Source organism: Gottfriedia luciferensis (assembly GCF_001712755.1).
GTDB lineage: Bacteria > Bacillota > Bacilli > Bacillales > Bacillaceae_G > Gottfriedia > Gottfriedia luciferensis_B.
The window spans coordinates 1-57,671 of the sequence record NZ_MDKC01000012.1; the positions used below are offsets into that span (position 1 = coordinate 1).

A 57,671-nucleotide genomic window follows, 5' to 3' on the forward strand; every position below is an offset into this window, starting at 1 on the left:
TGAGGGTACGAAGTACAACTCAATACAAATCAGGTGATTATTGCGAAGAGGTCACACCCGTTCCCATACCGAACACGGCAGTTAAGCTCTTCAGCGTCGATGGTAGTTGGGGGTTTCCCCCTGTGAGAGTAGAACGTCGCCTGGTAACCAAAAACATCAGCAATTAGGCTGATGTTTTTTTTGTTATCTAAAAATGCTCAAATGATCAAACGAGATTGATCAAAATAATAATTTTTTTAATAAAAGTAAAAAGGAAAAAAAGCTTCTTAAAAGAATTGTATAACATATATATATATATACTGATAAAGAAAAATCGCCAATTGGCGAGCCTTTAGGTAATGACAGAGAGGATATAGCACTTATATTTAATATCCAATATTGAAAAATACGTCAATTTTTCTTCTAGGCTACCAATTTATACAATTCTTAATGTATAAAAAAGATTAAGAGCTGTATCGTTTGGAAAAAATGGTAAAGAGATAATAGTTGAAATTTTTCATGAAAGGAATATAATAATAGTCAAAGATAGTCAAAGTCAGTAAAGGTGGTAAATAGATGAAGAATATATCAGATATTATTGAACAATATCTAATGCACTACTTTGACATATCCGATAAAGATTATGTCGAGATAAAAAGAAGTGAAATAGCGAATAAATTTGATTGTGTACCTTCTCAAATAAATTATGTAATAAATACTAGATTCACATTAGAAAGAGGATATGTAGTAGAAAGTAAACGCGGCGGCGGCGGGTATATTCGAATTATTAAAGTACAATTTCATGATAAAGCGAGCGTGATAGATCAAATATTAAGTAGCTTTACTAATAATATTGCACAGTCTAGCTCAGAGGACTATATTCGTCTACTACTTGAAAAAAATGTAATTACTGGGCGAGAAGCAAAAATGATGTTAAGTGTATTAGATCGTTCAGTAATAATGGTTAATTTACCTTATAGAGACGAGTTAAGAGCAAGAATGTTCAAGGCAATGCTAAGAAGCTTAAAGTATAAATAGAATATGGAGGTTGCCCATAATGATTTGTCAAGAATGTCAAGAACGTCCGGCAACATTACACTATTCTAAAATTATTAATGGTGAGAAAACAGATATTCACTTATGTGAGAAATGCGCAAATGAATCGAACAATAAACATATTTTTTCTGAAATAGGTGGTTATTCTGTAAATGATTTGTTAGCTGGATTGTTTAAAGGTAATACTGGTATTTATGAAATGAAGAAAAATAAATTTCATCAAGATTCCCAAATTGAATGTCCTAGATGTAAGATGACTTTTCAAAAGTTTACTAAAATTGGACGGTTAGGTTGTTCTACTTGTTATGAAACATTTATGGATCAGATGAAACCAATTGTTAAAAGAATTCATAGCGGTAATGTATCGCATACAGGGAAAATCCCTCAAAAGATTAATGGGGCAATCTCCTTGAAAAGGAAGTTACAAGACTTGAAATCTCAAATGAAAAATTTTATTGATAACGAAGATTTTGAGCAAGCAATTAAGATTCGGGATGAAATTCGTGAAATTGAAAAAGATTTACAAGCCCTTCAAAAGGAGGTGGAGTAAGTTACATGTCTATTAATCGAATTATTAATGAGGCCATCAGTCCATGGATGAAACAAGAAGGCCCAGATGATGATATCGTTTTAAGTAGTCGTATTAGGTTAGCTAGAAATTTCAGTGCATATTTGTATCCAACTTTACTTAGTCAAGACAAGGCTAAAGAAATTTGTCATTTAGTTAAACATTATTTTGAAGGTAGTACAGCTTTACCAAACGGACCTTTTGAATATATTGAAATTAATAAGTTAGAACCAGTAGAAAAAAGAGTATTAATTGAAAAACACTTAATAAGTCCTAATTTAGTTCAAGAGTCGGTACATGGAGCATGTATACTATCTCAGGATGAACAAATTAGCATTATGATCAATGAAGAAGATCATTTAAGAATTCAAGCTCTATTTCCAGGTTTACAACTTAGAGAGGCACTTACTCAAGCGAATCATATTGATAATTATATAGAGAGTCAGCTTGAATATGCTTTTGATGAAACAATTGGTTATTTAACTAGTTGTCCTACTAACGTTGGTACCGGATTAAGGGCCTCAGTGATGATGCATCTACCAGCACTAGTCATCACGAAACAATTTAACCGTTTAATCCCTACTATTAATCAACTTGGTTTAGTAGTAAGAGGAATTTATGGTGAAGGTAGCGAAGCATTAGGTAATATCTTTCAGATTTCGAATCAAATAACATTAGGGAAATCGGAAGAAGAAATAATAGAAGATTTAACGACAATTGTTCAACAACTGATTAAACACGAGAAATCAGCAAGAGATGCACTTGCAAGAACTTCTTTAATTCTTTTAGAAGATCGAGTCTTTCGTTCTTTAGGTACATTGAAATACGGAAGAATAATAGAAACAAAGGAAAGTGCTAAGTGTTTATCGGATGTACAATTAGGGATTGATCTAGGTTTAATTGATGGGTTATCTAAAAACTTTTTACATGAATTAATGATATTAACCCAACCAGGTATCTTACAACAGTATGTCGGTGATCAGCTTACTCCCGAAGAAAGGGATATTAAAAGAGCTTCACTAATACGCGAAAGACTATCTAACAAAAATAACTAATTATATGGGAGGAACCAATTATGATGTTTGGTCGATTTACAGAACGTGCTCAAAAAGTATTAGCTCTTTCTCAAGAAGAGGCAATCCGAATTGGACACTCAAATATAGGTACAGAACATATTTTACTAGGACTTGTTCGAGAGGGAGAAGGGATTGCTGCTAAGGCATTACTTGCACTTGGATTAAGCCCAGAGAAAGTACAACAAGAAGTGGAAACATTAATAGGACGTGGCCAAGGAGTTGCTCAAACTGTACACTACACTCCTAGAGCTAAAAAAGTGATTGAATTATCAATGGATGAGGCTCGTAAATTAGGTCATTCATATGTAGGAACAGAGCATATCCTTTTAGGATTAATTCGAGAAGGAGAAGGCGTAGCAGCAAGAGTATTAAATAATCTTGGTGTTAGCTTAAATAAAGCTCGTCAACAAGTTCTTCAATTATTAGGCAGTAATGAAAGCTCGTCTAATCATCAAAATGGATCTGCTAATCAAGCAAACACACCGACATTAGACAGCTTAGCTCGTGATTTAACAGTATCAGCTAGAGAGGGTCGCTTAGATCCTGTAATCGGGCGTGGTAAAGAAATTCAGCGAGTAATTGAAGTGTTAAGCCGACGCACTAAGAATAATCCAGTATTAATTGGTGAGCCTGGTGTTGGTAAAACAGCTATTGCAGAAGGTTTAGCTCAACAAATTGTAAATAATGAAGTACCAGAAATTTTAAGAGATAAACGAGTTATGACACTTGATATGGGTACTGTCGTAGCTGGAACTAAGTACCGTGGTGAATTTGAAGATCGTCTGAAAAAAGTAATGGACGAAATTCGTCAAGCTGGTAATATTATTCTTTTCATTGATGAACTTCATACATTAATTGGTGCAGGAGGAGCGGAAGGTGCAATTGATGCATCTAACATCTTAAAGCCATCATTAGCACGTGGTGAACTACAATGCATCGGTGCAACAACAATTGATGAATACCGTAAATATATCGAAAAAGATGCTGCGTTAGAGCGTCGTTTCCAACCAATTCAAGTTGATCAGCCGAGTGTAGAGGAGTCAATTCAAATTCTTCAAGGCTTACGTGACCGTTATGAGGCACATCATAGAGTATCAATTTCTGATCAGTCAATTATTGAAGCTGTAAAACTATCTGATCGATACATTACAGACCGTTTCTTACCGGATAAAGCAATTGATGTTATTGATGAGGCTGGTTCTAAAGTACGACTACGTAGCTTTACAACACCGCCAAATTTAAAAGAATTAGAATTAAAATTAGAGGAAGTTCGTAAAGAGAAAGATGCAGCTGTTCAAAGTCAAGAATTTGAAAAAGCAGCATCATTAAGAGATTCAGAACAAAGATTACGTGAACAATTAGAAGATACGAAACGTCAATGGAAAGAGAAACAAGGTAAAGAAAATTCCGAAGTAACTGTAGAGGATATAGCGAATGTTGTATCATCTTGGACGAATATTCCAGTTACAAAACTTGCTCAAACAGAGGCAGATAAACTGTTAAATATGGAAAGCGTTCTTCATAAACGAGTAATTGGTCAAGAAGAAGCAGTAGTAGCAGTTTCTAAAGCTGTAAGACGTGCAAGAGCTGGATTAAAAGATCCAAAACGCCCAATTGGTTCATTTATTTTCTTAGGTCCTACAGGGGTAGGTAAAACAGAGTTGGCTAGAGCATTAGCTGAAACAATTTTCGGCGATGAAGATGCGATGATTCGTATTGATATGTCAGAGTATATGGAAAAACACGCAACATCTCGTTTAGTAGGAGCACCTCCAGGATATGTAGGTTATGATGAAGGTGGTCAATTAACTGAGAAAGTTAGACGTAAACCTTACTCAGTAATTCTATTAGATGAAATTGAGAAAGCTCACCCAGACGTATTTAATATCCTACTTCAAGTATTAGAAGACGGTCGATTAACCGATTCAAAAGGTCGCACAGTTGACTTTAGAAATACACTTGTTATTATGACATCAAACGTCGGAGCAAGTGCTTTAAAAACAAATAAATATGTTGGATTCAATATTAACGATGGAGAAAAAGATTACAAAGATATGAAAGGAAAAGTATTAGAGGAACTGAAAAAAGCATTCCGTCCTGAATTCCTAAACCGTATCGATGAAACAATCGTCTTCCATTCATTAGAGAAGAAACATATTAAAGAAATTGTTCACTTAATGGTTAATAGCTTAACGAAGCGTTTAAAAGAACAAGAAATTGAACTAGAATTATCAGATGCAGCAATTGATAAAATTTCAGATGAAGGATTCGATGCTGAATACGGAGCTCGTCCATTAAGAAGAGCAATTCAAAAACAAGTAGAGGATCGTTTATCCGAAGAATTATTAAAAGGTAATGTTGAAAAAGGCCGAAAAGTTATTCTTGATGTAAAGGATAATGAATATTTGATTAGATCAGCGGCTGAAACTGTAAATCAATAAGCAATTACAAAGTTCATACCTTTTATGAAGGATAATTGAACAAATTAATTGTAAAGTTATCTAATTTGTGAAAAAGGGCGTGAAGCCCTTTTTCTTATATCAAAAAAGCGTTAGGATAGACTTAGAATACATACTCTATTAATATAGAAAATCAGAGTAACAAAAGAGGTACTATACATATGGCTAAAAAAAGTAAAACTAAATTCGTTTGTCAATCTTGTGGATATGAATCGGTTAAGTGGATTGGAAAGTGTCCTGCATGTAACGAGTGGAATACAATGGTTGAGTTTATAGAACAGCCTGCTAGTTCAAGAAGGCTAACATTTAATACAAATGCTACAGTAGAAGGAACGAAACCAATTTCAATCATGGAAGTTGAAATAGGCACTGAAACTCGTATCGAAACCTCATTTGATGAGTTTAATCGGGTTTTAGGTGGAGGTATCGTTTTAGGTTCATTAGTATTAATTGGTGGTGACCCGGGAATTGGTAAGTCGACAATGCTATTACAGGTTTCCTCACAATTGGCTAAAAAGGACCATAAAGTTTTATATGTTTCAGGTGAAGAATCTCAGAAGCAAATAAAATTAAGAGCAGAACGACTAGGTGTCGCTACACAAAACTTATATGTCTTATCCGAGACAGATTTGTCTCATATTGCTCGATATATGGATGAGATGGCTCCTGATTTTGTTGTAATTGATTCGATTCAAACAATCTATTTACAAGAAGTAACATCTGCTCCTGGTAGTGTATCACAAGTACGAGAGTGTACTTCAGAATTAATGAAATTCGCGAAAACTAAAGGGATCCCGATCTTTATAGTAGGACATGTAACAAAAGAAGGATCAATTGCAGGCCCACGTTTACTGGAACATATGGTAGATGCAGTATTATATTTTGAGGGTGAACGACATCATACATATCGAATATTAAGGGCAGTTAAAAATCGTTTTGGATCTACTAATGAAACTGGTATTTTTGAGATGAAAGAGTTAGGATTAGTGGAAGTACTGAATCCATCGGAAATATTTTTAGAAGAGAGACCTTTTGGAGTAGCAGGTTCAACTGTTGTTGCTTCTATGGAAGGTACTAGACCTGTATTAGTTGAACTACAAGCACTTGTCTCTCCAACGAGCTTTGGAAATGCAAGACGAATGGCAACTGGTATAGATCATAATAGAGTATCGTTAATTATGGCTGTATTAGAAAAGAGAATGGGCCTTTTATTACAAAATCAAGATGCTTATTTAAAGGTTGCCGGAGGACTGAAGTTAGATGAGCCAGCTGTAGACTTAGCTGTTGCGGTAAGTATAGCATCAAGCTTTCAAGATAAACCTACTAATCCAACAGATGTAGTAATTGGTGAGATCGGTTTAACAGGAGAAGTTCGCAGGGTATCTAGAATAGAGCAAAGAGTACAAGAAGCAGCTAAACTTGGATTTAAAAGAGCAATAATTCCATCAAAAAATATTGGAGGATGGAGTTTTCCCGAAGGAATGGAAATAATAGGTATTAATACAGTACATGAAGCATTAAAATACGTGTTAGGAGGGTAGAGATGGAGGATCAAAAACAAAAAGCTAAATCAATGTTGCCAGTTTTAGAAATGATCGCTCCAGGTACACCATTGCGTGATGGCATTGATAATGTACTTAGAGCACAGACTGGTGGACTAATTGTACTTGGCTTTAATGATGAAACAAAAGAAATGGTCGACGGTGGTTTTCATATTAATGACCCTTTCTCTCCAGCTAGCTTATATGAATTAGCAAAAATGGATGGAGCGCTCATTTTAAATGAAACAGGGTCAAAAATCCTGTTAGCAAATGCACAATTGATACCAGATCAATCAATCTTTACAAAAGAAACTGGTATGCGTCATCGAACTGCAGAACGAGTATCAAGACAGACTGGAAACTTAGTAATTGCTATTTCGCAAAGACGTAATGTTATTACCTTATATAAAGGTAATTTGCGCTATACACTGCGAGATATTGGTGTAATTTTAACAAAAGCTAATCAGGCGATTCAGACTCTTGAAAAATATAAAATTGTATGGAATCAAGGGATTACCTCACTTAGTATTTTAGAATTTGAAGAGCTAGTGACATTATTTGAAGTTGTAAATGTTTTACATAGTGTTGAAATGGTTCTTCGAATTAAAAATGAAATTAATAATTATGTAATTGAGCTTGGTGATGAAGGAAGACTGATTGAATTACAGTTAATTGAGATCATTTCGGACCTTGAGGAGGAGGCATTACTTTTAATAAAGGATTATCATTATAGTAAGGAACAAGATCCTAAAAGTATTTTGCAAAAGCTCCAAGAACTGGCAAACGAAGAATTGTTAGAGGATCATGCCATTATTAAATTACTAGGTTATCCGAATAACACAAATCTTGAGGAAATGGTAGAGCCTAGAGGGTATCGTATGTTGATGAAAATTTCTAGACTGCCGCCGCTAGTGATTGAAAATTTAACACAGCGATTTAAGCACCTTAAAGGGATCTACAAAGCTACTCTTGCTGAGTTGGATGATGTTGATGGAATTGGTGAAATTCGTGCAAAAAAAATCAAAGAAGGATTAAAACGAATTCAGGAGCAACTGTATATCAATAGACATAACTAAGTTATTTCGTCTAAGATAGAGTTATTATTTATTTAAAGGAGGTGGCGAATTGATAAAGAGGATCGTTCAAGTTATTTATATTTTTGTCGGAAGTACTTTAGGTTTAGTACTTTTTCCACTATTAGATAAACTCTTAAAAACTGAGTTACCTAATATTTTGCATAATTCTTATGTGCAAGCTTTAAGTGGAGCAGTGATCTTTTTTATTTTATCGCTTTGGTTAGTTGATCCAACAGTAACGTTTATTAAGTATATTGAGGAGAAATTATTAAAGGCTCCTATTTCAATGATTTTGTTTGGTAGTTTAGGACTTGTTTTTGGACTTATTCTGGCATTTCTTATTTCATTGCCAATTGACTCAATTAGATTACAGTATGTTTCATCAATTATTCAAATAGTTGTTACGATTTTATTAGGATATTTAGGTTTTCAAGTTGGGATTAAAAAAAGAGAAGAATTATTGAGTTTATTTACTTTATCTTCTAAGGCCAAGAAAAAGGTTGCTGAAGAGCAAGATGCAGCATTCGATATTCCAGTTAAAATTTTAGACACTAGTGTAATCATTGATGGTCGTATTGCTGATATATGCCAAACTGGTTTCATAGAAGGAACAATTGTGATTCCACAATTTGTATTAGCAGAGTTACAATATATAGCTGATTCCTCAGATACGTTAAAACGAAATAGAGGGCGAAGAGGATTAGATATTCTAAATAGAATCCAAAAAGAGCTAGCTATGAAAGTTGAAATCTACGAAGGTGATTTTGAAGATGTTCCTGAAGTAGATGCCAAATTAGTAAAGCTTACTAAATTAAAAAATGGTATTTTAGTGACAAATGACTTTAATTTAAATAAAGTAAGTGAACTTCAGCAAATTAAAGTTTGGAATATTAACGATCTAGCAAATGCAATTAAACCAGTAGTATTACCAGGGGAAGTATTAACTGCTTTTGTAGTAAAAGAAGGTAAAGAAAAATTACAAGGTGTTGCATATTTAGACGATGGTACAATGATCGTTGTAGAAGACGGTAAAGAATCAATTGGTAAACGAGTAGAGACAGTCGTTACGAGCGTACTACAAACTTCTGCTGGTCGCATGATTTTTGCAAAAGTAAAGTAAGTTAGAGGGGTATACGTAAAATGCAATATAAGGTCATCATTCCAGCAGCGGGTTCTGGCTCTCGAATGGGTGCAGGCTATAATAAATTATTTCTAAAAATAATTAGCTCGCCAATTATTGAATTAACCTTAAAAGTATTTGGCGAAGATCATCGCTGTAATGAGATTATCTTACCAATTAAAGAATCTGAAAAAGAGTTCTTTGAAACTTTAAATTTGCCAAGCTTTATTCAAAATAAAATAACCTATGTAAAAGGTGGAGCAGAGAGGCAAGAAAGTGTTTATAATGGTTTAGTTTCAATTAAGGATACTGAAAGTTTTATTTTAGTACATGACGGGGCGAGACCTTTTGTAACAAATGCAGTGATTGAGCGGATTCTTGAAAAGATGAATGAACATGAGGCAGTCATCTGTGCAGTTCCGATGAAAGATACAATAAAGAAAGTTATTGATCAAGAAGTCGTTGAAACAATCGATCGTTCTACACTTTGGGGAGTACAGACTCCCCAAGCTTTTACATACAAATGCTTAATAGAAGCGCATCAAAAAGCAATTGAAAATGGTTATTTAGGAACTGATGATGCTAGCTTAGTTGAATGGAACGGAAGTAAAGTTTTTGTAGTAAATGGAGATTATAACAATATTAAAGTAACAACTAAAGAAGATTTGTTTTTTGCAGAAACAATCTATGAACAATATAGAGGTTAGAAGGTGTTTACATGTTTAGAATTGGACAAGGGTTTGATGTTCACGCTTTTGCAGAAAATCGCCCATTAATTATTGGTGGAATTGAGATCCCGTACGAGTTAGGTTTATTAGGTCATTCTGATGCCGATGTTCTTCTTCATACAATATCGGATGCATTGCTAGGGGCTATTGGTGAAGGAGATATAGGTAGACATTTCCCGGATACAGATCCAGCTTTTAAAGATGCTGATTCAGCAAAACTACTTCAACACGTATTTCATATTGTTAAGGATAAAGGCTATGAGGTAGTTAACGCAGATTGTACGATTATTGCTCAAGCGCCTAAAATGGCACCATATATCCAATTAATGAGAGAGCGAATTGCCGAACTGCTTGAAACGACATCTGATTGTATTAATGTTAAAGCAACAACAACTGAAAAATTAGGTTTTACAGGAAGAAAAGAAGGAATTGCATCCCAAGCGGTTGTATTGTTACAAAAGAAGGCTTAAACTAATAAAGTATATTAATTAATTAGTGGAGAGTGTCTATAAATGTCAAATAGAGTAAGAGTTCGTTATGCACCTAGTCCGACAGGTCATTTACATATTGGAAATGCACGTACAGCATTATACGTATATTTATTTGCTAAGCATTTTAACGGTGATATGGTATTACGTATTGAAGATACTGATATTGAACGTAATGTTGAAGGTGGCGAAGAAAGCCAAGCGAAATATTTACACTGGTTAGGTATTGATTGGGATGAAGGTCCAGATAAAGGTGGCGAGTACGGTCCTTATCGCCAGCTAGAAAGACTAGACTTATACAAACAATATGCTAATGAATTAATTGAGAATGGTCATGCATACAAGTGCTATTGTACAGAGGAAGAGCTTGCAGCGGAACGTGAAGCACAATTAGCTGCTGGTCATCCAACTACACGTTATAGCGGAAAATGCCGTCATTTAACAGCTGAAGAAAGAGCTGTAAAAGAAGCAGCAGGTGCAGAGCACACTATTCGTTTTGCAGTACCAGCAAACGATACGTATGAGTGGGAAGATATCGTTCGTGGAAATATTAAATTTGAATCAAAAGATATCGGCGACTGGGTTCTTGTTAAAAAGAACGGAATCGCTACTTATAACTACGCTGTAGTAGTTGACGATGCATTAATGAAGATTAGTCACGTACTTCGCGGTGAAGAGCATATTTCTAATACACCTAAACAAATAATGGTATATCGTGCATTAAATTGGGATGCTCCAGGTTTTGGTCATATGGCAGTAATTGTGAACGAAAACCGTAAAAAGCTTTCAAAACGTGACGAATCTGTATTACAATTTATTGAACAATATCAAAATCTTGGTTACTTACCAGAAGCGTTATTTAACTTTATTGCTCTTCTTGGTTGGTCACCAGTTGGTGAAGAAGAGATTTTCAGCAAGGATGAATTTATTAAGATTTTTGATCCTAGCCGTTTAAGTTCTGCTCCTGCTATGTTTGATAAGCAAAAATTAACTTGGATTAACAACCGATATATTAAAGAGCAACCATTAGAAAAAGTGGTAGAAATTTCATTACCACATCTAATTAAAGCTGGTTTTGTAAATGAAGAACGCACTGCAGATGAAAATCTGTGGGTTACAAATCTAGTAGCTTTATATCAAGACCAAATGAGCTTTGGTGCTGAAATTGTAGAATTATCAAGCTTATTCTTCAAAGATGTATTAACATTCGGTGAAGAAGAGCAAGCTGTTATTTCTGAAGAGCAAGTGAAAGAAGTACTTTCAGCATTAGTTGAAGAACTTAATGCTTCTGAAGAATTTACAGTTGATTCAATTAAAGCTGCAATGAAATCAGTTCAAAAGTCAACTGGACAAAAAGGCAAAAAGTTATTTATGCCAATTCGTGTGGCAACAACTGGTCAATGTCATGGTCCTGAATTACCAGCAGCGATGACTTTATTAGGAAAAGAAAAAGTTATTGCTCGTTTACAACAAATAATTGGTTAACATTTTGATTAATTTGTAATATATATAAGTAATATTCATATAGGTAAAATGTTGATAGGGAAAAGTAAATGCTTACTCGTTACCCAGAGAGAATCACACTGGTGAAAGTGATTTTAACGGTAGTCATTGAAGTGCCCCCTTGAGTCCTTAGCCGAAAAATACGTTTTAGTAGGCTAAGGCGGTGGAAACCGTTACATTACATGAGTTGAGATAAATTTATTTTATCTAAACAGAGTGGAACCGCGCATTAAGCGTCTCTGTGTATTTTATGTACACTGGGACGCTTTTTATTTTTTATAGAGAAAAAAATCAAATTCTTAATAAATTCTTTAAGGGGAAATGAAGATGCTAAAGTACATGAAGGAAGATGTAGCGACGATATTTGAACGCGATCCAGCCGCTACTAGCTATTTAGAAGTTATTCTTACGTATGCTGGTTTACATGCATTATGGCTTTATCGATTTGCTCATTATTTCTATCGGAAAAAATGGCACTTTATTGCAAGGAGTATTTCACAGTTTGCTCGTTTTTTAACAGGAATCGAGATTCACCCAGGGGCGAAAATTGGTAGACGATTTTTTATCGATCATGGTGCAGGAGTTGTAATTGGAGAAACATGTGAAATAGGTGATGATGTTACGATTTATCAAGGAGTAACATTAGGTGGAACCGGTAAGGAAAAAGGTAAGCGACACCCGACCTTATTGAGTGGAGTATTAGTAGCTACGGGAGCAAAAGTTCTGGGATCAATCACAATCGGAGAAAATGCAAAAATCGGTGCAAATTCAGTTGTGCTAAAGGATGTTCCAAAGAATACTACGGTTGTTGGTATACCTGGGAAGATAGTTGTTCAAGATGGAATTAGAGTAAATAATCAATTTGATCACTGTGATCTACCTGACCCAGTAGCAGATCGATTACTACAACTAGAAGCGGAATTAGAAGAGCTAAGAAGTTTAATGAGAATATCTGAAAGGAAGTAACACTATGGCAATTCAAATTTATAATACCTTAACAAGAAATAAAGAAGATTTTAAGCCTATAGAAGAAGGCAAGGTCAAAATGTATGTATGTGGACCTACTGTATATAACTATATTCATATTGGTAATGCAAGACCTGCTATTGTTTTTGATACAGTAAGACGCTATTTTGAATATCGTGGATACGAAGTAAACTATGTTTCAAATTTCACTGATGTTGATGATAAGTTAATTAAAGCAGCAAATGAATTAGGTTCAGATGTCCCAACTATAGCAGATCGTTTTATTAATGCATATTTTGAAGATGTTCAAGAGCTAGGTTGCAAAACAGCAACGAATCATCCTCGTGTAATGGATAATATGGATATTATTATTGAGTTTATCGATGAGCTAGTAAAAAAAGGTTATGCATATGAATCTGAAGGTGATGTTTACTTCAAAACAAAGGAATTTGAAGGTTACGGTAAACTTTCACACCAATCAATTGAAGACCTTCGAATTGGTGAAAGAATTGAAGTTGGCGAAAAGAAAGAAGACCCACTAGATTTTGCTCTATGGAAAGCAGCAAAACCAGGCGAAATATTCTGGGAAAGTCCATGGGGGAAAGGTAGACCAGGATGGCATATTGAGTGCTCAGCAATGGCAAAGAAATACCTTGGTGACACAATTGATATTCATGCAGGCGGTCAAGACTTATCATTCCCACACCATGAGAATGAAATTGCTCAGTCAGAAGCTTTAAGCGGGAAAACTTTTTCAAATTATTGGATGCATAATGGATACATCAATATTGACAACGAAAAAATGTCTAAATCATTGGGTAACTTTGTATTAGTCCATGACATTATTAAAATTGTTGATCCTATGTTATTACGTTTCTTCATGTTATCAGTGCATTATCGTCATCCAATTAACTATAGCGATGAACTTTTACAAGAAGCTAGAAATGGTTTTGAACGTATAAAAACGGCTTACCAAAATAGTAAGCACCGTCTAGAAAGTAGTACTAACTTAACTGAAGATGACAATAAGTGGTTAAAAGAAATAGCAGATGAAAAAGCTGTCTTCACAAAAGTAATGGATGATGATTTTAATACAGCTAATGCGATTTCTGTTTTATATCAATTAGCTAAATTGGCAAATCAATATTTACTAGAGACACATACTTCTACGAATGTATTAAACCAATTAGTAGCAACTTTTGATGAATTATCAAATGTACTAGGCATTACACTAGTTAAAGAAGAAGCAATGTTAGATGATGAAATCGAAGCATTAATTCAAAAACGTACCGACGCACGTAAAAATCGTGATTTTGCATTAGCGGACCAAATTCGTGATCAATTAAAAGAAATGAATATAATCATTGAAGATACTCCGCAAGGTATTCGCTGGAAAAGAGGATAACTTCATGATTGAAAGTAACCAAAATGTTGATGCTAAACAACTAAACAGTTTAGCACTTGCTTATATAGGTGATGCTGTATATGAAATTTATGTACGTCATCACCTCCTTGAAAAAGGAAAAGTGAGACCTAATCAACTTCACCGAGCAGCAACAAGATTTGTTTCTGCGAAAGGACAAGCTAAAGTAATTAGAGAAATGCTTTTTACTGAGATATTGTCAGATGAAGAAGTTGCGGTCGTTAAAAGGGGCCGTAATGCAAAGTCAGGAACTGTGCCAAAAAATACTGATGTACAAACATATCGGTACGCAACCGCAATGGAAGCGTTAATTGGATACCATTATTTATTAAAAAATGAAGATAGACTCAATACAATTGTACATTTTGCGATTCAATTTATTGAGAATGATAAAGGAGAATAATATGTCTGAGGAATTTATTATTGGACGTAATCCAGTTATGGAAGCAATACGTTCAGGTCGTGATATAAATAAAATTTGGGTTAGCGAAGGAGCAAATAAAGGTCAAATCCATAAACTTTTAGAATTAGCTAACCAAAACAAAGTGATAGTTCAAACTGCACCAAACAAGAAATTAGATGGAATGGTTAAAGGAAACCACCAAGGTGTAGTAGCACAAGTGGCTGCATATGAATATGTGGAAATTGATGATTTGTTTGAAGTGGCTAGTAGTCGAAATGAACAACCATTCTTCTTAATTCTTGATGAAATTGAAGACCCTCATAATTTAGGCTCAATTATGAGAACTGCAGATGCAGTTGGTGCTCATGGGATCATTATTCCAAAGAGAAGAGCGGTAGGTTTAACCTCAGCGGTTGCTAAGTCTTCTACTGGAGCAATTGAATACATTCCAGTAGCTCGAGTAACGAACTTAGCGAGAACGGTAGATGAATTAAAAGAAAGAGGAGTTTGGATTTTTGGTACAGATGCAAAAGGTGCTGATGACTATCGAAACATGGATGGCCAAATTTCTCTGGGTTTAATTATTGGTAGCGAAGGTAAAGGCATGAGCAGGATCTTAAAGGAAAAATGTGATTTCCTAATTAAGTTACCAATGGTCGGTAAAGTTACATCTTTAAATGCGTCTGTTGCGGCTAGTTTATTAATGTATGAAATACATCGTAAGAGACATCCACTTGGATCATAAAAAGAAAGAGATTCTTATTGTAGATGGTTATAACATGATTGGAGCTTGGCCGAATCTTAGAAAACTTCGAGAAATTGACTTTGATAAATCACGAGATTATCTAATTACTCAGCTTGCTGAGTATAAGGCATACACAGGGATGTCTATAATTGTTGTATTTGATGCTCATTTTGTAAATGGAATCGAAAAGGTCGACAAGAATTCAAAGGTCGAAGTGATTTTTACTCGAAAAAACCAGACGGCTGATGAAAAAATTGAAAAACTGGCAATTGAGCTTCGTCATGTTAACCATCATATTTATGTTGCGACATCTGACTTTACTGAGCAATGGCAAATATTTGGACAAGGTGCACTTCGTATACCTGCAATGGAACTATATCGATCGGTTACTCAAAATAAAAAAATGATAAGTAGTCAAATTAGTGAAATACCTGATCAAAGACTGACAATTAGTAAGACTTTGAATTCGAAACAAACAGAAATTTTAGAAAAATGGCGAAGAGGGGAACGATGACTTATTGTTTCCTTCTTCTTTGTGCTGTATAATTTAATTAAATTGTTTGGTCGGAGGTGCTAATTGTGAACGTTGAACAGGAATTGAAGCTAATGATAGAGTATGGCCCTTTAGAAGATGAGGTAATTCTCGAATATGTTCGAGAGGGTGATCAAGAGGCACTAACATTTTTAATTCAAAAATACCGAAATTTCGTTAAAGCAAAGTCTAGGTCTTATTTCCTAATAGGAGCTGACCGTGAAGACATCATTCAAGAAGGTATGATTGGATTATACAAAGCAATTCGTGATTACAAAGAAGACAAACTTTCGTCTTTCAAGGCGTTTGCAGAATTATGCATTACAAGACAAATTATTACAGCAATTAAAACAGCTACTAGGCAAAAGCATATTCCGTTAAATTCTTATGTTTCATTGGACAAGCCTATTTACGATGAGGAATCTGATCGTACTTTACTGGATGTTTTAACAGAAACAAAAAACATGGACCCAGAGGAACTTGTGATCAATCAAGAAGAAAATGTGGACATAGAGCTTAAAATGTCTGAATTATTAAGCGATTTAGAAAGAAAAGTATTATCACTCTATTTAGATGGTCGATCTTACCAAGAAATATCAGAAGAATTAAATAGACATGTGAAATCGATTGATAATGCTTTACAAAGAGTGAAAAGAAAGCTTGAAAGATATATGGAAATAAGAGAACTGTCAGTTTAATCAGATCAAAGAAACTCCCTTGTAATTCGTGATAATGTATAGGAATACAAGGGTATACCATTGAGTTTGACAGTTTATAATTCACATGGTACATTCTAAATGGATAATTATAGATGAATTAGGTTGGTGTCACCATGAGAAAAAAAGTTGTCCTGTCGTGCGCTAATTGCAATAATAGAAATTACTCCACGATGAAGAATTCCTCTTCTGTAGAACGTTTGGAGATGAAAAAGTTTTGTAAAACGTGCAATGAGCATACTACACATAAAGAAACAAAATAAATGAAGTAAGATAAATGATAATTGCGAATGTCCTTATTCATTATATAAACTAGATTCAGCACTATTTTTTGGACAAGGCGGACGTTTCGTAAATCTCTAAACTAGTATATATGGGGGTTGCATCTGTGGGTCGTATCGGTAAGTTTTTTCGCGAAGTAAAAAGTGAAATGAAAAAAGTTTCATGGCCTAAACGTAAAGAATTAGTTAATTCAACAGTTACAGTATTAGCTACAGTTTTATTCTTTGTAGTATTCTTCGCTGTAATTGACACAGGACTTTCTAAACTAATTCGACTTATTCTTGAATAAGTTAAAACTAATTGTGCTATAATGAGTGATAATGTTTAAAAAAAAGCCCGGTGACGGGTTTTTTAATTTGCAAAGAAAGTTGACCGGGGAGGGAAGGACAAGTAGTCCTCTAACATGGAAAAAAGATGGTATGTAGTTCATACTTACTCAGGATATGAGAATAAAGTAAAAGCAAATTTAGAAAAACGTGTAGAAACAATGGGAATGCAGGATAAAATTTTCCGTGTAATAGTTCCAGAAGAATCAGAAGTAGAAATGAAGAACGGTAAAGAGAAAGTAACGAAACGTAAAGTGTTTCCAGGTTATGTATTAGTTGAACTAGTAATGACTGACGATTCTTGGTATGTAGTTCGTAATACACCGGGAGTAACTGGTTTCGTTGGCTCAGCTGGATCTGGTTCAAAACCAACCCCACTTTTAGAAGAAGAAATTACGCATATTCTAAAACATATGGGTCTAGATGAACAAACAATCGATATTGATTTAGATGTAAATGAAGTTGTTCGATTAAAAGAAGGACCATTTGCGAATTATACTGGATCAATTAAGGAAATTGACTTCGAAAAGAAAAAAGTGACTGTGTTAGTAGAATTCTTTAATAAAGAAACGCCAGTAGAACTGGATTTACATCTTGTTGAAAAATTATAATACAAGACCTTGCATTTTTAATTTGAAAATGTTAGACTTTTAAAGGTCAATATGCATCGAAAAGATGGTATTAACTTCTGTATAAGAATATGCATGAAAATGCAACACGATATGAGTGGGAGGGTGTAAAACCCCATTACCACATCACGGACTTAAGGAGGTGTGTCTCGTGGCTAAAAAAGTAATTAAAATGGTAAAATTGCAAATTCCTGCAGGAAAAGCAAACCCAGCACCACCAGTTGGTCCTGCATTAGGACAAGCAGGTGTTAACATCATGGGATTCTGTAAAGAGTTCAACGCTCGTACAGCTGACCAAGCTGGTCTAATTATTCCTGTTGAAATCACTGTATTCGAAGATCGTTCGTTTACATTTATTACGAAAACTCCTCCTGCTGCTGTACTTCTTAAAGTAGCGGCTGGTATCGAGTCTGGTTCTGGTGAACCAAATCGTAAAAAAGTAGCAACAGTTAAACGCGATAAAGTGCGTGAGATTGCTGAACAAAAAATGCCTGACTTAAATGCTGCTTCTGTTGAAGCTGCTATGCGTATGGTAGAAGGTACTGCACGTAGTATGGGTATCGTTATTGAAGACTAATCCCATCTTCAATAAGGTGTGATTGAGGAGGTTGCGAACATCATTTGATGTGTTTTATCGCAACCTTTATTCGTGGGAGGAAAATCCGTTAAAACCACATTAGGAGGAATAAAACATGGCTAACAAAGGTAAAAAATACCAAGAAGCTATTAAATTAGTAGATCGTACAGCTGTTTACGCAGTAAACGAAGCTGTTGAACTTGTTAAAAAGACTACAACTGTTAACTTTGATGCAACAGTTGAAGTAGCATTCCGTTTAGGAGTAGATCCAAAGAAAGCTGACCAACAAATTCGTGGTGCAGTAGTTCTTCCACACGGTACTGGTAAAGTACAACGTGTATTAGTATTCGCTAAAGGTGAAAAAGCTAAAGAAGCTGAAGCTGCTGGTGCTGATTTCGTAGGCGATGCTGACATGATTAACAAAATCCAACAAGGTTGGTTCGACTTTGATGTAGTAGTAGCAACTCCAGACATGATGGCTGAAGTTGGTAAATTAGGACGTGTATTAGGACCTAAAGGTTTAATGCCAAACCCGAAAACAGGTACAGTTACATTTGACGTAACTAAAGCTGTTAACGAAATCAAAGCTGGTAAAGTTGAATACCGTGTTGATAAAGCTGGTAACATTCACGTACCAATCGGTAAAGTATCTTTCGAAAACGAAAAGTTAGTAGAAAACTTTACAACAATCTTTGAAACTATGGTAAAAGTTAAACCTGCTGCTGCTAAAGGAACATACATGAAGAACGTAGCAATCACTTCAACTATGGGCCCTGGTATCAAAGTAGATCCAGCTAGTTTCTAAGATAAAAAACAAAGTTGACAATTCGACAAGAACTCTCTATAATGGAGTTTGTCTTGCTAATTAAATAGACTACCGTAGACAGTAGGTGCTTATGCTTAATATCCTACCGAGGTGTATAACTGATAAATTCGTGCATATACAACCTCCATGTCTTTTTTAAAAAAAAGTTCGTGGAGGTTTTGCTATGGTTACACTTTTGCGGTATACACACTAAAATCCACAGGAGGTGTAATAAATGAGCGCAGTATTAGAAGCTAAAAAACAAGTTGTATCTGAAGTAGCTGCTAAATTACGTGATAGTAAATCAACAATTGTTGTTGACTACCGTGGTTTAAATGTTGCTGAAGTAACTGAATTACGTAAGCAATTACGTGAAGCTGGCGTTGAGTTCAAAGTTTACAAAAACACTTTAACTCGTCGTGCTGCTGAAGAGGCTGGCTTAGCTGGTTTAAACGAATCATTAACTGGTCCAAACGCAATCGCGTTTAGTACGGAGGATGTAATTGCTCCTGCTAAAGTAATCAACGATTTCGCTAAAAAACATGAAGCTTTAGAAATTAAAGCTGGTGTAATCGAAGGAAACGTTGCTACTGTTGAAGAAGTTAAAGCTCTTGCTGAACTTCCATCTCGCGAAGGTTTACTTTCTATGTTGCTTAGCGTGCTACAAGCACCAATCCGCAACTTCGCTCTTGCAACTAAAGCAGTTGCAGAACAAAAAGAAGAACAAGGCGCTTAATGCCAAGATCGCTTAAAATATATAATTTAAAGGTATAAACAAGGAGGAAATTAACAATGACTAAAGAACAAATCATTGAAGCAGTTAAAAACATGACTGTATTAGAATTAAATGACTTAGTAAAAGCAATCGAAGAAGAGTTCGGCGTAACTGCTGCTGCTCCTGTAGCTATGATGGGTGGCGCTGTAGAAGCTGCTGCTGAGCAAACTGAATTTGATTTAGTATTAGCTAGCCCTGGCGACCAAAAAATCAAAGTAATCAAAGTAGTTCGTGAATTAACTGGTTTAGGATTAAAAGAAGCTAAAGAATTAGTTGACAACACTCCTAAAGCAATTAAAGAAGGAATCAGCAAAGAAGAAGCTGAAGAAATGAAAGCTAAACTTGAAGAAGTTGGCGCTAACGTAGAAGTTAAGTAATTTCTAAAAGTTTTTAGAAAAGCTCGCATTTATGCGAGCTTTTTTTGTACATATGGGATTGCTTTTGGGAAGACTGTTGATAAGTATATTTATGGAAGAAGGAGTTTTTTATGGCAGATCATTATTTTACAAATCAACCGAATAGTAAAACTGATAAAAAGGTATTTTCGTTTACTCTGAGAGGTAATGATTTAAAATTCCAATCTGATTCAGGGGTTTTTTCTAGGAATGAAGTTGATTTTGGATCCCGTGTTTTAATTAACATTTTCACGTTTCCAGAAATTGAAGGTAATATTTTAGATGTTGGATGTGGATACGGTCCAATAGGATTATCAATCGCAAAAGATGGTATTAGTCGAACAGTGGAAATGGTCGATGTGAATTTAAGAGCGATAGAATTAGCGAAAGAAAATGCGAATGTAAATAAGATTGATAATGTGAAAATCTATGAAAGTAGCATCTATGAAAATGTAACTGGACAATATGCTGCTATTTTAACAAATCCGCCAATTCGTGCTGGGAAAAGTGTTGTTCATGAAATTTTGAAAGGTGCTCATGATAAATTACTCCCTGGTGGAGAGCTTTGGGTAGTTATACAAAAGAAGCAAGGAGCGCCATCTGCTCTTGAATTATTAAAAGAAACGTTCGACGAGGTTGAGGTAGTGAAAAAAGATAAAGGATATTATATCATAAAAAGTAAAAAAGATTGACTGTAATTTTTGCTTGTGATAGTATTATTAAATGCCAATATATATTTATTTTCAAAAATGATTTTTTGAAAGTGGGTATATTTCTATATTCTTTGGAAATGATAGTAAAATGACTGTCGTTGAGTTTAATAAATGGTTTTCATTTTGAAACCATTTTATTTTTTGTCTAACAAGTAAGTGGCATTTTTCTGCTTATTTGTTACTATTTTTTTGTTATAAATACTCTTAATTTAAGGGGTGAATATGTTGACAGGTCAACTAGTTCAATATGGACGACACCGCCAACGCAGAAGTTATGCTCGTATCAGTGAAGTTTTAGAGTTACCTAACTTAATTGAAATTCAAACAGCATCTTACCAATGGTTTTTAGATGAAGGTTTGAGAGAAATGTTCCAAGACATTTCACCAATTGAGGATTTCACAGGTAATCTATCATTAGAATTCATTGATTACAGTTTAGGTGAGCCGAAGTATGTTGTAGAAGAATCAAAAGAGCGTGACGTAAACTACGCTGCTCCGCTTCGAGTAAAAGTTCGCCTATTAAATAAGGAAACTGGCGAAGTTAAAGAGCAAGACGTTTTCATGGGTGATTTCCCATTGATGACGGACACAGGCACATTCATTATTAATGGTGCTGAACGTGTAATCGTTTCACAATTAGTACGTTCTCCAAGTGTGTACTATAGTGGAAAGATAGACAAAAATGGTAAAAAAGGTTTTACGGCTACAGTTATTCCGAACCGTGGTGCTTGGTTAGAGTACGAAACGGACGCGAAGGATGTAGTTTATGTACGTATTGACCGTACAAGAAAATTACCTGTAACGGTACTACTACGTTCGCTTGGGTTTGGTACAGACCAAGAGATTCTAGACTTATTAGGCGAAAATGAATACCTACGTAATACTCTTGAAAAAGATAACACAGATAGCACTGAAAAAGCGCTTCTTGAAATCTATGAAAGATTACGTCCAGGTGAACCACCTACAGTAGAAAACGCTAAAAACCTATTAATTACTCGCTTCTTTGATCCGAAGCGTTATGACTTAGCTAGCGTTGGACGCTACAAAATAAATAAAAAATTACACATTAAAAATAGACTGTTTAACCAACGTATTGCAGAAACTCTAGTGGACCCAGAAACTGGTGAAATTATTGTAGAAAAAGGGACAACTCTTGATCGCCGTACGTTAGACCGTATTCTTCCATTCTTAGAAAAGAATATCGGTGAAAAAGTTGCTCACCCTGCTGGTGGCGTATTAGAAGATGAGATTACTTTACAATCTATTAAAATTTACGCTCCTGTAGAAGATGGTGAACAAGTTATTCAAGTTATTGGAAATGCGAATGTAAGCAAAAGTGTGAAAAACATTTCACCTGCGGACATTATTTCTTCAATTTCTTACTTCTTTAACCTGCTACATAACGTAGGTGACACTGACGATATTGACCATTTAGGAAATCGTCGTTTACGTTCAGTTGGTGAATTACTTCAAAACCAATTCCGTATCGGTTTATCTCGTATGGAACGTGTAGTACGTGAACGTATGTCAATTCAAGATACAAACGCAGTTACTCCACAGGCGTTAATTAATATTCGCCCTGTAATTGCTTCAATTAAAGAATTCTTTGGTAGTTCACAGTTATCTCAATTCATGGATCAAACAAATCCTCTTGCTGAATTAACTCATAAACGAAGACTATCAGCACTTGGACCAGGTGGTTTAACACGTGAACGTGCAGGATTTGAAGTACGTGACGTTCATTACTCTCACTATGGTCGTATGTGTCCGATTGAAACGCCTGAGGGACCAAACATCGGATTAATTAACTCACTTTCTTCTTATGCAAAAGTAAATCAATTTGGTTTCATTGAAACTCCATATCGTCGTGTAGACCCTGAAACAGGTCGTCTAACTGATAAAATTGACTATTTAACTGCTGATGAAGAGGATCTATACGTTGTAGCCCAAGCGAATGCACGTTTAGGTGAAGACGGAAGCTTCTTAGATGAAGATGTAGTAGCTCGTTTCCGTGGAGACAACACAGTTGTTAAACGTGAACGTATTGACTACATGGATGTATCTCCAAAACAAGTAGTATCAGCTGCGACAGCATGTATTCCTTTCTTAGAGAACGATGACTCAAACCGTGCCCTAATGGGAGCGAACATGCAACGTCAAGCAGTACCATTATTAAACCCTGAATCACCAATCGTAGGTACAGGTATGGAATACGTTTCAGCAAAAGACTCTGGTGCTGCAGTAATTTGTAAACACCCAGGTATCGTTGAACGTGTTGAAGCGAAAGAAGTTTGGGTACGTCGCTACTTAGAAGTAGATGGACAAAAAGTTAAAGGTGACCTTGATAAATATCGTATGTTAAAATTCGTACGATCAAACCAAGGTACTTGTTATAACCAACGCCCAATCGTAAGTGTTGGTGACGAAGTAGTAAGAGGCGAAATTCTTGCAGATGGACCTTCAATGGAAAAAGGTGAATTAGCTCTAGGACGTAACGTATTAGTAGCATTCATGACATGGGATGGTTACAACTACGAGGATGCGATTATTATGAGTCGCCGTCTTGTTAAAGAAGATGTTTACACTTCAGTTCATATTGAAGAATATGAATCAGAAGCTCGTGATACAAAATTAGGACCTGAAGAAATCACTCGTGATATTCCAAACGTTGGTGAAGATGCACTTAAAAATCTTGATGAGCGTGGAATTATCCGAATTGGTGCGGAAGTTAAAGATGGAGATTTATTAGTTGGTAAAGTAACGCCTAAAGGTGTAACTGAATTAACTGCTGAAGAACGTCTTCTACATGCAATCTTCGGTGAAAAAGCTCGTGAAGTTCGTGATACATCTTTACGTGTTCCACACGGTGGAGGCGGAATTATTCTTGATGTGAAAGTATTCACTCGTGAAAACGGTGATGAATTACCACCAGGAGTAAACCAACTTGTTCGTGTTTATATCGTTCAGAAACGTAAAATCTCTGAAGGGGATAAAATGGCTGGACGACATGGTAATAAAGGGGTTATCTCTCGTATTTTACCAGAAGAAGATATGCCATTCTTACCTGATGGAACGCCAGTTGATATCATGTTAAACCCATTAGGGGTACCTTCTCGTATGAACATCGGTCAGGTATTAGAGCTGCACTTAGGTATGGCTGCAAGATATCTTGGCATTCATGTTGCTTCTCCAGTATTTGACGGAGCGCGTGAGGAAGATGTTTGGGGAACAATTGAAGAAGCTGGTATGGCACGTGATGCTAAAACTGTATTATATGATGGACGTAGTGGTGAGCCTTTCGATAACCGTGTTTCTGTAGGTGTCATGTATATGATCAAACTTGCACACATGGTTGACGATAAGTTACATGCTCGTTCAACGGGACCATACTCACTTGTTACGCAACAACCACTTGGTGGTAAAGCACAATTTGGTGGACAGCGTTTTGGTGAGATGGAGGTTTGGGCACTTGAAGCATACGGTGCTGCTTATACATTACAAGAGATCTTAACAGTTAAATCTGATGACGTTGTTGGCCGTGTGAAAACATATGAAGCAATCGTTAAAGGTGAAAATGTACCAGAACCAGGTGTTCCAGAATCATTCAAAGTATTGATTAAGGAATTACAATCTCTAGGTATGGATGTTAAAATGATGTCTGCAACAGATCAAGAAATCGAAATGCGTGATACTGAAGATGATGATGATCAAGCTTCAGAACATTTAGCGATGGATATGGAATACGTAAAAGAATAAGTATTATATTAGGGTAAAACCTTAGGACAGAAAGGGAGGTAGGCCCCTTGATAGATGTAAATAATTTCGAGTATATGAAGATCGGACTTGCATCGCCTGACAAAATTCGCTCGTGGTCATACGGGGAAATTAAAAAACCTGAAACAATTAACTACCGTACATTAAAACCTGAAAAAGATGGTCTTTTCTGTGAACGCATTTTCGGTCCTACGAAAGATTGGGAATGTCATTGCGGAAAATATAAACGTGTACGTTATAAAGGTGTAGTTTGTGATCGATGTGGAGTTGAAGTAACTCGTGCAAAAGTACGTCGTGAGCGTATGGGTCACATTGAATTAGCTGCACCAGTATCACATATTTGGTATTTCAAAGGTATTCCAAGCCGAATGGGACTTGTTTTAGACATGTCCCCTCGTGCTCTGGAAGAAGTAATCTACTTTGCTTCTTACGTAGTAACAGAAGCTGGAGATACTCCTTTAGAAAAGAAACAATTGCTTTCTGAGAAGGAGTTCCGTGCTTATCGTGAGCGTTATGGTCAAACTTTCCAAGCATCTATGGGTGCTGAAGCAATTAAAAAACTATTAAGCGATATTAATCTTGAAAAAGATGTTGATTCATTAAAAGAGGAGTTGAAAACTGCTCAAGGTCAACGTCGTACAAGAGCAATTAAACGTTTAGAAGTTTTAGAAGCATTCCGTAACTCTGGTAATGAGCCTTCTTGGATGATCTTAGATGTGCTACCAGTAATCCCACCTGAATTACGACCTATGGTTCAATTAGATGGTGGACGTTTTGCAACTTCAGATCTAAACGATTTATATCGTCGAGTAATTAACCGTAACAACCGTTTAAAACGTTTATTAGACCTTGGTGCACCAAGCATCATCGTACAAAACGAAAAACGTATGCTTCAAGAAGCAGTTGATGCGTTAATTGACAATGGTCGCCGTGGCCGTCCAGTTACTGGACCAGGTAACCGTCCATTAAAATCTCTTTCTCACATGCTTAAAGGTAAGCAAGGGCGTTTCCGTCAAAACTTACTTGGTAAACGTGTTGACTACTCTGGCCGTTCGGTTATCGTTGTAGGACCAAACTTACAAATGTATCAATGTGGATTACCAAAAGAAATGGCAATTGAATTATTCAAGCCATTCGTGATGAAAGAATTAGTAGAGCGTGGATTAGCACATAACATTAAGTCTGCGAAACGTAAAATTGAGCGTTTACACCCTGAGATTTGGGATGTATTAGAATCAGTTATTCGTGAGCATCCGGTGTTACTAAACCGTGCCCCAACTCTACACAGACTTGGTATCCAAGCGTTCGAACCTACATTAGTAGAAGGCCGTGCAATCCGTCTTCATCCACTTGTATGTACTGCATACAATGCCGATTTTGATGGTGACCAAATGGCTGTTCACGTACCGTTATCAAGTGAAGCACAAGCAGAAGCTCGTATCCTAATGCTTGCAGCACAAAACATCCTTAACCCGAAAGATGGTAAGCCAGTAGTTACACCATCTCAAGATATGGTATTAGGTAACTATTACTTAACTCTTGAGCGTGCAGGCGCTGTCGGTGAAGGTATGGTATTTAAAGATATCAATGAGGCGTTAATTGCATACCAAAATGGTTATGTACATTTACATTCTCGTGTTGCTGTTGCAGCAAATTCATTAAATAACGAAACATTTACTGAAGAACAAAAAAATTCATTATTAATTACAACGGTTGGTAAGTTAATCTTCAATGAAATCTTACCTACTTCGTTCCCATTTATTAATGAACCTACTCAGAGTAATCTTGAGAAGGAAACTCCTCAGATGTATTTTGTATCTAAAGGTTCGAATATTAAAGAAATCATTGAAAGCAGAGAAGAAATTGCTCCTTTCAAAAAGAAAATACTTGGAAATATCATCGCAGAAGTATTTAAACGTTTCAAAATTACTGAAACATCAAAAATGCTAGACCGCATGAAGGATCTTGGATTTAGACACTCTACTAAAGCTGGTATTACAGTTGGTGTATCCGATATCATCGTATTACCGGAGAAGCAGTTAATTATTGCTGAAGCTCAAGAAAAAGTAGATAAAGTACTAAAACAATTCCGTCGTGGTTTAATCACAGAAGATGAGCGTTATGATCGTGTAATCGCTATTTGGAGTGATGCGAAGGATGTAATTCAAGGAAAACTGATGGCTTCCCTAAATAAACGTAACCCTATCTTTATGATGAGTGACTCTGGTGCCCGTGGTAACGCATCAAACTTTACTCAGCTTGCAGGTATGCGTGGTCTGATGGCCAACCCGGCTGGTCGTATTATCGAGTTACCAATCAAATCTTCATTCCGTGAAGGTCTAACGGTACTTGAATACTTCATCTCTACACACGGTGCACGTAAAGGTCTTGCCGATACAGCACTAAAAACAGCCGATTCAGGTTACTTAACTCGTCGTCTAGTTGACGTTGCACAAGATGTAATCGTTCGCCAAGATGATTGTGGTACTGACCGTGGATTACATGTTAAGGCAATTAAAGAAGGTAACGAAATTATTGAAGGATTATACGATCGTTTAGTTGGTCGTCATTTACGTTCAACTATACGCCACCCAGAAACAGGTGTATTACTTGCTCAAGAGAACGATTTAATTACAGAAGACTTAGCTCGTGAAATTATCGATGCTGGTATTGAAGAAGTTAATATTCGTTCTGCGTTCACATGTAATACTAACCATGGAGTATGTAAAAAATGTTATGGCCGTAACTTAGCTACAGGTGCTGAGGTTGAAGTTGGTGAAGCAGTAGGTATTATTGCTGCACAATCAATCGGTGAACCAGGTACACAGTTAACGATGCGTACATTCCATACAGGTGGGGTAGCAGGAGACGATATTACTCAAGGTTTACCTCGTATTCAAGAACTATTTGAAGCACGTAATCCTAAAGGTCAAGCAGTTATTTCTGAAATTGATGGTATTATCTCAATTTCTACTGACGCTAAAGATAAACAAGAAATTATTGTTCAAGGCTCAGTTGAATCTAGAAACTACCCAGTTCCTTATGGCGCTAGACTAAAAGTTCAAGAAGGTGAATCAATTGAACGTGGTCAAGTAATGACAGAAGGTTCAATCGATCCGAAAGAACTGTTAAAAGTAAAAGGTACAAATGCTGTTCAAGAATACTTACTACGTGAAGTGCAAAAAGTATACCGTATGCAAGGGGTAGAAATTGGCGATAAGCACGTAGAGGTAATGGTACGTCAAATGCTGAAGAAAGTTCGTGTAATGGATGCAGGTGAGACAACTTTACTACCTGGTACATTATTAGAACTACACCAGTTTACTGAAGCGAATAAAGAAGCTTTATTTGCAGGTAAACAACCAGCTACTGCGCGCCCATTATTACTAGGTATTACAAAAGCATCATTAGAAACAGACTCATTCCTATCTGCTGCATCATTCCAAGAAACAACGCGTGTATTAACAGACGCTGCGATTAAAGGAAAACGTGATGAGTTGCTAGGATTAAAAGAGAATGTTATTATAGGTAAGTTGGTTCCAGCTGGTACAGGTATGAACAGATACCGTAAAGTAGATCTTGTTAAAGATTTAACTGAATCAGTTGAAATGAACGAAGAAGTATTAGTTGAAAAATAAACTTAAAATATTTTCAAACTTGAGTTGACATCATTTGATGAAAAATGATAAGATATTCAAGGTTGCTCCTAGACAATAGCACTGCTAATCTAAGCAGGTTAGATCCGGGGCTAATTTAGGAATATACAGTAGTTAAAACTGTTTTTGTGAGAAGGAGGGCTTCCTTCTTCTTGCAAAAACTTTGTTTTCAACTTATTATGAACCACCTGGATGTGTGGTCTTATAAATATTTGAAGGGAGGAAAACTCATGCCTACTATTAACCAGTTAGTGCGTAATGGACGTACTTCTAAAGTATGGAAATCAAAATCACCAGCATTAAATAAAGGTTTCAACTCATTAAAGAAAAAATCAACTGATTTATCAGCTCCACAAAAACGTGGTGTTTGTACTCGTGTTGGTACAATGACTCCAAAGAAACCAAACTCAGCTTTACGTAAATATGCTCGTGTGCGTTTAACTAACCAAATCGAGGTAACTGCTTATATCCCAGGTATCGGACACAACTTACAAGAGCACAGTGTTGTTCTTATCCGTGGTGGACGTGTAAAAGATTTACCAGGGGTACGTTACCATATCGTTCGTGGTGCATTAGATACTGCAGGTGTTGACAAACGTATGCAAGGTCGTTCTAAATATGGAACTAAGAGACCAAAAGCAGCTAAGAAGTAATAAATAACAACTAGCCGAAAGGAGGAAATAACATGCCACGTAAAGGTCCTGTTGCAAAAAGAGATGTATTGCCAGATCCACTTTATAATTCAAAATTAGTTTCTCGTTTAATCAACAAAATGATGATTGACGGAAAAAGAGGAAAGTCTCAAGCTATCTTATACGGAGCATTTGAATTAATCCAAGAACGTTCTGGTAAAGAACCGATGGAAGTATTCGAAGCAGCTCTTAAAAATATCATGCCAGTTCTAGAAGTTAGAGCTCGTCGTGTTGGTGGTTCAAACTACCAAGTACCAGTTGAGGTTCGCCCTGAGCGCCGTACAACTTTAGGTCTTCGCTGGTTAGTTAACTATGCTCGTCTTCGTGGAGAAAAAACGATGGAAGAGCGTTTAGCTAATGAAATTCTTGATGCAGCTAACAACTCAGGTTCTGCAGTTAAGAAACGTGAAGATACACACAAAATGGCAGAAGCGAACAAAGCGTTTGCTCACTACCGTTGGTAAGATTAAAAGCAATTTAGTTATTTCTGCACATAATGAATGTTGGTTAAGTCGTTCACCTATTTCTAATTTAGCTTGCTAGATTAAATAGGTGAACGTCGGATTACATAATTTAGGATGACATAATAGTTCCTTGCTTGTAGTGCTTGCTTAACTTAATAACATGAAGTATGTATAGGAATAACTTTTTCTTGTACTAAAAAATCCTAACTAATACTGGAAGGGAGAAAGAACCCTGATGACTAGAGAGTTCTCCTTAAATAACACTCGTAATATCGGGATCATGGCTCACATTGATGCTGGTAAAACAACAACAACAGAGCGTATCCTTTATTACACAGGTCGTATTCACAAAATTGGTGAAACTCATGAAGGAGCTTCACAAATGGACTGGATGGAGCAAGAGCAAGAGCGTGGTATCACAATCACATCTGCTGCTACAACAGCTCAGTGGAATAACCACCGTGTAAATATCATTGATACTCCAGGTCACGTAGACTTCACTGTAGAAGTTGAACGTTCACTACGTGTACTTGATGGCGCAGTAGCAGTACTTGATGCTCAATCAGGTGTTGAGCCTCAAACTGAAACAGTTTGGCGCCAAGCAACTACTTACGGAGTTCCACGTGTAGTATTCGTTAACAAAATGGATAAAATCGGCGCGGATTTCTTATACTCTGTAGGTACGTTACATGACCGTTTACAAGCTAACGCACACCCAATCCAATTAGCGATGGGTGCTGAAGATAACTTCTGGGGTATTGTTGACCTAGTTGAAATGAAAGCTATTAAGTATAATAATGACTTAGGAACTGACATTGAAACAATCGAAATTCCAGAAGAATATCAAGAACTAGCTGAAGAGTACCGTGGTCGTTTAATCGAAGCGGTAGCTGAGTTAGATGAAGAATTAATGATGAAATACCTTGAAGGTGAAGAAATCACAATTCCTGAATTAAAAGCTGCTATTCGTACAGCTACATGTTCAGTACAATTCTACCCAGTAGTTTGTGGTTCTGCTTTCAAAAACAAAGGTGTTCAATTAATGCTTGATGCAGTAATTGACTACCTACCATCTCCATTAGATGTACCAGCTATCAAAGGAACATTACCTGATACTGATGAAGAGAAAATCGTTCCTTCAAGTGATGAAGAGCCTTTCGCTGCATTAGCATTCAAAATCATGACTGATCCTTATGTTGGTAAATTAACGTTCTTCCGAGTTTACTCAGGTACGTTAGAATCTGGTTCATACGTTCAAAACTCTACAAAAGGTAAGCGTGAGCGTGTAGGACGTATCCTACAAATGCATGCTAACTCTCGTCAAGAGATTTCGAAAGTATACGCTGGAGATATCGCTGCTGCTGTAGGTCTTAAAGACACTACAACTGGTGATACTTTATGTGATGAAAAGAATCTAGTAATTCTTGAGTCTATGGAGTTCCCTGATCCAGTTATCTCAATTGCGATCGAACCAAAATCTAAAGCTGACCAAGATAAAATGGGTCAAGCATTAGTTAAATTAACTGAAGAAGATCCAACTTTCCGTGCACATACTGACCAAGAAACTGGTCAAGTAATCATCGCTGGTATGGGTGAGCTTCACCTTGATATCATCGTTGACCGTATGCGTCGTGAATTTAAAGTAGAAGCTAACGTTGGTGCTCCTCAAGTAGCATACCGTGAAACTTTCCGTTCTTCTGCACAAGTAGAAGGTAAATTCGTTCGTCAATCAGGTGGACGTGGACAATTCGGACACGTTTGGATTGAATTCTCACCAAACGAAGAAGGAAAAGGCTTCGAATTTGAAAATGCAATCGTTGGTGGTGTTGTTCCTCGTGAATACATCCCAGCTGTAGCTGCAGGTCTTGAAGATTCACTTAAAAATGGTGTATTAGCTGGTTTCCCACTAATCGACATTAAAGCGAAATTATTCGATGGATCTTACCATGATGTTGACTCAAACGAGATGGCGTTTAAAGTAGCTGCTTCATTAGCTCTTAAAAATGCTGTTAAGAAATGTAACCCAGTTCTACTTGAACCATTAATGAAAGTAGAAGTTGTTATCCCTGAGGAATACTTAGGAGATATCATGGGTGATATTACATCTCGTCGTGGACGCGTTGAAGGTATGGAAGCACGCGGTAACGCTCAAGTTGTTCGTGCTATGGTACCACTTTCAGAAATGTTTGGTTATGCAACTTCATTACGTTCTAACACTCAAGGTCGTGGAACGTTCTCAATGGTATTTGACCATTACGAAGATGTACCAAAATCAATTTCTGAAGAAATTATTAAAAAATATAAAGGTGAGTAATTGATTATTTAGTTCTCATCATGTATAACTATTTATGTTAGATGTTAGCTATAAGGGGTACAAGTTACCCTTTATAGCATAATAATAAAACTAAAAATTAATTTTCTTAATTATAAGGAGGATTTTTACAATGGGTAAAGCTAAATTCGAACGTGTAAAACCACACGTTAACATTGGTACAATCGGACACGTTGACCATGGTAAAACTACATTAACTGCTGCTATTACAACTGTATTAGCTAAAGTAGGTGGAGCTGAAGCTCGCGCTTACGATCAAATCGACGGAGCTCCAGAAGAAAGAGAGCGTGGAATCACAATCTCTACTGCACACGTTGAGTACGAAACAGAAACTCGTCACTATGCACACGTTGACTGCCCAGGTCACGCTGACTATGTTAAAAACATGATCACTGGTGCTGCTCAAATGGACGGTGGTATCTTAGTAGTATCTGCTGCTGATGGTCCAATGCCTCAAACTCGTGAGCACATTCTTTTATCTCGTCAAGTAGGTGTACCTTACATCGTAGTATTCATGAACAAATGTGACATGGTTGACGATGAAGAGTTACTTGAATTAGTTGAAATGGAAATCCGTGATCTATTATCAGAATACGAATTCCCTGGCGATGACATTCCAGTAATCAAAGGTTCTGCACTTAAAGCTCTTGAAGGAGATGCTGCGTGGGAAGCTAAAATTCATGAATTAATGGCTGAAGTTGATTCTTATATCCCAACACCAGCTCGTGAAACTGACAAGCCTTTCTTAATGCCAGTTGAGGATGTATTCTCAATTACTGGTCGTGGAACAGTTGCTACTGGTCGTGTTGAGCGTGGTATCGTTAAAGTTGGTGACGTAGTAGAAATCATCGGTCTTGTTGAAGAGCCAAAATCAACTACTGTAACAGGTGTTGAAATGTTCCGTAAACTTCTTGACCAAGCAGAAGCTGGAGATAACATCGGTGCACTTCTTCGTGGGGTTGCTCGTGACGATATCCAACGTGGTCAAGTTTTAGCTAAACCAGGTTCAGTTAAACAACACACTAAGTTCAAAGCTGAAGTTTATGTTTTATCTAAAGAAGAAGGTGGACGTCACACTCCATTCTTCGCTAACTACCGTCCACAATTCTATTTCCGTACAACTGACGTAACTGGAATCATCCAATTACCAGAAGGCGTTGAAATGGTTATGCCTGGCGACAACATCGAAATGACTGTTGAGTTAATCAACGCAATCGCTGTTGAAGAAGGAACTAAGTTCTCTATCCGTGAGGGTGGACGTACTGTAGGCGCTGGCGTAGTTGCTACAATCGTTGAATAATTAAACTTAAAAGCTTAGAAGATCTTTTCTTCTAAGCTTTTTTTATAAGTTAATTGGAAATATTTAAAATATGCAATATAACCGATTCTTGCTTGATTTTAATAATTGAAGATAATATAATAACTAAGTACTGAAGACGACGAGAACATTATTTATCTAAACTTATAACAAATGCTTGCAATAGCATTATTTTTTATGTATAATAGATGATGTTGGTCTTTGACTGCGTAGAAGTGGAAGGTTGCTGATACACCCGGCCGCTTTGCCATGGCGAGTGTAAGGAAATTTCCATGGAGTATGTCTATTATTTAAATAGGCGAAAAAGGAGGGAAAATTATGGCAAAAGAAAAAATTCGTATTCGTTTAAAAGCTTATGATCACCGTATTTTAGATCAATCTGCAGAGAAAATCGTTGAAACAGCGAAACGTTCTGGTGCTTCTGTATCTGGTCCGATTCCGTTACCAACTGAGAAATCAGTTTACACGATCCTTCGTGCGGTTCATAAATACAAAGATTCTCGTGAGCAATTCGAAATGCGCACTCACAAACGTTTAATCGATATCGTGAATCCAACTCCTCAAACAGTTGATTCATTAATGAGACTAGATTTACCATCTGGCGTTGATATTGAAATCAAACTTTAATAACATTATATATAAATTCAGGAGGTGTGACTTATGACTAAAGGAATCTTAGGGAAAAAGATCGGTATGACACAAGTATTTGCTGAAAACGGCGAGTTAATTCCAGTAACTGTAATCGAAGCTACTCCAAACGTGGTTTTACAAAAGAAAACTACTGAAACTGATGGCTACGAAGCTATCCAAATCGGTTTCGCTGACAAACGTGAAAAATTAGCTAACAAACCAGAAAAAGGGCACTCTGCTAAAGCAAACACTGCACCTAAGCGCTTCGTTCGTGAACTTCGCAACGCTGACGTATCAGCTTATGAAGTTGGTCAAGAAGTCAAAGTAGATATTTTTGCAAATGGTGACATCGTTGATGTAACTGGAACTTCAAAAGGTAAAGGATTCCAAGGTAGCATTAAGCGCCACGGACAATCTCGTGGACCAATGTCTCACGGTTCTCGTTACCACCGTCGTCCAGGTTCAATGGGTCCTGTTGCTCCGAACCGTGTATTCAAAAACAAAGCTTTACCTGGTCAAATGGGTGGAGAAAAAGTAACTGTACAAAACCTACAAATCGTTAAAGTTGACGTTGAACGTAACTTACTTTTAGTAAAAGGTAATGTACCAGGTTCTAAAAAATCTTACGTAACAATCCGTACTGCGGTTAAATCTAAATAATTAATTTAGAAGAAAGGAGGAAATAAAATGCCTAAAGTTACTATGTTTAATCAAACAGGTGCTCAAGTAGGAGAAATCGAATTAGCTGATGCTGTATTCGGAATCGCTCCAAACGAACATGCTTTATTTGATGCTGTAATGATGCAACGTGCATCTTTACGTCAAGGTACACACAAAGTTAAAACACGTTCTGAAGTACGTGGTGGTGGTCGCAAACCATGGAGACAAAAAGGAACTGGCCGTGCTCGTCAGGGTTCAATCCGTTCTCCACAATGGCGTGGTGGTGGTATCGTATTCGGTCCAGCTCCAAGATCATACTCATATAAAATACCTAAAAAGGTACGTCGCTTAGCGATTAAATCAGCTTTATCTACTAAAGTATTAGAACAAAGCATGCTAGTTCTTGAAGATTTAGCGTTAAACGCACCAAAAACAAAAGATATGGTTACTGTATTAACTGGCTTATCAGTTGCTAAGAAAGTTTTAATCGTAACAGCTGACCTAAATGAAAACGTAGCTTTATCTGCTCGCAATATCCCTGGAATCACAGTTCTTGCAGCAAATGAAGTAAACGTAATCGACGTTTTACATCATGATACATTAATCATGACTAAAGCTGCGGTGGAAAAAGTAGAGGAGGTGCTTGCGTAATGAAGGATCCTCGTGATATTATCAAACGCCCAGTTATCACTGAAGCTTCTATGGAAGCAATCGCTGAAAAAAAATACACTTTTGAAGTAGATGTAAGAGCTAACAAAACTGAAGTTAAAGATGCTGTTGAAGCAATCTTCGGTGTTAAAGTAGAAAAAGTTAACGTAATGAACTACAAAGGTAAGTTTAAACGTATGGGTAAACATGCTGGTTACACAAACCGTCGTAGAAAAGCAATCGTTAAATTAACTGCTGATAGCCAAGAAATTACATTATTCGAAGGCGTTTAATACTAACTACTAGAAAAGGAGGGAAATTACGATGGGAATCAAAAAGTATAAACCAACCACTAACGGTCGCCGTGGTATGACTACTAATGATTTTGCTGAGATCACTACTGACAAACCAGAAAAATCATTATTAGCTCCACTTAGTAAAAAAGCTGGCCGTAATAACCAAGGTAAAATTACTGTTCGTCACCAAGGTGGTGGACACAAACGTCAATACCGTATCATCGATTTCAAACGAGATAAAGATGGTATACCAGGACGCGTTGCTACAATCGAGTACGATCCAAACCGTTCTGCAAACATTGCGTTAATTAACTACGCTGATGGAGAAAAACGTTACATCCTAGCTCCTAAAAACTTAGTAGTAGGAATGGAAATCGTTTCAGGTCCTGAAGCAGATATTAAAGTAGGTAACGCTTTACCACTTGTAAACATTCCAGTAGGTACTACAATTCACAACATCGAGTTAAAACCAGGTCGTGGAGGACAATTAGTACGTTCAGCTGGTACTTCTGCTCAAGTATTAGGTAAAGAAGATCGTTATGTACTAGTTCGTTTAAACTCTGGTGAAGTACGTATGATTTTAGCAACTTGCCGCGCGACAGTAGGTCAAGTTGGTAACGAACATCACGAACTTATTAACATCGGTAAAGCAGGTCGTTCTCGTTGGATGGGTAAACGCCCAACTGTACGTGGATCTGTAATGAACCCAGTTGATCACCCACACGGTGGTGGTGAAGGACGCTCTCCAATCGGACGTAAATCACCAATGTCTCCATGGGGTAAACCAACTCTTGGTTACAAAACTCGTAAGAAAAACAAAGCGTCAGACAAGTTTATCGTTCGTCGTCGTAAAAAATAACGCGATTGTGCTACGGTTCACTAGAACCGTAGGTCAATCACGAAGGGAGGTACCACAATGGGACGCAGCCTGAAAAAAGGTCCATTTATTGATGATCACTTATTAGCTAAAGTTGAGAAATTAAACGAGACTGACTCTAAGCAAGTTGTTAAAACTTGGTCACGTCGTTCGACTATTTTCCCACAATTTATCGGACATACTATTGCAGTGTACGATGGTCGTAAACACGTACCTGTATATGTATCGGAAGATATGGTAGGTCACAAACTTGGTGAATTTGCTCCAACTCGTACTTATAAAGGTCACGATGCGGATGACAAGAAAACTAGAAGATAATGAGAGGAGGCACTCCAATGCAAGCTAAAGCTGTACTGAGAACAGTTCGTATCGCTCCTCGTAAAGTTCGTCTAGTAGTCGATTTAATCCGAGGTAAACAAGTTGGCGAAGCGATCGCAATCCTTCGACACACACCAAAAACTGCTTCTCCTGTTGTAGAAAAATTATTAAAATCTGCTATTGCTAACGCAGAGCACAACTATGATATGGATGTTAATAACTTATACATCGAAAAAGTATTCGTTGATGAAGGTGCTACTTTAAAACGTTTCCGCCCTCGTGCACAAGGACGTGCTAGCGCAATCAACAAACGCACAAGCCACATTACAATCGTGGTATCAGAGAAGAAGGAGGGATAATCGATGGGACAAAAGGTAAATCCAGTCGGACTTCGTGTTGGTATTATTAAAGATTGGGAATCTAAATGGTACGCTGAAAAAGATTACGCTGATCTTTTACATGAAGACATCAAAATTCGTGAGTACATCAGCACTCGTTTAAAAGATTCTGCTGTTTCTAAAGTAGAAATCGAAAGAGCTGCTAACCGTGTAAACATTACTGTTCACACTGCAAAACCAGGTATGGTAATCGGTAAAGGTGGTTCGGAAGTTGAAGCTCTTCGTAAAGCTTTAAACAACCTTACTGGCAAACGTGTTCATATCAACATCATCGAAATTAAAAGAGCAGATCTTGATGCTAAATTAGTAGCTGAAAACATCGCTCGTCAATTAGAAAACCGTGTTTCTTTCCGTCGTGCTCAAAAGCAAGTACTTCAACGTGCTATGCGTGCTGGTGCATTAGGTATTAAAACACAAGTTTCTGGTCGTCTTGGCGGAGCAGATATTGCTCGTTCAGAATCATATAGTGAAGGTACAGTGCCACTTCATACATTACGTGCGGATATCGATTATGCAACTGCAGAAGCAGATACAACATACGGTAAACTAGGCGTAAAAGTATGGATCTACAAAGGTGAAGTTCTTCCTACAAAAAAGAAAGCTTCTGAGGAAGGAGGAAATTAATTATGTTAATGCCTAAACGTGTTAAATATAGAAGAGAGCATCGTGGAAAAATGCGCGGACGTGCCAAAGGTGGTACTGAAGTAGCATTTGGTGAATTCGGTTTACAATCTACTGAAGCTTCTTGGATTACTAACCGTCAAATTGAAGCAGCGCGTCGTGCAATGACTCGTTACATGAAACGTGGCGGTAAAGTATGGATTAAAATCTTCCCTTCTAAACCTTACACAGCTAAACCTCTTGAGGTTCGTATGGGTAGCGGTAAAGGTGCTCCTGAAGGTTGGGTAGCAGTCGTTAAACCAGGAAAAATTATGTTCGAAATCGCTGGTGTATCTGAAGAAGTAGCTCGTGAAGCACTACGCTTAGCAGCTCACAAATTACCAGTTAAATGTAAGTTTGTAAAACGTGAAGACAATGGTGGTGATTCTAATGAAAACTAATGAGATTCGCGATCTTACCACTGCTGAAATTGAATTAAAAGTGAAATCTCTTAAAGAAGAGTTATTCAATCTTCGTTTCCAATTAGCTACAGGACAATTAGAGAACACTGCTCGTATCCGCGAGGTTCGTAAAGCAATTGCTCGTATGAAAACTGTAGTTCGTGAAAGAGAAATTAACTCTAATAATTAATGATGAGGGGAGGTTTGCACAGTGAGCGAACGTAACCAACGTAAAGTTTACACAGGACGTGTAGTTTCTGATAAGATGGATAAGACAATTACTGTTGTAGTTGAAACTTATAAAACACATAAACTATACGGAAAACGCGTTAGATATTCTAAGAAATATAAAGCGCACGATGAGCTAAACACTGCAAAAGTTGGCGATATCGTAAAAATCATGGAGACTCGTCCATTATCAGCTACAAAACGTTTCCGTTTAGTTGAAATCGTAGAAGAAGCTGTTATTATCTAATAGATGATCGGATATCATTCTTAATCCGAAAGGAGGTCAATTTGACATGATCCAACAAGAAACTCGTTTAAAAGTTGCTGACAATTCAGGTGCACGTGAATTACTTACTATTAAAGTATTAGGTGGTTCAGGCCGTAAAACTGCTAACATCGGTGATATCATCGTATGTACAGTAAAACAAGCAACACCAGGTGGCGTTGTTAAAAAAGGTGATGTAGTTAAAGCTGTTATCGTTCGTACGAAACGCGGTGTTCGTCGTCCAGACGGTACTTACATCAAATTTGATGAAAACGCAGCTGTTATCATTAAAGATGATAAGAGCCCACGTGGTACTCGTATTTTCGGACCAGTTGCACGTGAATTACGTGATAGCAACTTCATGAAAATCGTATCATTAGCTCCAGAAGTACTTTAATTAATGTACTTTAATAAATACTTCAGAAAGCCTTATTAAGGAGGTGCACGAAGAAGATGCATGTAAAAAAAGGTGATAAAGTTCAAGTTATCTCTGGTAAAGACAAAGGAAAACAAGGTGTTATCCTTGCTGCTTTTCCAAAGAATAACCGCGTACTAGTTGAAGGTGTTAACATCATTAAAAAACACTCAAAACCTACTCAAGCTAACCCACAAGGTGGCATCATCGAGAAAGAAGCACCAATCCATGTTTCTAATGTTATGGCATTAGATCCAAAAACTGGAGTACCTACACGCGTAGGTTACCAATTAGTGGATGGTAAAAAAGTACGTATTGCAAAAAAATCAGGCGAATTACTTGATAAATAATAGAAATTTATGAAAGGAGGTCAACTGAATGAACCGCCTAGTCGAGAAATATCAAAATGAAATCACTCCTGCTCTAGTGAGCAAGTTTAACTATAAATCAGTTATGCAAGTGCCAAAAATTGAAAAGATCGTCATCAACATGGGTGTTGGTGAGGCTGTTTCAAATTCAAAAGCATTAGATACTGCTGTTGAGGAATTAACTTTAATCGCAGGTCAAAAACCTGTTGTTACTAGAGCTAAAAAATCAATCGCTCAATTCCGTCTTCGTGAAGGAATGCCTATCGGTGCTAAAGTTACATTACGCGGTGAGCGTATGTACGAATTCTTTGAGAAATTAGTTTCTGTAACTTTACCTCGTGTACGTGACTTCCGTGGAATCTCTAAAAAAGCATTCGATGGCCGTGGAAACTACACTTTAGGTGTTAAAGAGCAATTAATCTTCCCAGAGATCGATTATGATAAAGTAAACAAAGTACGTGGTATGGACATCGTTATTGTAACTACTGCAAATACTGATGAAGAAGCTCGTGAAATGCTAACATTATTCGGAATGCCTTTTCAAAAATAATGAAAGCCAGCGCTAAAGAAGAGGAGGCGAAAACGTGGCTAAAAAATCAATGATTGCGAAACAAAAACGTGCTCAGAAATTTAAAGTACAAGAGTATACACGTTGCGAACGTTGCGGACGTCCACACTCAGTATTACGTAAATTTAAACTTTGCCGTATTTGTTTCCGTGAACTTGCTTATAAAGGACAAATCCCTGGCGTTAAAAAAGCTAGTTGGTAATTCTATAGATATTAGGAAGGAGGTTATCTGAACATGGTCATGACAGATCCTATTGCAGATATGCTTACTCGCATTCGTAATGCGAACATGGTACGTCACGAGAAATTAGAATTCCCAGGTTCTAACCTAAAGAAAGAGGTTGCTGAAATTCTAAAACGTGAAGGTTTCATCCGTGACGTTGAGTACATTGAAGATGATAAACAAGGTATCATCCGTATTTTCTTAAAATATGGTGTGAACAACGAACGTGTTATCACTGGATTAAAAAGAATTTCTAAGCCTGGCTTACGTGTATACGCGAAAGCTGACGAAGTACCTCGCGTACTTAACGGTTTAGGTGTTGCTATTGTTTCAACATCTAAAGGTGTAATGACAGATAAAGAAGCTCGTCAAGCAAAAACTGGTGGCGAAATCTTAGCATACGTTTGGTAATATAACACAGAGAGAATGGAGGTGTAGTGAATGTCTCGTGTTGGTAAAAAAGAACTTGTAATTCCTGCTGGAGTTACTCTTACTAATAACAACAATACTATTACAGTAAAAGGACCTAAAGGTGAGTTAACTCGTACTTTTAGCCCTGATATGACAATCGAAGTTAACGAGAACGTATTATCAGTTGCACGTCCAACTGATAACAAAGAGCACCGTGCTCTTCATGGTACAACTCGTGCTATCTTAGGTAACATGGTTGAAGGTGTAACTAATGGTTATACTCGTAACCTTGAATTAGTTGGGGTAGGTTACCGTGCGACTAAAACAGGTGACAAACTTGTTCTAGCTGTTGGTTATTCTCACCCAGTTGAGATCACTCCTGAAAATGGTGTTGAAATCGAAGTACCTTCAAATACTAAAATCAGTATTAAAGGTATCGACAAAGAACGTGTAGGTGCTCTTGCTGCTTACATTCGTCAAGTACGTCCACCAGAGCCTTACAAAGGTAAAGGTATCCGTTACGAAGGCGAAATGGTTCGTCGTAAAGAAGGTAAAACTGCGAAGTAATCTATAACTAGATAAGAGAAAGGAGTGACCAAGATGATCTTTAAGGCTGATAAAAATGCAGTACGTAAAAAAAGACATGCTCGTGTTCGTACTAAATTATCTGGTACTCAAGAACGTCCACGTTTAAACGTTTACCGTTCAAACAACCATATCTATGCTCAAATCATTGATGATGTTAATGGTGTAACATTAGCAAGTGCATCAACTTTAGATAAAGAATTAACTTTAAATGGTACTGGTAACATCGAAGCAGCAACATTAGTTGGTAGCTTAGTTGCAAAACGTGCTACTGAAAAAGGTGTTTCTGTAGTTGTATTCGACCGCGGTGGTTACTTATATCATGGTCGCGTAAAAGCTTTAGCTGAAGCTGCTCGTGAAGCTGGTTTACAATTTTAATAAAAGAAGGAGGGACATACATGCGTCGCATTGATCCTAATAAATTAGAGCTTGAAGAACGCTTAGTTACGATCAACCGTGTTGCTAAAGTTGTAAAAGGTGGTCGTCGTTTCCGCTTTGCAGCATTAGTAGTTGTTGGTGACAAAAACGGTCATGTAGGTTTTGGTACTGGTAAAGCTCAAGAAGTACCTGATGCTATTCGTAAAGCTGTTGAAGATGCTAAGAAAAATCTAATTAATGTACCAATCGTTGGAACTACAATTCCTCACGTAATTACTGGTCGTTTTGGAGCTGGTGAAGTATTCTTAAAACCTGCTTCTGAAGGTACTGGAGTTATCGCTGGAGGTCCTGTTCGTGCGGTATTAGAACTTGCTGGGGTACATGATATTTTATCTAAATCTCTTGGTTCTAATACACCAGTAAACATTGTACGTGCTACAATCGAAGGTTTAAGTAACTTAAAACGTGCGGATGAAGTTGCAAAATTACGTGGTAAATCTGTAGAAGAATTACTAGGTTAATAAGGAGGGATAACGATGGCTAAACAGTTAGAAATTACCCTTACTCGCAGTGTAATTGGTCGTAAACAAGATCAAATCGCAACAGTTCGTGCTTTAGGTATTACTAAAACAAACCAAACTGTTGTTAAACAAGATAACGCTGCAATGCGTGGGATGATTAATAAAGTTTCTCACCTTGTATCTGTAAAAGAAATTTAATTGAACATGAATAAGTAAGGAGGTGCCCTAATGAAACTTCATGAATTAAAACCTACAGAAGGTTCTCGTAAAGTATCTAAACGTATCGGTCGTGGTATTGGTTCAGGTACTGGTAAAACTGCTGGTAAAGGTCATAAAGGACAAAACGCTCGTTCAGGTGGCGGTGTTCGTCTTGGATTTGAAGGTGGTCAAACTCCTTTATTCCGTCGTTTACCAAAACGTGGTTTCACTAACATCAACCGTAAAGATTACGCAATCGTTAATGTTGAAACGTTAAATCGCTTCGAAAATGGAACTGAAGTAACTCCTGAGTTACTGATCGAAACTGGTATTGTTCGTAAAGAATTAGCTGGTATTAAGATTTTAGGTAAAGGTAAGTTAGAAGTAAAACTTACTGTTAAAGCTCACAAGTTCTCATCTTCTGCAGTAGAGGCAATCGAAGCAGCTGGTGGAAATGCTGAGGTGATCTAAAATGTTCCGGACAATCTCCAACTTTATGCGCATTGCAGATATTAGAAAAAAAATATTCTTTACGTTATTAATGTTAATTGTATTTCGTATTGGAACGTTTATACCTGTTCCAAACGTCAACGCTGATGTATTAGCATCTCAAGATAGTACGACGAGTATTTTCGGAGTGTTAAATACATTCGGTGGAGGAGCTCTTAAACAGTTCTCGATTTTTGCAATGGGTATAATGCCTTACATTACTGCTTCAATCATTATTCAGTTACTTCAAATGGACGTTGTTCCGAAGTTAACTGAATGGTCGAAGCAAGGTGAGATTGGTCGACGTAAATTGACTCAACTGACTAGATACATCACAATTATTCTAGGTTTTGTAGAAGCAATTGGATTATCAATCAGTATGAACAATGTTACTGGCGGAATGTTAATAGAAAATCCAGGTTGGTCAACCTATATTTATATAGCAATTGTACTAACAGCTGGAACATCTTTCTTATTGTGGTTAGGTGAGCAGATTACTGCTAAAGGTGTAGGGAACGGTATATCAGTTATCATCTTTGGCGGTATAGTTGCTGCTATTCCTAATACACTTCACCAAGTCTATCAGCAACAATTTCAAAATGCTGGAGACGCGCTATTCATGAACATCGTTAAGGTTGGCATAGTGTTTTTAGTTTTACTTTTAGTAATCGTAGCTGTAATTTACATTCAACAAGCTAATCGTAAAATTCCAATTCAATATGCTAAACGTAACAATGGTAATAATAGCTATGTCGGAGGACAATCTACTCACTTGCCATTAAAAGTAAATGGCGCTGGGGTTATTCCGGTAATCTTCGCTGTTTCATTTTTAATTACTCCTTCAACAATTGCATCGTTCTTACCAAGTAACAATGTGACTGAATGGATTAAAACGCATTTTACGTATAACAATCCATGGGGAATGGCATTTTATTTAATCTTGATCATTGCTTTCACATATTTTTATACTTTTGTTCAGGCAAATCCAGAGCAAATGGCTGAAAATCTTCAGAAGCAAGGTGGCTACATCCCGGGTATTCGCCCAGGTAAGAGCACTCAAGAATATATCATTAAAGTCTTATATCGTTTAACTTTCGTAGGAGCAATTTTCTTAGCTGTCATCGCTTTATTACCAATCGTATTTGGTAAAATTGCGAACTTACCACCTTCAGCTCAAATTGGAGGAACAAGTTTACTAATCGTAGTCGGCGTTGCGCTTGAAACAATGAAACAATTAGAAAGTCAGCTTGTTAAGAGAAACTACAAAGGCTTTATTAAAGAACGAGCATAGGGAAATGCATAATTCCCTATTGCTCACCTAATTTTGAGGAGGATTAACCATGAATTTAATTCTTATGGGGCTTCCTGGTGCAGGCAAAGGCACACAAGCTGAGAAAATTGTCGAAAAATACGGCATTCCTCATATATCTACTGGTGATATGTTCCGTGCAGCGATTAAAGACGGCACAGAACTAGGTCTTCAAGCAAAATCGTTTATGGATCAAGGTCATCTTGTTCCTGATGAGGTAACAATTGGTATTGTACGTGAACGATTAGCTAAAGATGATTGCCAAAACGGTTTTTTACTGGATGGTTTTCCTAGAACAGTTGCGCAGGCTGAAGCACTAGAAGAGACTCTGAAAGTAATGAATCGTAAAATTGACTTCGTGTTAAACATTCATGTAGACCAACAACTTTTAATTGAACGTTTAACAGGTCGTCGTATTTGCAAAGAGTGTGGAGCAACTTATCATTTAATTTTCAATCCACCTGTTGAAGAGGGTGTTTGCCCTAAATGTGGCGGAGAACTTTATCAACGTGCGGATGATAATGAAGAAACAGTTGCAAATCGCCTTGAAGTAAATATCAAACAAACTCAGCCTTTACTTGATTTCTATAATAATCTTGGTTATGTAAAAACAATTGAAGGTGAACAAGAGATTAATAAAGTTTTCAATGACATTGATAATCTTTTAAAAGAGTTAGTTTAATAATTGAACGATAAGATCGTCGTTCCTTGTGTATGACGTATTGTTGTTTCGTCAAAACTGATACTGTTATTAAAGCTTAAACATGGCTTTGCTTGGAACGATTGATATAATATAGGTCTTTAGTAGGCCAAAAATCTCCAACATATCAGAGCACTTTGGCTTAATGTTCCTAAGCGTATGTTTGCCTACAAGCAAGCTACTGATTTGAAGAAAGGAGAATGCCCTAATGGCGAAAGATGATGTAATTGAAATTGAAGGTACCGTTACGGAAACACTTCCGAATGCGATGTTCAAGGTTGAATTGGAAAATGGTCATGTCGTTCTTGCACACGTTTCTGGTAAAATTCGTATGAACTTCATTCGTATTCTTCCAGGTGACAAAGTTACTGTAGAACTATCTCCATATGATTTAACTCGTGGCCGTATTACGTACCGTTTTAAATAATAAATATGCACTCCGTAATCTACAAGGAGGTTGAAATCATGAAAGTGAGACCATCAGTAAAACCAATCTGTGAAAAATGTAAAGTTATCCGCAGACGTGGTAAAGTAATGGTAATTTGTGAAAATCCAAAACATAAACAAAAACAAGGTTAATAAAGAAGGAGGTGCACTAGAATGGCTCGTATTGCTGGTGTAGATATTCCTCGCGACAAACGCGTGGTTGTTTCTTTAACTTATGTATACGGAATCGGTCGTGCAACTTCTGAAAAAATCTTAGCTGAAGCTGGTATTTCAGAAGACACTCGTGTACGTGATTTAACAGAAGAAGAATTAGGTAAAATTCGTGAATTAATCGATAAGTTGAAAGTTGAAGGGGATCTTCGTCGTGAAGTTTCTTTAAACATTAAACGTCTAATCGAAATCGGTTCATATCGTGGTATTCGCCACCGTCGTAACTTACCTGTTCGTGGTCAAAACACTAAAAACAATGCTCGTACTCGTAAAGGCCCACGCCGCACAGTAGCGAACAAGAAGAAATAATATTTTTTAAGTAAAGGAGGGTATTCAACATGGCACGTAAAACAAATGTACGTAAACGTCGTGTGAAAAAGAATATTGAAGCTGGTACAGCTCATATTCGTTCAACTTTCAATAACACAATCGTAACAATCACTGATGTTCATGGTAACGCAATTTCTTGGTCAAGCGCTGGATCATTAGGTTTCAAAGGATCTCGTAAATCTACTCCATTCGCTGCACAAATGGCTGCTGAAACTGCTGCTAAAGCTTCTATGGAACACGGATTAAAAACTCTTGACGTAACTGTTAAAGGTCCGGGTGCTGGTCGTGAGGCTGCTATCCGTGCTCTTCAAGCTGCTGGTCTTGAAGTAACTGCTATCAGAGACGTTACTCCAGTTCCACATAACGGATGCCGTCCACCAAAACGTCGTCGTGTATAATTTGTCTGTATAAATTTTCAAAAATTGTCTATAATGGATTATGATATATGTTTGGCAAATATTAACAGACATCTCTTGTTGTGCACAATTAGGAACTGCCTAATAGGGACTTTCGGTTAGCATGGTCTAACCGAGGGTTTCGACGTTTTGAAGGAGGGTTTAAAAAATGATTGAAATCGAAAAGCCGAAAATCGAAACGGTTGAGATCAGTGACGATTCCAAATATGGTAAATTCGTTATTGAACCACTTGAGCGTGGATATGGTACAACGCTAGGTAACTCCTTACGTCGTATCCTTTTATCCTCACTTCCTGGTGCCGCTGTAACTGCTATTCAAATTGATGGCGTGTTACATGAGTTCTCTACAGTTGAAGGTGTTGTAGAAGACGTTACAACAATTATTCTTAATGTTAAAAAACTTGCTCTGAAAATTTATTCAGATGAAGAAAAAACATTAGAAATTGATGTACGCGGTGAAGGGCCAATTACTGCGGCCGATATTACGCATGATAGCGATGTTGAAGTTCTAAATCCAGATCTTCATATTGCAACTCTTGCTAAAGATGCTCATTTACGTATGCGTCTAACTGCTAGACGTGGACGTGGATACATCCCTGCAGATGGTAACAAAAGAGAGGATCAAGCAATAGGTGTTATTCCTATCGACTCGATTTACACTCCAGTGTCTCGTGTCACATACCAAGTTGAAAATACACGTGTGGGACAGGTTTCAAATTTCGATAAGTTAACACTTGATGTTTGGACTGACGGAAGTATTGGACCTAAGGATGCTATCGCACTTGGTTCAAAAATTCTTACTGAACACTTAAACATTTTTGTAGGTTTAACTGACGAAGCTAAAAATGCAGAAATCATGGTTGAAAAAGAAGAAGATCAAAAAGATAAAGTCCTTGAAATGACGATTGAAGAACTTGATCTTTCTGTTCGTTCATATAACTGCTTAAAGCGAGCTGGTATTAATACTGTACAAGAGCTTGCGAATAAGACAGAAGAAGACATGATGAAAGTACGTAACTTAGGTCGTAAGTCTTTAGAAGAAGTAAAACATAAGTTAGAAGAGTTAGGTCTAGGCCTACGTAAAGAAGACTGATTGTAGCTTCGATAAAGGGAGAGGCGTTCTCTTCATGTCTATATGACCCAATTTTGATACTACTTACAAAGGAGGGAACTAGAAATGGGATACAGAAAATTAGGACGTACTAGCTCACAACGTAAAGCTATGTTACGTGACTTAGCTACTGATTTAATTATCAACGAACGTATTCAAACAACTGAAACTCGTGCGAAGGAGTTACGTTCAGTTGTTGAAAAAATGATTACTTTAGGTAAACGTGGAGACTTACACGCTCGTCGTCTAGCTGCTGCTTACATCCGTAATGAAGTTGCTAACGCTGAAAACGGTCAAGACGCTTTACAAAAATTATTTGCTGACATCGCTCCTCGTTACACTGAGCGCCAAGGTGGATACACTCGTATCGCAAAAATTGGTCCTCGTCGTGGAGACGCTGCACCAATGGTTGTTATCGAATTAGTTTAATATTCGAATACAAAAGGGCTCGACGTTTCTTGTAAACATGTCGTTGCCCTTTTTTTCTGTTTACTTTTAGACTATTATATATCTATAAACAATGAGAAATTATAGGTGAACAAATGAGAAAAGATAGTATTAAAGTAGATAACATATCTTTTAAATATCCACAGGCACAATCAAATGCAGTTCATTCTGTATCATTTACTATTAAAGAAAATGAATGGATTGCTATAGTTGGGCGAAACGGATCAGGAAAGTCAACATTAGCTAAACTTTTAAATGGACTAATCTTACCCGAAGAGGGTCAAATTGTGATTGATGAGGAAATTAGCTTATCCGAAAAAACAATTTGGGACGTGCGAAAGAAAATAGCGATGGTATTTCAAAATCCTGATAATCAGTTTGTAGGCACAACAGTAATAGATGATATTGCATTTGGATTAGAAAACCACGGTATTGAGAAAAAAGAAATGGATCGTCGAATTGAAGAAGTTTTAAACATCGTCAATATGAATGAATTTGTACTCCATGAGCCACACTCTCTTTCTGGAGGCCAAAAACAAAGAGTAGCAATAGCAGGAGCATTAGCAATTCAACCAAGTATATTAATATTAGATGAAGCTACATCGATGTTAGATCCTTTCGGTAGAAAAGAAGTAATCGAGACAATACGTGATTTACATAAAGACATTAATATGACTGTTATTTCAATTACTCATGATATAGAAGAAGCAATACATGCAGACCGTATTTTAATTATGCATGATGGTCATTTAGTTCAAAGCGTAACTCCAGAAGAGCTTTTAAAAACAGAGTTTTCTTTAGAGTCGCTTGGATTAGCATCTCCTTTTACACATAACCTTTCTAGTTTATTAATCGAAAAAGGTTTACCTTTGAGACAAGACCATCTAGAGCAAGAAAGCTTGGTGAGCGAATTATGCAAATTACTTTTGAAAAAGTAGGCTATACTTATCAGCCGAAGACACCTTTTGAGCATCGTGCTCTTTATGATATTAATGTTACGATACCAAATGGGTCATATTATGCTGTAATTGGTCACACAGGATCAGGTAAATCTACTTTTCTGCAACATTTAAATGGCCTCTTACAACCTACAGAGGGCATCGCTAAAATAGACGATATTACCCTTTTGTCAGATAAAAAAAACAAGAATTTAAAATCATTAAGAAAAAAAGTAGGATTAGTTTTTCAGTTTCCTGAGCAACAATTATTTGAAGAAACTGTAGAGAAAGATATTTGCTTTGGTCCAATGAATTTTGGTGTATCTGAAGAAGAAGCAAAAAAAAGAGCTAAAGATCTAATTGAAAAAGTAGGCTTAAGTGAAGAATATTTAATAAAGTCACCATTTGAATTAAGTGGTGGTCAAATGAGAAGGGTTGCTATTGCAGGTGTTTTAGCAATGGAGCCAGAGGTTTTAGTTTTGGATGAACCAACTGCTGGTCTTGATCCTAGTGGTCAAAAAGCTTTAATGGATATGTTTTACCAATTGCATAAAGAAAAGGGCCTGACGATCATTTTGGTGACGCATAGCATGGAAGATGCAGCGAGATATGCTGATACAATCCATGTGCTTCAAAAAGGGACTACATATTTAAAGGGAAGCCCTTTAGAAGTGTTCTCATATGAAAAGGAATTAGAGGAAATTGGATTACAGATTCCACTTTCTTTAAAATTCCACCAAGAACTAAATCAAAAATTAGGCATTAATGAAAAACCTACAAGTTTAACAATCGAACAGCTCGCTAATTATATAGCGAATCTTTATAATGGGGAAACAAAATGAATAGTCTAATTATCGGAAAATATATTCCAATCGATTCACTTATTCATCGTCTAGATGCTAGAGCAAAACTTCTTACAATGTTCATTTTTATTTGTATCGTTTTCTTAGCAAATAATTTTATAACATACGGTATATTATTTTTATTTTCAATTGTAACAGTATTGCTATCAAGAGTACCTCTTAATTATTATTTAAAAGGATTAAAAGCAATCTGGTTATTAGCAGTGTTTACGTTTTTATTGCATGTTTTTACAAATAAAGAGGGACCACTAATTTATCATTTTGGATGGGTCGAAATTCATAAAGAAGGAATTATTCAAGGGATTTATATATCTTTGAGATTTTTTCTTTTAGTTTCAATTACTACTTTACTGACATTAACAACAAATCCAATCGAAATTACCGATGGACTTGAGTCATTATTTAATCCATTTAAAAGGTTTGGTCTACCTGTGCATGAAATGGCTTTAATGATGTCAATTTCCCTACGCTTTATTCCAACGCTTATGGAAGAGACTGAAAAGATTATGAAGGCACAATCGTCTAGAGGAGTGGATTTCTCTTCAGGACCTATAAAAGACCGGTTAAAAGCATTAATTTCTTTACTTGTTCCATTATTTATTCATTCATTTAAACGGGCTGAAGACTTAGCAGTTGCGATGGAAGCTAGAGGTTACCAAGGCGGAGATGGAAGATCAAAGTTTCGCATTATGAAGTGGCATGTACGGGATACAGCATGTTTTGTTGTATTACTGATATTATTTTTACTATTATTGTTTTTACGTAAGTAATGGAGATAAGTTATGAATCGAATTAAATGTATAATTTCATATGATGGCACACTATTTAATGGTTACCAAGTTCAACCTAATCAGAGAACAGTCCAAACAGATTTTGAGAAGGTTCTAACAAAAATGCACAAAGGTATTCCAATTAGAATCCATGCATCTGGTAGGACAGATACAGGGGTACATGCAGTAGGACAAGTAATTCATTTTGATAGTGAATATGCCCTTCAACCAGAGCAATGGAAAAGAGCGTTAAATGCACAATTGCCTAAAGATATTAATGTTAGATCTGTAGAAATCGTCGATGATCATTTTCACTCTAGATTTGACGTCGTTCGAAAAGAATACCGTTATTTTATTTGGAATGAAAAAGATGAAAATGTTTTTTCCAGAAACCATCATTATTTTTTTCCTTTTGATCTAAATATTGCTAAAATGCAAGAAGCTTTAGAATGCTTATTAGGTACTCATGATTTTAGTTCCTTTTGTGCATCAAATACAGATATAAAGGACAAAGTACGAACGATTTATAAAGGAAGTATTAATAAAACAGATCAGGGGATTGTCATCGCTCTTGAAGGAAATGGTTTTCTTTATAATATGGTAAGAATAATTGTTGGAACATTAATTGAAGTAGGGCAAGGAAAGCGTGATGTAAAAAGTGTTAAAAACGCATTATTAGCACGTGATCGAGCCAAGGCTGGCAAGACTTCACCGCCTAATGGACTTTTTTTATGGAAAGTTGATTATAACAACTAATCCTGGTGTAACATTTGCTTGACATTAGAAGGTATAAAGTTTAATATTAAATACGGTATTGTTTTAAGAACCACGATTAGCCCCGGAACCAGTCGTGTTAAAGATAAACAATAAAAACAATTTTACTTTATGTATATTGTATTAGGAGGAAAATAGAATGCGCACAACTTATATGGCAAAAGCTAGCGAAGTTGAACGTAAGTGGTTCGTTGTAGACGCTGAAGGAAAAACTTTAGGTCGTCTTGCAACTGAAGTAGCTACTTTACTTCGCGGTAAGCACAAACCAACTTTCACACCACACGTTGATACAGGTGATAACGTAATCATCATCAATGCTGAGAAAGTTGAATTAACAGGAAACAAATTAAACAATAAAATTTACTACCGTCATACAATGTATGCTGGTGGTTTAAAAGAGCGTACAGCTTTAGAAATGCGTACTAACTACCCAGTTAAAATGCTTGAGTTAGCTGTTAAAGGTATGCTTCCAAAAGGACGTCTTGGACGTGCTCAAATTAAAAAGTTACACGTGTATGCTGGTAACGAGCATCCACACCAAGCACAAAAACCAGAAGTTTACGAACTTCGCGGATAATTATAAAAGGAGGGCATTCACATGGCACAAGTACAATACTATGGCACAGGACGTCGTAAAAGCTCAGTAGCTCGTGTACGTTTAGTTCCTGGCGAAGGACGCGTTATCATTAACGGTCGTGATTTTGAAGATTACATCCCATTCGCTGCATTAAGAGAAGTTGTTAAACAACCACTTGTTGCAACTGAAACATTAGGTAGCTATGATATTTTAGTAAACGTTAACGGTGGTGGATACACTGGTCAAGCTGGTGCAATTCGTCACGGTATCTCAAGAGCATTATTACAAGTTGATCCTGAATACCGCGGAACTTTAAAACGCGCTGGATTATTAACTCGTGATGCACGTATGAAAGAGCGTAAAAAATACGGTCTTAAAGGTGCACGTAGAGCTCCTCAGTTCTCAAAACGTTAATTTTTATTTATACGTTCAAAACTCCTCTCCACTTTGTGGACAGGAGTTTTTTTATTTTGCGGGTTTATTCATCATATATATAATTGAAATTCCTATGTTCAATCCTTCCACTCAACTGCTTCCTTTTCTCTGATCTTTCCTTTGATTGTTGCATCCCTGTTGTTATTCCAAAATGAAACGGTTTTTTTTACTCGCACTTCTATTCTTTGCTCTCCTCATTGTTCAATAATGGTCAAGCATTTAGCTTTTTTGAAACTTTTTATAATTATTTTAAGAGCGTTTGTAGGTTTTTGTATTGTTTTGTAGGTTTGCATTTAAAATTAGTTATGTATTTCATTTATATATATGAAAGCGTTAACAAGGGGGATTTATATGAAGAAATTTGGATTAGCTACGCAAATCTTTGTTGCTCTTATATTAGGTATTGTTGTAGGAGCTTTAGTATACGGAAACGAAAAGGCAATATCTTATATTCAACCGATTGGTGATATCTTTATTCATTTAATTAAAATGATCGTTATGCCAATTGTAATTTCAGCTCTTGTAGTAGCTGTAGCAGGTGTAGGGGATATAAAGAAGCTAGGAAAACTTGGAGGAAAAACACTTCTTTATTTTGAAATTATTACGACCATTGCACTAGGAATTGGAATGCTTGCAGCGAATTTATTCCACCCAGGTAAAGGCGTGGATATGACTCATCTGCAAAAAGGTGATATTTCAGCATATGAACAAACAGCGACTGCAACACAACAAAGTGGTTTTGCAGAGACAATTGTTCATATTTTCCCGAAAAATGTATTTGAATCAATGGCACAAGGTGATTTATTGCCGATTATTTTCTTCTCTGTTTTATTTGGTTTAGGAGTAGCAGCGATAGGGGAAAAAGGGAAGCCTGTTCTTGGATTTTTTGAAGGCGTATTAGAAGCGATGTTTTGGGTTACTAATCAAGTTATGAAAACTGCTCCGTTTGGGGTTTTCGCGTTGATTGCTGTAACAGTTGCAAAGTTTGGTGTAAGTACTTTATTACCACTTGGTAAACTTGTTTTAGCTGTTTATATAACTGTGGCATTTTTTGCTATTGTTATTTTAGGTATTAATGCTAAAATGACAGGGACGAATATTTTTACACTAATGAAGATTTTAAAGGAAGAGCTGATTCTTTCATTTACAACAGCAAGTTCGGAAGCAGTACTTCCAAACATTATGAAAAAGATGGAAGAAATGGGTTGTCCAAAAGCAATTGTATCCTTTGTTATACCGACAGGGTACTCATTTAACTTAACGGGTTCAGCGATTTACCAAGCTCTTGCTGCATTATTTGTTGCTCAGATGTACAATATTCACATGTCATTTATGGAGCAGATAACATTATTATTTGTACTAATGCTTACATCAAAAGGTATGGCCGGTGTCCCTGGTGCATCGTTCGTAGTAGTACTGGCTACACTAGGTTCAATGGGATTACCTTTAGAAGGAATCGCATTAATTGCGGGTATTGACCGTATTTTAGATATGGTTCGTTCTGCAGTAAATGTATTAGGAAACTCGTTAGCGGCCATTACGATGGCGAAATGGGAAGGCGAATACGATAAAGAGAAAGCGCAACAATATATTGAGTCTATTAAGGAATCAAAAGTTGCGTAAAGATGGGAGAAAAAACAAATGGCGGCTACTGAAATTAAACCAAACATACGCATTGAAAAAGATTTTTTAGGGGAAAAAGAAATTCCTGCAGATGCCTACTATGGTGTCCAAACATTACGCGCAGTTGAGAACTTTCCTATTACTGGTTATAAAATTCACGAAGAGCTTATTAAAGCTTTAGCAATTGTAAAGAAGGCAGCAGCACTTGCTAACGTAGAAACAAAACGCCTTTATGAAGGAAATGGTAAAGCGATTGCAGAGGCAGCTCAAGAAATTATTGAGGGAAAATGGCATGATCAGTTCATTGTTGATCCTATCCAAGGTGGCGCAGGGACATCAATGAATATGAATGCAAATGAGGTTATTGCAAATCGTGCGCTTGAAATTCTAGGTAAAGAAAAAGGTGACTATTTCTGCATTAGTCCTAATACCCATGTAAATATGTCGCAGTCTACAAATGATGCATTCCCAACTGCAATTCATATCGCGACTTTAAATATGTTAGAGAAATTATTAAACACAATGAATTATATGCGTGATTTATTTGACTTAAAGGCAAAAGAATTTGACCATGTAATTAAAATGGGCCGTACTCACTTACAAGATGCAGTACCGATTCGTTTAGGACAAGAATTCGAAGCATATTCTCGAGTACTTGGTCGTGATATAAAACGTATCGAACAATCTCGTCAGCACTTATATGAGGTAAATATGGGAGCTACAGCGGTTGGGACAGGTTTAAATGCAGATCCACGCTATATTGAACTAGTTGTTAAGCAACTTGCTGAAATAAGCGGATTATCACTTGTTGGAGCTGAGCATCTTGTTGATGCTACTCAAAACACTGATGCTTATACAGAAGTATCGGCTGCTCTAAAAGTATGTATGATGAATATGTCTAAAATTGCGAATGATTTACGTTTAATGGCTTCAGGCCCACGTGCAGGACTTGGTGAAATTTCATTGCCAGCTCGTCAACCAGGTTCATCTATTATGCCAGGTAAAGTAAATCCTGTAATGGCAGAAGTAATTAACCAAGTTGCTTTCCAAGTAATCGGTAATGATCATACAATCTGTTTAGCGTCTGAAGCAGGACAATTAGAATTAAACGTTATGGAGCCTGTTCTAGTATTTAATTTACTTCAATCAATTAACATTATGAATAATGCATTCCGTGCGTTTACAGATAATTGTTTAAAAGGAATTGAAGCGAATGAAGACAGAATGAAAGAATATGTAGAAAAGAGCGTTGGTCTAATCACAGCGGTTAATCCACATATCGGTTATGAAGTTGCTGCGAGAATAGCTAGAGAAGCAATTCTAACAGGAAAACCAATTCGTGAACTTTGCTTAAAATATGACGTATTATCAGAAGAAGAACTTGATTTAATTTTAGATCCATTTGAAATGACTCACCCTGGTATTGCTGGTGCAGTTCTTTTAGAGCGTCAATAAAACAGTCAGCCTTCTGATTTACGCTCACTTTCTATGTTGCTTAGCCTGTTTGCGGTGCTTATACCGCCATGTATGTAAATTTAGCACCGCTTCTCGCTTTGCACATTGAAAGAACAGTCATTTTAAATTAGTTTGACAATTAATTATTACAAAGTAAGGGCGAAAAGCCCTTTTTTGCTTAACTAAAAAAGATAAAAATAAAATAAAATAGATAGATAAGGGATGGGATTATATGCATAAATTCAAGGTAGGTTCGAATGGTGAAGTGGAGACTACCTTGCGAGGTGCCGAATTATTAGGTGTGCCAATGCTTAATAAAGGAGTTGCATTTACTCAAGAGGAACGAAAAGAATTAGGTTTAACAGGATTATTACCGCCAGCTGTACTGACGCTGGAGGAGCAAGCTAAACGTGCTTACGCGCAATTCTCGTCACAACCTACTGATTTGCATAAAAATGTTGCATTATCAGCTTTACATGATCGTAATGAAACGTTATTTTATCGAGTACTAACTGATCACTTACCAGAAATGCTTCCTGTTGTTTATACACCAACAGTTGGTTTAGCGATTCAACGTTATAGTAATGAATATAGAAGACCTCGTGGTTTGTATTTATCGATTAATGAAGAAGATGGTATCGAACAAGCATTTGATAATTATGGCGCAAATGCAGATGAAATTGATTTAATCGTTATTACTGACGGTGAAGGAATATTAGGAATTGGTGACTGGGGAGTTGGAGGTATTAATATCGCAATCGGTAAATTAGCGGTATATACAGCTGCGGCAGGTATTGATCCAGCACGAGTATTACCAGTCATTTTAGATGTCGGTACTGATCGCGAAGAGCTACTAGATAATCCATTTTATGTTGGAAACAGACATCCTCGCGTTCGCGATAGCCGATATGATGCGTTTATTGATAAGTTTGTAACGACTGCAGTCGAAAAATTCCCAAATGCATTACTTCATTGGGAGGATTTTAGCTCTAAAAATGCGCGAAACATTTTAGATAGGTATCGTCACCAAGTTTGTACTTTCAATGATGATATTCAAGGTACAGGAGCTGTATCACTTGCAGCTGTGCTAGCGGCAGTGAATGCATCTGGTATTCCATTAAGTGAACATCGTGTAGTTGTATTCGGTGCAGGAGCAGCAGGTATTGGAATAGCAGATCAAGTACGTGATGCAATGGTACGTGAAGGCCTTTCATTCGAATTAGCAAACCGCAGATTCTGGTGTATTGACAGAAATGGATTGCTTGCAGAGGATATGGAAGGGTTGTTCGACTTCCAACAACCATATGCACGCCCTATCGAGGAAAATAATTCAGGTGCAAGCCTAGCAGAAGTTGTAAGCCAAGTTCATCCTACGATCTTAATTGGTACTTCAACTGTTGCCGGTGCTTTCACAGAAGAGATTGTAAGAGATATGGCAGCACATGTTGAAAGACCTGTAATTTTACCGATGTCCAATCCTACACCACTTGCAGAAGCAAAGCCTTCTGATTTAATCAAGTGGACTGAAGGAAGAGCATTGGTAGCAACAGGAAGTCCTTTTGCTCCAGTAACATATAACAAAACGGTTTATGTAATTGGTCAATCAAATAACGCTCTTATTTTCCCAGGCTTAGGACTTGGAACAAATGTTTCACGCGCAAGTATTATTACTGATGGAATGTTTGCAGCGGCAGCAGAAGCTGTAGCGGAAATGATCGATGTAAGTAAATTAGGTGCACCATTACTACCTCAAATTGAGAATCTACGTACTATTTCAGAAGTAGTTGCGATTGAAGTAGCAAAAGCAGCAGTTGCTGACGGGGTAGCTCGAGTTGTACACGACGATATTGAGCAAGCTGTACGTAACGCTATGTGGGAGCCTGCATATCGACCTATTAAAGCTACTAAAGAATTGGTCACTATATAAAAATAAAAAATACAGCTTGTTTCATCAAGCTGTATTTTCTTATGAAATTTAGTAGTATGGAGGATCATTGTGTTAATAACAACAAGACGATATACTAGTAGCAAAAATCAGGAAGTGGCGGATTTGAAATCTAAAGGATTGCAAGGTAAAGATTTCTGGATTGTTATTGCACTTATGGTTATTGTTCCGATAGCCGGTGAACTAAACTTTCATCCATTTGATAATATATTTCGTGTTAGTTTTGGAACCCCAATTTTTTTCTTTTCTTTATTGTATTTTAGGAATTATCATTCTGTTCTAATAGGGCTGTTAATAGGCATATCTGTTTTTGTATTCCGTGTTGGACTAGATTGGTTAGTATTGACAGATTTTAATTTTGCTTCATCCTTTTCGGTCAGATTTCCTACTTTTTTATATTATTTTTCATTTTCCGTTTTCTTTTATTTATTAAAAGTAAATCAGTTTCAGCACCCTTTGCTAATAGGAATTTTCGGTATTACGATTGAGATCACTTCTAGTTTAATCGAATTAATACTGCAACTTTATGGAATGGGATCTTCACTTACTGTGGATGAGTTAAACAAAATTATTATTATTGCGGTGTTTAGAAGTTTTTTTGTATTAGCATTTATCAATATGATGAAGCTTTACGAACTAAAACTGAAGGAATCACAAACTCGTAAAG

At 36.7% G+C, this 57,671-nt stretch carries 69 protein-coding genes, 1 rRNA gene and 2 other annotated features (1 of these 72 running past the window's edge); all 70 genes read left to right on the top strand.

All coding sequences use genetic code 11. From position 1 onward, the window contains the following. Window positions 1-29: 29 nt before the first annotated feature. Window positions 30-145: ribosomal RNA gene (gene rrf / locus BED47_RS09955) — 5S ribosomal RNA — on the top strand. 410 nt (window positions 146-555) lie between these two features. Continuing rightward, the gene (locus BED47_RS09960) at window positions 556-1,017 is read left to right on the top strand and encodes a CtsR family transcriptional regulator (RefSeq protein ID WP_069033588.1); all 462 of its coding nucleotides are present in this window, start codon (window positions 556-558) and stop codon (window positions 1,015-1,017) included. A gap of 19 nt (window positions 1,018-1,036) precedes the next feature. Continuing rightward, window positions 1,037-1,585 carry a UvrB/UvrC motif-containing protein gene (locus BED47_RS09965; RefSeq protein WP_069033589.1) on the top strand — a complete coding sequence of 183 codons (549 nt, stop codon included), beginning with the start codon at window positions 1,037-1,039 and terminating at the stop codon, window positions 1,583-1,585. A 5-nt stretch (window positions 1,586-1,590) separates the two neighbouring features. Then, entirely contained in the window at window positions 1,591-2,658 is a 1,068-nt protein-coding gene (locus tag BED47_RS09970) for a protein arginine kinase (RefSeq protein WP_069033590.1), read from the top strand. Between the two features lie 20 nt (window positions 2,659-2,678). Further along, a complete protein-coding gene (gene clpC, locus BED47_RS09975) occupies window positions 2,679-5,120 on the top strand; it encodes an ATP-dependent protease ATP-binding subunit ClpC (RefSeq protein WP_069033591.1) in 2,442 nt (813 codons plus the stop codon). A gap of 179 nt (window positions 5,121-5,299) precedes the next feature. Continuing rightward, window positions 5,300-6,679 carry a DNA repair protein RadA gene (radA, locus tag BED47_RS09980; RefSeq protein ID WP_069033592.1) on the top strand — a complete coding sequence of 460 codons (1,380 nt, stop codon included), beginning with the start codon at window positions 5,300-5,302 and terminating at the stop codon, window positions 6,677-6,679. Window positions 6,680-6,681: 2 nt separating this feature from the next. Next, the gene (disA, locus tag BED47_RS09985) at window positions 6,682-7,755 is read left to right on the top strand and encodes a DNA integrity scanning diadenylate cyclase DisA (RefSeq protein WP_069033593.1); all 1,074 of its coding nucleotides are present in this window, start codon (window positions 6,682-6,684) and stop codon (window positions 7,753-7,755) included. 49 nt (window positions 7,756-7,804) lie between these two features. Further along, window positions 7,805-8,875: a PIN/TRAM domain-containing protein gene (locus BED47_RS09990; RefSeq protein WP_069033594.1), complete on the top strand. Its 1,071-nt coding sequence runs from the start codon at window positions 7,805-7,807 to the stop codon at window positions 8,873-8,875. Window positions 8,876-8,895: 20 nt separating this feature from the next. Beyond that, a complete protein-coding gene (gene ispD, locus BED47_RS09995) occupies window positions 8,896-9,582 on the top strand; it encodes a 2-C-methyl-D-erythritol 4-phosphate cytidylyltransferase (RefSeq protein ID WP_069033595.1) in 687 nt (228 codons plus the stop codon). Window positions 9,583-9,593: 11 nt separating this feature from the next. Next, the gene (gene ispF / locus BED47_RS10000; RefSeq protein WP_069033596.1) at window positions 9,594-10,073 is read left to right on the top strand and encodes a 2-C-methyl-D-erythritol 2,4-cyclodiphosphate synthase; all 480 of its coding nucleotides are present in this window, start codon (window positions 9,594-9,596) and stop codon (window positions 10,071-10,073) included. Window positions 10,074-10,115: 42 nt separating this feature from the next. Next, window positions 10,116-11,576: a glutamate--tRNA ligase gene (gltX, locus tag BED47_RS10005; RefSeq protein WP_069033597.1), complete on the top strand. Its 1,461-nt coding sequence runs from the start codon at window positions 10,116-10,118 to the stop codon at window positions 11,574-11,576. A 42-nt stretch (window positions 11,577-11,618) separates the two neighbouring features. Next, window positions 11,619-11,838 (top strand) — a binding site (T-box leader). A gap of 83 nt (window positions 11,839-11,921) precedes the next feature. Continuing rightward, window positions 11,922-12,560 carry a serine O-acetyltransferase gene (gene cysE, locus BED47_RS10010; RefSeq protein WP_069033598.1) on the top strand — a complete coding sequence of 213 codons (639 nt, stop codon included), beginning with the start codon at window positions 11,922-11,924 and terminating at the stop codon, window positions 12,558-12,560. Window positions 12,561-12,564: 4 nt separating this feature from the next. After that, the gene (gene cysS / locus BED47_RS10015) at window positions 12,565-13,965 is read left to right on the top strand and encodes a cysteine--tRNA ligase (protein WP_069033599.1); all 1,401 of its coding nucleotides are present in this window, start codon (window positions 12,565-12,567) and stop codon (window positions 13,963-13,965) included. A 4-nt stretch (window positions 13,966-13,969) separates the two neighbouring features. Continuing rightward, a complete protein-coding gene (locus BED47_RS10020; protein WP_069033600.1) occupies window positions 13,970-14,386 on the top strand; it encodes a Mini-ribonuclease 3 in 417 nt (138 codons plus the stop codon). A gap of 1 nt (window position 14,387) precedes the next feature. Further along, a complete protein-coding gene (gene rlmB / locus BED47_RS10025; RefSeq protein ID WP_069033601.1) occupies window positions 14,388-15,131 on the top strand; it encodes a 23S rRNA (guanosine(2251)-2'-O)-methyltransferase RlmB in 744 nt (247 codons plus the stop codon). 34 nt (window positions 15,132-15,165) lie between these two features. Beyond that, window positions 15,166-15,645 (top strand): NYN domain-containing protein, encoded by a 480-nt coding sequence (locus BED47_RS10030; RefSeq protein WP_254664585.1) that lies wholly within the window; start codon window positions 15,166-15,168, stop codon window positions 15,643-15,645. Between the two features lie 65 nt (window positions 15,646-15,710). Beyond that, window positions 15,711-16,361, top strand: coding sequence for an RNA polymerase sporulation sigma factor SigH (gene sigH / locus BED47_RS10035; RefSeq protein ID WP_056467364.1), 651 nt, complete (start codon window positions 15,711-15,713; stop codon window positions 16,359-16,361). 134 nt (window positions 16,362-16,495) lie between these two features. After that, window positions 16,496-16,642 (top strand): 50S ribosomal protein L33, encoded by a 147-nt coding sequence (gene rpmG, locus BED47_RS23205; RefSeq protein WP_082459366.1) that lies wholly within the window; start codon window positions 16,496-16,498, stop codon window positions 16,640-16,642. Between the two features lie 110 nt (window positions 16,643-16,752). Next, window positions 16,753-16,950 carry a preprotein translocase subunit SecE gene (gene secE / locus BED47_RS10040; RefSeq protein ID WP_235832964.1) on the top strand — a complete coding sequence of 66 codons (198 nt, stop codon included), beginning with the start codon at window positions 16,753-16,755 and terminating at the stop codon, window positions 16,948-16,950. A gap of 114 nt (window positions 16,951-17,064) precedes the next feature. Next, the gene (nusG, locus tag BED47_RS10045) at window positions 17,065-17,598 is read left to right on the top strand and encodes a transcription termination/antitermination protein NusG (protein ID WP_056467370.1); all 534 of its coding nucleotides are present in this window, start codon (window positions 17,065-17,067) and stop codon (window positions 17,596-17,598) included. A gap of 169 nt (window positions 17,599-17,767) precedes the next feature. Next, window positions 17,768-18,193, top strand: a complete 426-nt coding sequence (gene rplK / locus BED47_RS10050; protein WP_056467373.1) for a 50S ribosomal protein L11 — start codon at window positions 17,768-17,770, stop codon at window positions 18,191-18,193. A 115-nt stretch (window positions 18,194-18,308) separates the two neighbouring features. Further along, window positions 18,309-18,998: a 50S ribosomal protein L1 gene (rplA, locus tag BED47_RS10055; protein ID WP_056467376.1), complete on the top strand. Its 690-nt coding sequence runs from the start codon at window positions 18,309-18,311 to the stop codon at window positions 18,996-18,998. A 54-nt stretch (window positions 18,999-19,052) separates the two neighbouring features. Continuing rightward, window positions 19,053-19,190, top strand: a sequence feature (ribosomal protein L10 leader region). 43 nt (window positions 19,191-19,233) lie between these two features. Beyond that, entirely contained in the window at window positions 19,234-19,734 is a 501-nt protein-coding gene (gene rplJ / locus BED47_RS10060; protein WP_069033603.1) for a 50S ribosomal protein L10, read from the top strand. A 56-nt stretch (window positions 19,735-19,790) separates the two neighbouring features. Continuing rightward, a complete protein-coding gene (rplL, locus tag BED47_RS10065) occupies window positions 19,791-20,150 on the top strand; it encodes a 50S ribosomal protein L7/L12 (protein WP_069033604.1) in 360 nt (119 codons plus the stop codon). 110 nt (window positions 20,151-20,260) lie between these two features. Continuing rightward, the gene (locus BED47_RS10070; protein ID WP_069033605.1) at window positions 20,261-20,860 is read left to right on the top strand and encodes a class I SAM-dependent methyltransferase; all 600 of its coding nucleotides are present in this window, start codon (window positions 20,261-20,263) and stop codon (window positions 20,858-20,860) included. A 246-nt stretch (window positions 20,861-21,106) separates the two neighbouring features. Beyond that, on the top strand, window positions 21,107-24,637 hold the full coding sequence (gene rpoB / locus BED47_RS10075) for a DNA-directed RNA polymerase subunit beta (protein ID WP_069033606.1): 3,531 nt from the start codon (window positions 21,107-21,109) through the stop codon (window positions 24,635-24,637). Between the two features lie 47 nt (window positions 24,638-24,684). After that, entirely contained in the window at window positions 24,685-28,293 is a 3,609-nt protein-coding gene (gene rpoC, locus BED47_RS10080) for a DNA-directed RNA polymerase subunit beta' (protein WP_069033607.1), read from the top strand. Window positions 28,294-28,541: 248 nt separating this feature from the next. After that, the gene (gene rpsL, locus BED47_RS10085) at window positions 28,542-28,964 is read left to right on the top strand and encodes a 30S ribosomal protein S12 (protein WP_056467392.1); all 423 of its coding nucleotides are present in this window, start codon (window positions 28,542-28,544) and stop codon (window positions 28,962-28,964) included. Window positions 28,965-28,996: 32 nt separating this feature from the next. Next, window positions 28,997-29,467: a 30S ribosomal protein S7 gene (rpsG, locus tag BED47_RS10090; protein WP_056467395.1), complete on the top strand. Its 471-nt coding sequence runs from the start codon at window positions 28,997-28,999 to the stop codon at window positions 29,465-29,467. A 235-nt stretch (window positions 29,468-29,702) separates the two neighbouring features. Further along, a complete protein-coding gene (gene fusA / locus BED47_RS10095; RefSeq protein ID WP_069033608.1) occupies window positions 29,703-31,781 on the top strand; it encodes an elongation factor G in 2,079 nt (692 codons plus the stop codon). A 130-nt stretch (window positions 31,782-31,911) separates the two neighbouring features. After that, window positions 31,912-33,099: an elongation factor Tu gene (gene tuf / locus BED47_RS10100; protein ID WP_056467401.1), complete on the top strand. Its 1,188-nt coding sequence runs from the start codon at window positions 31,912-31,914 to the stop codon at window positions 33,097-33,099. A gap of 336 nt (window positions 33,100-33,435) precedes the next feature. Then, window positions 33,436-33,744 (top strand): 30S ribosomal protein S10, encoded by a 309-nt coding sequence (gene rpsJ / locus BED47_RS10105; protein ID WP_056467407.1) that lies wholly within the window; start codon window positions 33,436-33,438, stop codon window positions 33,742-33,744. 33 nt (window positions 33,745-33,777) lie between these two features. After that, entirely contained in the window at window positions 33,778-34,407 is a 630-nt protein-coding gene (gene rplC / locus BED47_RS10110) for a 50S ribosomal protein L3 (protein WP_056467410.1), read from the top strand. Between the two features lie 27 nt (window positions 34,408-34,434). Further along, window positions 34,435-35,058: a 50S ribosomal protein L4 gene (gene rplD, locus BED47_RS10115; RefSeq protein ID WP_069033609.1), complete on the top strand. Its 624-nt coding sequence runs from the start codon at window positions 34,435-34,437 to the stop codon at window positions 35,056-35,058. After that, window positions 35,058-35,348, top strand: coding sequence for a 50S ribosomal protein L23 (gene rplW / locus BED47_RS10120; RefSeq protein ID WP_056467416.1), 291 nt, complete (start codon window positions 35,058-35,060; stop codon window positions 35,346-35,348). The genes rplD and rplW overlap by 1 nt, the downstream gene beginning before the upstream one ends. 31 nt (window positions 35,349-35,379) lie before the next feature. Next, complete coding sequence (rplB, locus tag BED47_RS10125) at window positions 35,380-36,210, top strand: 50S ribosomal protein L2 (RefSeq protein WP_056467419.1); 831 nt, start codon at window positions 35,380-35,382, stop codon at window positions 36,208-36,210. Window positions 36,211-36,267: 57 nt separating this feature from the next. Further along, window positions 36,268-36,546: a 30S ribosomal protein S19 gene (gene rpsS / locus BED47_RS10130; RefSeq protein ID WP_069033610.1), complete on the top strand. Its 279-nt coding sequence runs from the start codon at window positions 36,268-36,270 to the stop codon at window positions 36,544-36,546. Window positions 36,547-36,563: 17 nt separating this feature from the next. Continuing rightward, window positions 36,564-36,905: a 50S ribosomal protein L22 gene (gene rplV / locus BED47_RS10135; RefSeq protein WP_056467425.1), complete on the top strand. Its 342-nt coding sequence runs from the start codon at window positions 36,564-36,566 to the stop codon at window positions 36,903-36,905. Between the two features lie 3 nt (window positions 36,906-36,908). After that, window positions 36,909-37,568, top strand: a complete 660-nt coding sequence (gene rpsC / locus BED47_RS10140; protein ID WP_056467428.1) for a 30S ribosomal protein S3 — start codon at window positions 36,909-36,911, stop codon at window positions 37,566-37,568. Between the two features lie 2 nt (window positions 37,569-37,570). After that, window positions 37,571-38,005, top strand: coding sequence for a 50S ribosomal protein L16 (rplP, locus tag BED47_RS10145; protein ID WP_069033611.1), 435 nt, complete (start codon window positions 37,571-37,573; stop codon window positions 38,003-38,005). After that, entirely contained in the window at window positions 37,995-38,195 is a 201-nt protein-coding gene (gene rpmC / locus BED47_RS10150) for a 50S ribosomal protein L29 (RefSeq protein ID WP_056467434.1), read from the top strand. The genes rplP and rpmC overlap by 11 nt, the downstream gene beginning before the upstream one ends. Window positions 38,196-38,216: 21 nt before the next feature. Next, the gene (rpsQ, locus tag BED47_RS10155; protein ID WP_069033612.1) at window positions 38,217-38,480 is read left to right on the top strand and encodes a 30S ribosomal protein S17; all 264 of its coding nucleotides are present in this window, start codon (window positions 38,217-38,219) and stop codon (window positions 38,478-38,480) included. 46 nt (window positions 38,481-38,526) lie between these two features. Then, window positions 38,527-38,895, top strand: coding sequence for a 50S ribosomal protein L14 (rplN, locus tag BED47_RS10160; protein ID WP_056467440.1), 369 nt, complete (start codon window positions 38,527-38,529; stop codon window positions 38,893-38,895). A gap of 56 nt (window positions 38,896-38,951) precedes the next feature. Continuing rightward, the gene (gene rplX / locus BED47_RS10165) at window positions 38,952-39,263 is read left to right on the top strand and encodes a 50S ribosomal protein L24 (protein ID WP_056467443.1); all 312 of its coding nucleotides are present in this window, start codon (window positions 38,952-38,954) and stop codon (window positions 39,261-39,263) included. A 28-nt stretch (window positions 39,264-39,291) separates the two neighbouring features. Next, on the top strand, window positions 39,292-39,831 hold the full coding sequence (gene rplE, locus BED47_RS10170) for a 50S ribosomal protein L5 (RefSeq protein ID WP_069033613.1): 540 nt from the start codon (window positions 39,292-39,294) through the stop codon (window positions 39,829-39,831). A gap of 34 nt (window positions 39,832-39,865) precedes the next feature. After that, window positions 39,866-40,051, top strand: coding sequence for a type Z 30S ribosomal protein S14 (locus tag BED47_RS10175; protein WP_056467450.1), 186 nt, complete (start codon window positions 39,866-39,868; stop codon window positions 40,049-40,051). Between the two features lie 33 nt (window positions 40,052-40,084). Next, window positions 40,085-40,483: a 30S ribosomal protein S8 gene (gene rpsH / locus BED47_RS10180; protein ID WP_056467453.1), complete on the top strand. Its 399-nt coding sequence runs from the start codon at window positions 40,085-40,087 to the stop codon at window positions 40,481-40,483. 30 nt (window positions 40,484-40,513) lie between these two features. Next, entirely contained in the window at window positions 40,514-41,050 is a 537-nt protein-coding gene (rplF, locus tag BED47_RS10185; protein ID WP_069033614.1) for a 50S ribosomal protein L6, read from the top strand. Window positions 41,051-41,083: 33 nt separating this feature from the next. Further along, on the top strand, window positions 41,084-41,446 hold the full coding sequence (gene rplR, locus BED47_RS10190) for a 50S ribosomal protein L18 (protein WP_069033615.1): 363 nt from the start codon (window positions 41,084-41,086) through the stop codon (window positions 41,444-41,446). Window positions 41,447-41,466: 20 nt separating this feature from the next. Continuing rightward, a complete protein-coding gene (gene rpsE / locus BED47_RS10195) occupies window positions 41,467-41,967 on the top strand; it encodes a 30S ribosomal protein S5 (protein WP_056467462.1) in 501 nt (166 codons plus the stop codon). A 15-nt stretch (window positions 41,968-41,982) separates the two neighbouring features. After that, on the top strand, window positions 41,983-42,165 hold the full coding sequence (gene rpmD / locus BED47_RS10200; protein ID WP_056467464.1) for a 50S ribosomal protein L30: 183 nt from the start codon (window positions 41,983-41,985) through the stop codon (window positions 42,163-42,165). Between the two features lie 30 nt (window positions 42,166-42,195). Beyond that, window positions 42,196-42,636, top strand: a complete 441-nt coding sequence (gene rplO, locus BED47_RS10205; RefSeq protein ID WP_056467467.1) for a 50S ribosomal protein L15 — start codon at window positions 42,196-42,198, stop codon at window positions 42,634-42,636. A gap of 1 nt (window position 42,637) precedes the next feature. Continuing rightward, entirely contained in the window at window positions 42,638-43,945 is a 1,308-nt protein-coding gene (secY, locus tag BED47_RS10210; RefSeq protein ID WP_069033616.1) for a preprotein translocase subunit SecY, read from the top strand. A gap of 49 nt (window positions 43,946-43,994) precedes the next feature. Further along, a complete protein-coding gene (locus BED47_RS10215) occupies window positions 43,995-44,645 on the top strand; it encodes an adenylate kinase (RefSeq protein ID WP_056467472.1) in 651 nt (216 codons plus the stop codon). Between the two features lie 226 nt (window positions 44,646-44,871). Beyond that, window positions 44,872-45,090 (top strand): translation initiation factor IF-1, encoded by a 219-nt coding sequence (gene infA / locus BED47_RS10220; RefSeq protein WP_056467475.1) that lies wholly within the window; start codon window positions 44,872-44,874, stop codon window positions 45,088-45,090. Window positions 45,091-45,128: 38 nt separating this feature from the next. Beyond that, window positions 45,129-45,242, top strand: a complete 114-nt coding sequence (gene rpmJ / locus BED47_RS10225) for a 50S ribosomal protein L36 (protein ID WP_000868344.1) — start codon at window positions 45,129-45,131, stop codon at window positions 45,240-45,242. A 21-nt stretch (window positions 45,243-45,263) separates the two neighbouring features. Continuing rightward, window positions 45,264-45,629, top strand: coding sequence for a 30S ribosomal protein S13 (gene rpsM, locus BED47_RS10230; protein WP_069033617.1), 366 nt, complete (start codon window positions 45,264-45,266; stop codon window positions 45,627-45,629). Window positions 45,630-45,658: 29 nt separating this feature from the next. Further along, a complete protein-coding gene (gene rpsK, locus BED47_RS10235; protein WP_056467481.1) occupies window positions 45,659-46,048 on the top strand; it encodes a 30S ribosomal protein S11 in 390 nt (129 codons plus the stop codon). Window positions 46,049-46,214: 166 nt separating this feature from the next. Then, the gene (locus BED47_RS10240; RefSeq protein WP_056467484.1) at window positions 46,215-47,159 is read left to right on the top strand and encodes a DNA-directed RNA polymerase subunit alpha; all 945 of its coding nucleotides are present in this window, start codon (window positions 46,215-46,217) and stop codon (window positions 47,157-47,159) included. 84 nt (window positions 47,160-47,243) lie between these two features. Further along, window positions 47,244-47,606 carry a 50S ribosomal protein L17 gene (gene rplQ, locus BED47_RS10245; protein ID WP_056467487.1) on the top strand — a complete coding sequence of 121 codons (363 nt, stop codon included), beginning with the start codon at window positions 47,244-47,246 and terminating at the stop codon, window positions 47,604-47,606. Window positions 47,607-47,719: 113 nt separating this feature from the next. Beyond that, window positions 47,720-48,562, top strand: a complete 843-nt coding sequence (locus BED47_RS10250) for an energy-coupling factor ABC transporter ATP-binding protein (protein ID WP_069033618.1) — start codon at window positions 47,720-47,722, stop codon at window positions 48,560-48,562. Next, entirely contained in the window at window positions 48,538-49,404 is an 867-nt protein-coding gene (locus BED47_RS10255; protein ID WP_069033619.1) for an energy-coupling factor ABC transporter ATP-binding protein, read from the top strand. Before BED47_RS10250 ends, BED47_RS10255 begins: the two co-directional genes overlap by 25 nt. Then, window positions 49,401-50,195 carry a cobalt ECF transporter T component CbiQ gene (cbiQ, locus tag BED47_RS10260; RefSeq protein ID WP_069033620.1) on the top strand — a complete coding sequence of 265 codons (795 nt, stop codon included), beginning with the start codon at window positions 49,401-49,403 and terminating at the stop codon, window positions 50,193-50,195. Before BED47_RS10255 ends, cbiQ begins: the two co-directional genes overlap by 4 nt. 12 nt (window positions 50,196-50,207) lie before the next feature. Then, on the top strand, window positions 50,208-50,951 hold the full coding sequence (truA, locus tag BED47_RS10265; RefSeq protein ID WP_069033621.1) for a tRNA pseudouridine(38-40) synthase TruA: 744 nt from the start codon (window positions 50,208-50,210) through the stop codon (window positions 50,949-50,951). Between the two features lie 157 nt (window positions 50,952-51,108). Then, window positions 51,109-51,546 carry a 50S ribosomal protein L13 gene (gene rplM, locus BED47_RS10270; RefSeq protein WP_056467502.1) on the top strand — a complete coding sequence of 146 codons (438 nt, stop codon included), beginning with the start codon at window positions 51,109-51,111 and terminating at the stop codon, window positions 51,544-51,546. Between the two features lie 21 nt (window positions 51,547-51,567). Next, a complete protein-coding gene (rpsI, locus tag BED47_RS10275) occupies window positions 51,568-51,960 on the top strand; it encodes a 30S ribosomal protein S9 (RefSeq protein WP_056467505.1) in 393 nt (130 codons plus the stop codon). 372 nt (window positions 51,961-52,332) lie between these two features. Beyond that, a complete protein-coding gene (locus tag BED47_RS10280; RefSeq protein ID WP_069033622.1) occupies window positions 52,333-53,604 on the top strand; it encodes a cation:dicarboxylate symporter family transporter in 1,272 nt (423 codons plus the stop codon). Between the two features lie 18 nt (window positions 53,605-53,622). Then, window positions 53,623-55,059, top strand: coding sequence for an aspartate ammonia-lyase (aspA, locus tag BED47_RS10285; RefSeq protein WP_069033623.1), 1,437 nt, complete (start codon window positions 53,623-53,625; stop codon window positions 55,057-55,059). 232 nt (window positions 55,060-55,291) lie between these two features. Next, window positions 55,292-56,986 (top strand): NAD-dependent malic enzyme, encoded by a 1,695-nt coding sequence (locus tag BED47_RS10290; RefSeq protein ID WP_069033624.1) that lies wholly within the window; start codon window positions 55,292-55,294, stop codon window positions 56,984-56,986. Window positions 56,987-57,100: 114 nt separating this feature from the next. Beyond that, window positions 57,101-57,671, top strand: the start of a protein-coding gene (locus tag BED47_RS10295) for an ATP-binding protein (RefSeq protein WP_439097779.1). The gene runs 743 nt beyond the window's last position; 571 of the gene's 1,314 nt are visible here — the first part of the coding sequence; it begins with the start codon at window positions 57,101-57,103; the stop codon falls past the right edge of the window.

Coding starts and splice junctions, on each gene's coding strand:
- cysE (WP_069033598.1), top strand. CDS start 11,922: ATGCTAAAGTACATGAAGGAAGATGTAGCGACGATATTTGAACGCGAT.
- ispD (WP_069033595.1), top strand. CDS start 8,896: ATGCAATATAAGGTCATCATTCCAGCAGCGGGTTCTGGCTCTCGAATG.
- rplM (WP_056467502.1), top strand. CDS start 51,109: ATGCGCACAACTTATATGGCAAAAGCTAGCGAAGTTGAACGTAAGTGG.
- rplQ (WP_056467487.1), top strand. CDS start 47,244: ATGGGATACAGAAAATTAGGACGTACTAGCTCACAACGTAAAGCTATG.
- secE (WP_235832964.1), top strand. CDS start 16,753: ATGGGGGTTGCATCTGTGGGTCGTATCGGTAAGTTTTTTCGCGAAGTA.
- rpsE (WP_056467462.1), top strand. CDS start 41,467: ATGCGTCGCATTGATCCTAATAAATTAGAGCTTGAAGAACGCTTAGTT.
- nusG (WP_056467370.1), top strand. CDS start 17,065: ATGGAAAAAAGATGGTATGTAGTTCATACTTACTCAGGATATGAGAAT.
- clpC (WP_069033591.1), top strand. CDS start 2,679: ATGATGTTTGGTCGATTTACAGAACGTGCTCAAAAAGTATTAGCTCTT.
- rpsM (WP_069033617.1), top strand. CDS start 45,264: ATGGCTCGTATTGCTGGTGTAGATATTCCTCGCGACAAACGCGTGGTT.
- rplC (WP_056467410.1), top strand. CDS start 33,778: ATGACTAAAGGAATCTTAGGGAAAAAGATCGGTATGACACAAGTATTT.
- aspA (WP_069033623.1), top strand. CDS start 53,623: ATGGCGGCTACTGAAATTAAACCAAACATACGCATTGAAAAAGATTTT.
- rpmJ (WP_000868344.1), top strand. CDS start 45,129: ATGAAAGTGAGACCATCAGTAAAACCAATCTGTGAAAAATGTAAAGTT.
- radA (WP_069033592.1), top strand. CDS start 5,300: ATGGCTAAAAAAAGTAAAACTAAATTCGTTTGTCAATCTTGTGGATAT.
- truA (WP_069033621.1), top strand. CDS start 50,208: ATGAATCGAATTAAATGTATAATTTCATATGATGGCACACTATTTAAT.
- BED47_RS10255 (WP_069033619.1), top strand. CDS start 48,538: ATGCAAATTACTTTTGAAAAAGTAGGCTATACTTATCAGCCGAAGACA.
- fusA (WP_069033608.1), top strand. CDS start 29,703: ATGACTAGAGAGTTCTCCTTAAATAACACTCGTAATATCGGGATCATG.
- secY (WP_069033616.1), top strand. CDS start 42,638: ATGTTCCGGACAATCTCCAACTTTATGCGCATTGCAGATATTAGAAAA.
- rplX (WP_056467443.1), top strand. CDS start 38,952: ATGCATGTAAAAAAAGGTGATAAAGTTCAAGTTATCTCTGGTAAAGAC.
- rplW (WP_056467416.1), top strand. CDS start 35,058: ATGAAGGATCCTCGTGATATTATCAAACGCCCAGTTATCACTGAAGCT.
- rpmC (WP_056467434.1), top strand. CDS start 37,995: ATGAAAACTAATGAGATTCGCGATCTTACCACTGCTGAAATTGAATTA.
- rplN (WP_056467440.1), top strand. CDS start 38,527: ATGATCCAACAAGAAACTCGTTTAAAAGTTGCTGACAATTCAGGTGCA.
- rplB (WP_056467419.1), top strand. CDS start 35,380: ATGGGAATCAAAAAGTATAAACCAACCACTAACGGTCGCCGTGGTATG.
- BED47_RS10250 (WP_069033618.1), top strand. CDS start 47,720: ATGAGAAAAGATAGTATTAAAGTAGATAACATATCTTTTAAATATCCA.
- rpsG (WP_056467395.1), top strand. CDS start 28,997: ATGCCACGTAAAGGTCCTGTTGCAAAAAGAGATGTATTGCCAGATCCA.
- infA (WP_056467475.1), top strand. CDS start 44,872: ATGGCGAAAGATGATGTAATTGAAATTGAAGGTACCGTTACGGAAACA.
- BED47_RS10215 (WP_056467472.1), top strand. CDS start 43,995: ATGAATTTAATTCTTATGGGGCTTCCTGGTGCAGGCAAAGGCACACAA.
- rplE (WP_069033613.1), top strand. CDS start 39,292: ATGAACCGCCTAGTCGAGAAATATCAAAATGAAATCACTCCTGCTCTA.
- rplV (WP_056467425.1), top strand. CDS start 36,564: ATGCAAGCTAAAGCTGTACTGAGAACAGTTCGTATCGCTCCTCGTAAA.
- ispF (WP_069033596.1), top strand. CDS start 9,594: ATGTTTAGAATTGGACAAGGGTTTGATGTTCACGCTTTTGCAGAAAAT.
- rplF (WP_069033614.1), top strand. CDS start 40,514: ATGTCTCGTGTTGGTAAAAAAGAACTTGTAATTCCTGCTGGAGTTACT.
- rplO (WP_056467467.1), top strand. CDS start 42,196: ATGAAACTTCATGAATTAAAACCTACAGAAGGTTCTCGTAAAGTATCT.
- rpsK (WP_056467481.1), top strand. CDS start 45,659: ATGGCACGTAAAACAAATGTACGTAAACGTCGTGTGAAAAAGAATATT.
- cysS (WP_069033599.1), top strand. CDS start 12,565: ATGGCAATTCAAATTTATAATACCTTAACAAGAAATAAAGAAGATTTT.
- BED47_RS10290 (WP_069033624.1), top strand. CDS start 55,292: ATGCATAAATTCAAGGTAGGTTCGAATGGTGAAGTGGAGACTACCTTG.
- rlmB (WP_069033601.1), top strand. CDS start 14,388: ATGTCTGAGGAATTTATTATTGGACGTAATCCAGTTATGGAAGCAATA.
- BED47_RS10070 (WP_069033605.1), top strand. CDS start 20,261: ATGGCAGATCATTATTTTACAAATCAACCGAATAGTAAAACTGATAAA.
- rpsI (WP_056467505.1), top strand. CDS start 51,568: ATGGCACAAGTACAATACTATGGCACAGGACGTCGTAAAAGCTCAGTA.
- BED47_RS09965 (WP_069033589.1), top strand. CDS start 1,037: ATGATTTGTCAAGAATGTCAAGAACGTCCGGCAACATTACACTATTCT.
- rpmG (WP_082459366.1), top strand. CDS start 16,496: ATGAGAAAAAAAGTTGTCCTGTCGTGCGCTAATTGCAATAATAGAAAT.
- tuf (WP_056467401.1), top strand. CDS start 31,912: ATGGGTAAAGCTAAATTCGAACGTGTAAAACCACACGTTAACATTGGT.
- rplJ (WP_069033603.1), top strand. CDS start 19,234: ATGAGCGCAGTATTAGAAGCTAAAAAACAAGTTGTATCTGAAGTAGCT.
- BED47_RS09960 (WP_069033588.1), top strand. CDS start 556: ATGAAGAATATATCAGATATTATTGAACAATATCTAATGCACTACTTT.
- rplP (WP_069033611.1), top strand. CDS start 37,571: ATGTTAATGCCTAAACGTGTTAAATATAGAAGAGAGCATCGTGGAAAA.
- rpsL (WP_056467392.1), top strand. CDS start 28,542: ATGCCTACTATTAACCAGTTAGTGCGTAATGGACGTACTTCTAAAGTA.
- BED47_RS10020 (WP_069033600.1), top strand. CDS start 13,970: ATGATTGAAAGTAACCAAAATGTTGATGCTAAACAACTAAACAGTTTA.
- rplD (WP_069033609.1), top strand. CDS start 34,435: ATGCCTAAAGTTACTATGTTTAATCAAACAGGTGCTCAAGTAGGAGAA.
- disA (WP_069033593.1), top strand. CDS start 6,682: ATGGAGGATCAAAAACAAAAAGCTAAATCAATGTTGCCAGTTTTAGAA.
- rpsC (WP_056467428.1), top strand. CDS start 36,909: ATGGGACAAAAGGTAAATCCAGTCGGACTTCGTGTTGGTATTATTAAA.
- cbiQ (WP_069033620.1), top strand. CDS start 49,401: ATGAATAGTCTAATTATCGGAAAATATATTCCAATCGATTCACTTATT.
- BED47_RS10030 (WP_254664585.1), top strand. CDS start 15,166: ATGATTGGAGCTTGGCCGAATCTTAGAAAACTTCGAGAAATTGACTTT.
- rplA (WP_056467376.1), top strand. CDS start 18,309: ATGGCTAACAAAGGTAAAAAATACCAAGAAGCTATTAAATTAGTAGAT.
- rpsH (WP_056467453.1), top strand. CDS start 40,085: ATGGTCATGACAGATCCTATTGCAGATATGCTTACTCGCATTCGTAAT.
- gltX (WP_069033597.1), top strand. CDS start 10,116: ATGTCAAATAGAGTAAGAGTTCGTTATGCACCTAGTCCGACAGGTCAT.
- rplL (WP_069033604.1), top strand. CDS start 19,791: ATGACTAAAGAACAAATCATTGAAGCAGTTAAAAACATGACTGTATTA.
- rplR (WP_069033615.1), top strand. CDS start 41,084: ATGATCTTTAAGGCTGATAAAAATGCAGTACGTAAAAAAAGACATGCT.
- rpsS (WP_069033610.1), top strand. CDS start 36,268: ATGGGACGCAGCCTGAAAAAAGGTCCATTTATTGATGATCACTTATTA.
- rpsJ (WP_056467407.1), top strand. CDS start 33,436: ATGGCAAAAGAAAAAATTCGTATTCGTTTAAAAGCTTATGATCACCGT.
- BED47_RS09970 (WP_069033590.1), top strand. CDS start 1,591: ATGTCTATTAATCGAATTATTAATGAGGCCATCAGTCCATGGATGAAA.
- BED47_RS10280 (WP_069033622.1), top strand. CDS start 52,333: ATGAAGAAATTTGGATTAGCTACGCAAATCTTTGTTGCTCTTATATTA.
- BED47_RS10240 (WP_056467484.1), top strand. CDS start 46,215: ATGATTGAAATCGAAAAGCCGAAAATCGAAACGGTTGAGATCAGTGAC.
- rpmD (WP_056467464.1), top strand. CDS start 41,983: ATGGCTAAACAGTTAGAAATTACCCTTACTCGCAGTGTAATTGGTCGT.